This is a genomic window from Pseudomonas sp. KH_046_1 (genome assembly GCF_057839025.1).
Window position 1 is genome coordinate 4,473,833 of record NZ_CM174481.1, and the last position, 46,168, is coordinate 4,520,000.

General features: G+C 60.8%; 36 protein-coding genes, 2 rRNA genes and 1 pseudogene (2 of these 39 cut by a window edge). 17 read left to right on the forward strand and 22 right to left on the reverse strand.

Annotation, left to right across the window (positions count from 1 at the left end):
• Positions 1 to 377, reverse strand: partial view of a thioesterase II family protein gene (locus tag AC3IT9_RS20455; RefSeq protein ID WP_489270885.1) — the 5' portion only. 358 nt of this gene lie to the left of the window's left edge; the window shows 377 of its 735 coding nt (coding positions 1–377); the start codon lies at positions 375 to 377; its stop codon lies off the left edge, out of view.
• Between the two features lie 189 nt (positions 378 to 566).
• Positions 567 to 1,739 (reverse strand): MFS transporter, encoded by a 1,173-nt coding sequence (locus AC3IT9_RS20460; RefSeq protein ID WP_151214926.1) that lies wholly within the window; start codon positions 1,737 to 1,739, stop codon positions 567 to 569.
• Between the two features lie 271 nt (positions 1,740 to 2,010).
• Between AC3IT9_RS20460 and AC3IT9_RS20465 the strand changes: the two genes are divergently transcribed.
• The gene (locus tag AC3IT9_RS20465) at positions 2,011 to 3,834 is read left to right on the forward strand and encodes a glycoside hydrolase family 15 protein (protein WP_489270886.1); all 1,824 of its coding nucleotides are present in this window, start codon (positions 2,011 to 2,013) and stop codon (positions 3,832 to 3,834) included.
• A gap of 39 nt (positions 3,835 to 3,873) precedes the next feature.
• Here AC3IT9_RS20465 and AC3IT9_RS20470 read toward each other — a convergent pair whose 3' ends face one another.
• Positions 3,874 to 4,857, reverse strand: coding sequence for a GlxA family transcriptional regulator (locus tag AC3IT9_RS20470; RefSeq protein ID WP_150753216.1), 984 nt, complete (start codon positions 4,855 to 4,857; stop codon positions 3,874 to 3,876).
• Between the two features lie 89 nt (positions 4,858 to 4,946).
• Here AC3IT9_RS20470 and inhA point away from each other — a divergent pair, with 89 nt between their 5' ends.
• Positions 4,947 to 5,633, forward strand: a complete 687-nt coding sequence (gene inhA, locus AC3IT9_RS20475) for an isonitrile hydratase (protein WP_150725713.1) — start codon at positions 4,947 to 4,949, stop codon at positions 5,631 to 5,633.
• A gap of 285 nt (positions 5,634 to 5,918) precedes the next feature.
• Here inhA and AC3IT9_RS20480 read toward each other — a convergent pair whose 3' ends face one another.
• On the reverse strand, positions 5,919 to 6,407 hold the full coding sequence (locus tag AC3IT9_RS20480) for an SRPBCC family protein (protein ID WP_150753218.1): 489 nt from the start codon (positions 6,405 to 6,407) through the stop codon (positions 5,919 to 5,921).
• Positions 6,408 to 6,605: 198 nt separating this feature from the next.
• Between AC3IT9_RS20480 and AC3IT9_RS20485 the strand changes: the two genes are divergently transcribed.
• Positions 6,606 to 7,004, forward strand: a complete 399-nt coding sequence (locus AC3IT9_RS20485; protein ID WP_489270888.1) for a GFA family protein — start codon at positions 6,606 to 6,608, stop codon at positions 7,002 to 7,004.
• A gap of 62 nt (positions 7,005 to 7,066) precedes the next feature.
• Entirely contained in the window at positions 7,067 to 7,468 is a 402-nt protein-coding gene (locus AC3IT9_RS20490; RefSeq protein ID WP_150725710.1) for a lysozyme inhibitor LprI family protein, read from the forward strand.
• A gap of 130 nt (positions 7,469 to 7,598) precedes the next feature.
• Here the strand turns inward: AC3IT9_RS20490 and peaD are convergent, their stop codons facing one another.
• From peaD to peaA, 4 genes are all read right to left on the reverse strand, one after another.
• Positions 7,599 to 8,717, reverse strand: coding sequence for a quinohemoprotein amine dehydrogenase subunit beta (gene peaD, locus AC3IT9_RS20495; RefSeq protein WP_489270890.1), 1,119 nt, complete (start codon positions 8,715 to 8,717; stop codon positions 7,599 to 7,601).
• Positions 8,718 to 8,738: 21 nt separating this feature from the next.
• The gene (gene qhpC / locus AC3IT9_RS20500; RefSeq protein WP_008016081.1) at positions 8,739 to 9,062 is read right to left on the reverse strand and encodes a quinohemoprotein amine dehydrogenase subunit gamma; all 324 of its coding nucleotides are present in this window, start codon (positions 9,060 to 9,062) and stop codon (positions 8,739 to 8,741) included.
• 1 nt (position 9,063) lies between these two features.
• Positions 9,064 to 10,494 (reverse strand): quinohemoprotein amine dehydrogenase maturation protein, encoded by a 1,431-nt coding sequence (peaB, locus tag AC3IT9_RS20505; protein WP_008056152.1) that lies wholly within the window; start codon positions 10,492 to 10,494, stop codon positions 9,064 to 9,066.
• A 96-nt stretch (positions 10,495 to 10,590) separates the two neighbouring features.
• Complete coding sequence (gene peaA / locus AC3IT9_RS20510; RefSeq protein ID WP_489270891.1) at positions 10,591 to 12,171, reverse strand: quinohemoprotein amine dehydrogenase subunit alpha; 1,581 nt, start codon at positions 12,169 to 12,171, stop codon at positions 10,591 to 10,593.
• Positions 12,172 to 12,720: 549 nt separating this feature from the next.
• Between peaA and AC3IT9_RS20515 the strand changes: the two genes are divergently transcribed.
• Positions 12,721 to 14,211 (forward strand): aldehyde dehydrogenase family protein, encoded by a 1,491-nt coding sequence (locus tag AC3IT9_RS20515; RefSeq protein ID WP_150759318.1) that lies wholly within the window; start codon positions 12,721 to 12,723, stop codon positions 14,209 to 14,211.
• A 112-nt stretch (positions 14,212 to 14,323) separates the two neighbouring features.
• Here the strand turns inward: AC3IT9_RS20515 and qhpG are convergent, their stop codons facing one another.
• The 6 genes and pseudogenes from qhpG to AC3IT9_RS20545 all read right to left on the reverse strand — a co-directional run.
• A complete protein-coding gene (gene qhpG / locus AC3IT9_RS20520; RefSeq protein ID WP_489270892.1) occupies positions 14,324 to 15,622 on the reverse strand; it encodes a flavin-dependent monooxygenase QhpG in 1,299 nt (432 codons plus the stop codon).
• A complete protein-coding gene (gene qhpE / locus AC3IT9_RS20525) occupies positions 15,619 to 16,296 on the reverse strand; it encodes a subtilisin-like serine protease QhpE (protein WP_353741328.1) in 678 nt (225 codons plus the stop codon). Before qhpE ends, qhpG begins: the two co-directional genes overlap by 4 nt.
• On the reverse strand, positions 16,286 to 18,004 hold the full coding sequence (locus tag AC3IT9_RS20530) for an ABC transporter ATP-binding protein (RefSeq protein ID WP_423504936.1): 1,719 nt from the start codon (positions 18,002 to 18,004) through the stop codon (positions 16,286 to 16,288). Before AC3IT9_RS20530 ends, qhpE begins: the two co-directional genes overlap by 11 nt.
• On the reverse strand, positions 18,004 to 19,908 hold the full coding sequence (locus AC3IT9_RS20535) for a sigma-54-dependent Fis family transcriptional regulator (protein ID WP_489270893.1): 1,905 nt from the start codon (positions 19,906 to 19,908) through the stop codon (positions 18,004 to 18,006). Before AC3IT9_RS20535 ends, AC3IT9_RS20530 begins: the two co-directional genes overlap by 1 nt.
• A gap of 250 nt (positions 19,909 to 20,158) precedes the next feature.
• Entirely contained in the window at positions 20,159 to 21,178 is a 1,020-nt protein-coding gene (locus AC3IT9_RS20540; RefSeq protein WP_489270894.1) for a histone deacetylase family protein, read from the reverse strand.
• A 152-nt stretch (positions 21,179 to 21,330) separates the two neighbouring features.
• Positions 21,331 to 21,732, reverse strand: a pseudogene (locus tag AC3IT9_RS20545) (M20/M25/M40 family metallo-hydrolase); the annotation flags it as partial.
• 350 nt (positions 21,733 to 22,082) lie between these two features.
• Here AC3IT9_RS20545 and AC3IT9_RS20550 point away from each other — a divergent pair.
• The 4 genes from AC3IT9_RS20550 (at position 22,083) to AC3IT9_RS20565 (ending at position 26,472) form a co-directional block, all read left to right on the forward strand.
• Complete coding sequence (locus tag AC3IT9_RS20550; RefSeq protein ID WP_489270896.1) at positions 22,083 to 22,934, forward strand: sugar phosphate isomerase/epimerase family protein; 852 nt, start codon at positions 22,083 to 22,085, stop codon at positions 22,932 to 22,934.
• A gap of 14 nt (positions 22,935 to 22,948) precedes the next feature.
• The gene (locus AC3IT9_RS20555; RefSeq protein ID WP_489270897.1) at positions 22,949 to 24,019 is read left to right on the forward strand and encodes an isopenicillin N synthase family dioxygenase; all 1,071 of its coding nucleotides are present in this window, start codon (positions 22,949 to 22,951) and stop codon (positions 24,017 to 24,019) included.
• 46 nt (positions 24,020 to 24,065) lie between these two features.
• Positions 24,066 to 24,860: an ABC transporter substrate-binding protein gene (locus tag AC3IT9_RS20560; RefSeq protein ID WP_150725699.1), complete on the forward strand. Its 795-nt coding sequence runs from the start codon at positions 24,066 to 24,068 to the stop codon at positions 24,858 to 24,860.
• Between the two features lie 64 nt (positions 24,861 to 24,924).
• Entirely contained in the window at positions 24,925 to 26,472 is a 1,548-nt protein-coding gene (locus tag AC3IT9_RS20565) for an amino acid ABC transporter permease/ATP-binding protein (RefSeq protein WP_150725698.1), read from the forward strand.
• A 315-nt stretch (positions 26,473 to 26,787) separates the two neighbouring features.
• Here AC3IT9_RS20565 and AC3IT9_RS20570 read toward each other — a convergent pair whose 3' ends face one another.
• From AC3IT9_RS20570 to AC3IT9_RS20590, 5 genes are read right to left on the reverse strand one after another with little or no spacing between them, the layout of a single operon-like run.
• Positions 26,788 to 27,621 (reverse strand): class I SAM-dependent methyltransferase, encoded by an 834-nt coding sequence (locus tag AC3IT9_RS20570; RefSeq protein WP_489270898.1) that lies wholly within the window; start codon positions 27,619 to 27,621, stop codon positions 26,788 to 26,790.
• Positions 27,615 to 28,772 (reverse strand): acyltransferase family protein, encoded by a 1,158-nt coding sequence (locus AC3IT9_RS20575; RefSeq protein ID WP_489270899.1) that lies wholly within the window; start codon positions 28,770 to 28,772, stop codon positions 27,615 to 27,617. The genes AC3IT9_RS20570 and AC3IT9_RS20575 overlap by 7 nt, the downstream gene beginning before the upstream one ends.
• Positions 28,769 to 29,659 (reverse strand): class I SAM-dependent methyltransferase, encoded by an 891-nt coding sequence (locus AC3IT9_RS20580; protein WP_150759311.1) that lies wholly within the window; start codon positions 29,657 to 29,659, stop codon positions 28,769 to 28,771. Before AC3IT9_RS20580 ends, AC3IT9_RS20575 begins: the two co-directional genes overlap by 4 nt.
• Positions 29,656 to 30,951: a glycosyltransferase gene (locus AC3IT9_RS20585; protein ID WP_489270900.1), complete on the reverse strand. Its 1,296-nt coding sequence runs from the start codon at positions 30,949 to 30,951 to the stop codon at positions 29,656 to 29,658. The genes AC3IT9_RS20580 and AC3IT9_RS20585 overlap by 4 nt, the downstream gene beginning before the upstream one ends.
• Entirely contained in the window at positions 30,945 to 32,522 is a 1,578-nt protein-coding gene (locus AC3IT9_RS20590) for a glycosyltransferase (protein ID WP_489270901.1), read from the reverse strand. Before AC3IT9_RS20590 ends, AC3IT9_RS20585 begins: the two co-directional genes overlap by 7 nt.
• Positions 32,523 to 32,946: 424 nt before the next feature.
• Between AC3IT9_RS20590 and AC3IT9_RS20595 the strand changes: the two genes are divergently transcribed.
• Genes AC3IT9_RS20595 through AC3IT9_RS20630 form a run of 8 tightly spaced genes read left to right on the forward strand, consistent with a single transcriptional unit; the run spans position 32,947 to position 41,935 of the window.
• Entirely contained in the window at positions 32,947 to 33,861 is a 915-nt protein-coding gene (locus tag AC3IT9_RS20595) for a GDP-mannose 4,6-dehydratase (RefSeq protein WP_489273533.1), read from the forward strand.
• Positions 33,858 to 34,829 carry a GDP-mannose 4,6-dehydratase gene (gene gmd, locus AC3IT9_RS20600; RefSeq protein ID WP_015094126.1) on the forward strand — a complete coding sequence of 324 codons (972 nt, stop codon included), beginning with the start codon at positions 33,858 to 33,860 and terminating at the stop codon, positions 34,827 to 34,829. The genes AC3IT9_RS20595 and gmd overlap by 4 nt, the downstream gene beginning before the upstream one ends.
• A gap of 3 nt (positions 34,830 to 34,832) precedes the next feature.
• A complete protein-coding gene (locus AC3IT9_RS20605; protein WP_150753234.1) occupies positions 34,833 to 36,275 on the forward strand; it encodes a mannose-1-phosphate guanylyltransferase/mannose-6-phosphate isomerase in 1,443 nt (480 codons plus the stop codon).
• Entirely contained in the window at positions 36,276 to 37,073 is a 798-nt protein-coding gene (locus AC3IT9_RS20610) for an ABC transporter permease (protein ID WP_150725691.1), read from the forward strand. It begins immediately after the preceding gene.
• The gene (locus tag AC3IT9_RS20615; RefSeq protein ID WP_489270902.1) at positions 37,073 to 38,326 is read left to right on the forward strand and encodes an ABC transporter ATP-binding protein; all 1,254 of its coding nucleotides are present in this window, start codon (positions 37,073 to 37,075) and stop codon (positions 38,324 to 38,326) included. The genes AC3IT9_RS20610 and AC3IT9_RS20615 overlap by 1 nt, the downstream gene beginning before the upstream one ends.
• Positions 38,323 to 39,690 carry a glycosyltransferase family 4 protein gene (locus AC3IT9_RS20620; RefSeq protein ID WP_489270903.1) on the forward strand — a complete coding sequence of 456 codons (1,368 nt, stop codon included), beginning with the start codon at positions 38,323 to 38,325 and terminating at the stop codon, positions 39,688 to 39,690. The genes AC3IT9_RS20615 and AC3IT9_RS20620 overlap by 4 nt, the downstream gene beginning before the upstream one ends.
• Positions 39,674 to 40,804 carry a glycosyltransferase family 4 protein gene (locus AC3IT9_RS20625; protein ID WP_489270904.1) on the forward strand — a complete coding sequence of 377 codons (1,131 nt, stop codon included), beginning with the start codon at positions 39,674 to 39,676 and terminating at the stop codon, positions 40,802 to 40,804. The genes AC3IT9_RS20620 and AC3IT9_RS20625 overlap by 17 nt, the downstream gene beginning before the upstream one ends.
• On the forward strand, positions 40,805 to 41,935 hold the full coding sequence (locus tag AC3IT9_RS20630; protein ID WP_150753238.1) for a glycosyltransferase family 4 protein: 1,131 nt from the start codon (positions 40,805 to 40,807) through the stop codon (positions 41,933 to 41,935).
• Positions 41,936 to 42,032: 97 nt separating this feature from the next.
• Here the strand turns inward: AC3IT9_RS20630 and mrdA are convergent, their stop codons facing one another.
• From mrdA to AC3IT9_RS20645, 3 genes are all read right to left on the reverse strand, one after another.
• Entirely contained in the window at positions 42,033 to 43,925 is a 1,893-nt protein-coding gene (gene mrdA, locus AC3IT9_RS20635; RefSeq protein ID WP_489270905.1) for a penicillin-binding protein 2, read from the reverse strand.
• A 203-nt stretch (positions 43,926 to 44,128) separates the two neighbouring features.
• A 5S ribosomal RNA gene (gene rrf, locus AC3IT9_RS20640) occupies positions 44,129 to 44,244 on the reverse strand.
• Between the two features lie 151 nt (positions 44,245 to 44,395).
• Positions 44,396 to 46,168, reverse strand: a 23S ribosomal RNA gene (locus tag AC3IT9_RS20645) (it continues 1,121 nt past the right edge of the window).

Below are 46,168 nucleotides of genomic sequence, written 5' to 3' on the forward strand. Positions count from 1 at the left end.
GCGTCGGTCTTGGGCTGGGCAAAGCCCCGGTCGTAGTCGGCGCGCAGGGTCGGCGCGGCGGTGCCCGAGGCGAACAGCGCTACCGGTTCCGGGCAACCCAGGGAGCGAAATGCGTGGGCCATCTCGCAGGCCAGCAACGCGCCCATGCTATGGCCGAACAGCGCGTACGGCGCCTTCAGCGAGGTTTTTTGTTCCTGGGCCAATTGCAGCGCCAGGCGGCGCATGTCGGTGTGCAAGGGCTCGCCGTACCGCGCGCCGCGCCCCGGCAGTTCCACCGGTTGCAGCGTGAGCCACTGCGGCAGCTTGCGCCGCCAACGGCTATAGACCATGGCACTCGCGCCCGAATAGGGCAGGCACAGCAATGTCAGCGGGGTCACCGGGCTTTCCTCGAGAGTTGTCTGTAAAGAGAACGGATGAGGTGTGCCGGGAATTAGTTATACAGAGATCCCTTGTAGGAGCGAGCCTGCTCGCGATAGCAGTGTGTCAGGCACTGATGATGTCGACTGATAGTCCGCTATCGCGAGCAGGCTCGCTCCTACAGGGGACTATCTCCGAAGGCTTGATCTTCATTTCAGATGGCGATAACTCGGGATCGCGGAGCCGAGCACCACCGCCCCCGCCGCAATCGCCAGCCAGAACCCGCTGCGCGCGCCGAAGGCGTCCACCAGCCAACCGGAGCCCGCGGCGCCGATCGCCACACCGATGCTCAGGCCGGTGACCAGCCAGGTCAGGCCTTCGGTGAGTTTGGCCGGCGGCACGATCCGCTCCACCAGGGCCATGGCGACAATCAGCGTCGGCGCGAAAAACAGGCCGGCGACAAACACCGCCAGGGACAAGCCGAAAATGTTCGTCGCCAGCAGCAACGGCAAGGTGGTCACCGCCGTCGCCACCCCGCCGTACAGGAACAGGCGCGCCAGCGGCACTTTCGAGCGCAGTGCGCCGAACGCCAACCCGGCCAGGCACGAGCCGATGGCGTACACCGACAGCACGATGCTTGCCGCCGCCGGTTGGCCCTGATGTTGCGCGAAGGCGACGCTGACCACGTCCACCACGCCGACGATGGTGCCCATGGCCACCATCAACAGCATCAGCAACTGAATGTCGCGGGAACGGATGATCGAGCCCTGGTGATGGGCTTCATGGGGATGCACCGGCGGTTCCGTGCTGCGCTGCAACACGAACGCGGTGACGCCGATGGCCAGCGCCAGCAAGGCCGCCAACGGCCCGGCCTCGGGGAATGCCACCACGCACAACCCCACCGACAGTGGCGGCCCGACGATGAAGCAGACTTCGTCCAGCACCGACTCCAGGGCGTAGGCGGTCTGCAACTCGGGACGGCCGCGATACACCTCGGTCCAGCGTGCCCGCACCATCGCCGACATGCTCGGCATGCAACCGGCCAGCGCGGCGAAGACAAACAGCGTCCAGTTGGGTGCCTGCAACCGCGTGCAAAGCAACAGCAGCAACAGTGCCCCACCGCCGAGCAGTGCCGATACCGGCAGAATCCGCCCCTGGCCATATCGATCCACCAGCCGCGAAACCTGCGGCGCACAAAAGGCCGTCGCCAGGGCGAACGTCGCCGCCACCGCGCCGGCCATTGCGTAGCCACCCTGCAACTGCGAAAGCATGGTGATCAGGCCGATGCCGGTCATGGAAATCGGCATGCGCGCGATCATCCCGGCCAGCACGAAGGCGCCGCTGCCGGGGGCTTTGAATAGTTCGCGGTAGGGGTTGGCCATGGGACGGGTCTCATCAGGGGACTGCACGTTGCCATAACGGCTGATTGTGGGGGAAGCGTGGAATTGTTGGCTGTATGTGAAGGCCCCTTCGCGAGCAGGCTCGCTCCTACAGTTGATTTGTGTACGCCGTCCAATGTGGGAGCGGCGGTGCGGCGATCCGACTTGCCCGCGAAGGGGACAGCAAAACCACCACAACCACCCCGCCAAATGAACTCTCGGCCACCCAAACCAGTCAGCTATTTAGGCCCCAGGTTCCCGGAGTTTCGCGACAATGGTTGATCCCCCCGAACGCCAACGCCCCATCGACGCCCACGGCATCATCGGCGACATGCGCAGCGCGGCGCTGGTCAACGACAAGGGCAGCGTGGATTTTTTCTGCTGGCCGGAGTTCTACAGTCCGTCGATCTTCTGCTCGCTGTTGGACACCCCCGAGGCGGGGATTTTCCAGTTGTCACCGGACTTGCCCGACGCCCGCCGCGAACAAATCTACCTGCCCGACACCAATGTACTGCTGACCCGCTGGCTCAGTGATCGCGCCGTGGTCGAAGTCACCGACCTGCTGCCCGTCGGCGACACCGAGGATGACCTGCCGCTGCTGATGCGACGGATCCGTGTGGTCAGCGGCCGCGCCACCTTCCACATGCGCTGCGCCGTGCGCCATGACTACGCCCGCGCCCACACTCGCGCACGCCAGAACAAACAGGACGTGATGTTTGAGGCTGTCGGCCAACCGACTCTGCGGCTCTCTTCGGATCAGGCATTGCGCATCGACGCGAATGTGGCGGTCGCCGAGTTCACCCTCGAACAGGACCAGACCGGTCAGTTCCTGCTCGGCGCCCTCGACGATCCGCGCTTCAAGGAAGGCGCGGCGCAATTGTGCCTGGAGCGCACCCTGAAGTTCTGGCGCGACTGGATCGGCCAGTCCAACTACCGCGGCCGCTGGCGCGAAATGGTCAACCGCTCAGCCCTGGCGATGAAGCTGCTGACCTCGCGCAAACACGGCGCCATTCTCGCCGCCGCCACCTTCGGCCTGCCGGAAAGCCCGGGTGGCGCACGCAACTGGGACTATCGCTTCACCTGGATCCGCGACGCCTCGTTCACCGTCTATGCGTTCATGCGCCTGGGCTTCGTCGAAGAGGCAAACGCCTACATGCGCTGGTTGCGCGGGCGGGTCAGCGACTGCCGGGGCAAGCCGATGAAACTCAATATCCTGTATGCCATCGACGGTCGCCAGGAGTTGCCGGAGAGAGAGCTGACACACCTGTCCGGTCATGGTGGCGCACAACCGGTGCGCATCGGCAATCAGGCTTACGAACAGGTCCAACTCGATATCTTTGGCGAGCTGATGGACGCGATTTACCTGGTCAACAAATACGGCGAAGCCATCTCCCATGAAGGCTGGAAACACACGGTGGAGGTGATCGATCAGGTTTGCGAAACCTGGGAGCAAAAGGATGTCGGGATCTGGGAGATGCGCGGCGCGCAATACCATTTCCTGCATTCACGGCTGATGTGCTGGGTCGCCCTGGACCGCGCCATCCGCCTCGCTTCAAAACGCTCGCTGCCGGCACCCTTCGCGCGCTGGGACCAGACCCGCCAGGCGATCTACGCCGACATCTGGGAGAACTTCTGGTGCGAGGAACGCGGACATTTCGTCCAGCACATCGGCGGCACCGGCCTGGACGGTTCGATGCTGCTGATGCCACTGGTGCGTTTCGTCAGCGCCCGCGACCCGCGCTGGCTGGCGACCCTGCAAGCCATCGAAAAGAGCCTGGTGCGCGACGGCATGATCTACCGCTACCGCAACGATGACAGCCAGATCGACGGCCTGCCCGGCAGCGAAGGCGCCTTCGCCGCCTGCTCGTTCTGGTACGTCGAATGCCTGGCCCGCGCCGGCCAGCTCGACAAGGCCCACCTGGAGTTCGAACAACTGCTCAGGTACGCCAACCCGCTGGGGTTGTATGCCGAAGAGTTCGACAGCCATGGGCGGCACATGGGCAACACGCCGCAGGCGCTGACGCATCTGGCGTTGATCAGTGCGGCGTGCTTTCTGGATCGGAGGTTGAGTGGGGAGAAGGTTATTTGGCAGCCGTGAATACAGGTAAACAATATTCGAACTCAGGCAGAAGGTGGCTCAAGACACCACTGGATCTGCGCCAGCACTGACCGAAAACCGCTCCCGATAAGCCTGTGGCGTCACGCCCATGGCCCGCAGGAAGCTGCGGCGCAGGGTTTCTTCGCTGCCGAAGCCGCATTGCACCGCCACCCGTTTGATCGGCACGCCGGTATCGCTGAGCAAACGCCGCGCGGTTTCGACGCGGATCAGTTCGATGGCCCGGGCCGGGGTCTGGCCGGTGTCGGCGCGGTAGTGGCGCACGAAGCTGCGTTCGCTCATGCCGGCCTGCAAGGCCAGGGTCGGGATGCCCAGGTCGTGGGTCAGGTTTTCGCTGATCCAGGCGTGAAGTTCGTCGAAACGGTTGCCTTCCTGTTGCAGGGACAGGGTCACGCTGAATTGCGACTGACCACCCGGACGCTTGAGAAACACCACCAGTTGCCGGGCGACTTCGAGGGCCATGGTGCGCCCCAGATCTTGTTCGACCATGGCCAGCGCCAGGTCGATGCCGGCGGTCACCCCGGCCGAGGTCCAGACCGGGCCGTCGTTGATGAAGATCGGGTTGGGCTCCACGTGCAGTTTCGGATGCTGCTGCGCCAGTTGCTCGCAACGGGTCCAGTGAGTGACCACGCGCCGGCCATCGAGCCAGCCGCTGGCCGCCAGCAAGAACGCACCTGTGCACACCGAGGAAACCCGCCGGCAACCACGGGCATGTTCGCGCACCCAGGCCACCAACGGCGCATCTTCAGCCGCTGCGTAAACACCCCAGCCACCGGCGATGATCAGGGTATCGGTGCCCTCCTCCGGTAACGGTTCGGCCAACAGCGCCAAGCCCGCCGACGACATCACCGCCCCGCCGCCGCTGGCAATCACCGTCGGCGCATAGGGTGGCGGCAGGCCTTGCTGGCGGGCTATGTCGTTGGCCGAAGCGAATACCTGCAACGGCCCGGTGACGTCGAGCAATTGCACGTTGGCGAAAGCGAGCACATGGATGGTTTTCGACATTTGGCGTAATTCGTGGGGATATTGGCGTATGCGCCAAAGCCTACGAGGCTAAAGTCAAACCGTCCACCCACTTCACGAGAAAGAACACCATGACGTTGCAGATCGGTTTTTTGTTGTTTCCACAGGTCCAGCAACTGGACCTGACCGGCCCTTACGACGTACTGGCCTCGCTGCCGGATGTGAAAGTGCATCTGATCTGGAAAGACCTGATGCCGGTCACCGCCAGCACCGGCCTGCTGTTGAAACCCACCACCACCTTCGACGATTGCCCGGCACTGGATGTGATCTGTGTGCCCGGTGGCAGTGGCGTCGGCCCCTTGATGGAAGATGACCAGACCCTGGACTTTCTCAAGGCCCAGGCCGCCAACGCCCGCTACATCACTTCGGTGTGCACCGGCTCGCTGGTGCTGGGCGCGGCGGGATTGCTCAAGGGCAAACGCGCCACCACTCACTGGGCGTATCACGAATTGCTCAAGCCGCTGGGTGCAATCGCGGTGCAAGGCCGGGTGGTTCGTGATGGCAATCTGCTGACCGGTGGCGGCATCACCGCCGGTATCGACTTCGCCCTGACCCTGGCCGCCGAACTGTTCGACCAGGCCACCGCCGAGCTGGTGCAGCTGCAACTGGAATACGCCCCGGCCCCGCCGTTTAGCGCGGGCAGCCCCGAGACGGCCCCGGCCAGTGTGCTGGAGGAGGCTCGCCAGCGGGCTGCCGGCTCGTTGAAGCTGCGGGCGCAGATCACCGAGCGCGCGGCGGCAAAACTCGACCGACAGTGAAGAAATGGCGGCGGGAACCCGTTTCTTGCCGCCACGACGTTTCTTGCGCCCACAAAAAAACCCGCCGAAGCGGGTTTTTCCAAGACCATGACGACTCCTTGTCGTAGCGTTCCTTGCAGATGGTCGATCATCCATGATCCTGAGCACATCCTGTGCTTCAGTGGGTGAGGCGAGAATACGCATCGGATCCAATTTGTAACAGGCGACATTGCTACCATCGCGTGTAAGACATTCGCTATAAGCCGCCTTCCGAAACCCTTGAACGCCTCAGGTTTCGAGCCGACTTCAGCCACTCTGTTGCTCGTGGGACTTGGCATTGTCGATCAAAAACTGCTCGATATTGTTCATTTGCTCCTCCCAACCACGACTGTCCATGCGGAAAGCCCTTTCGCGACGGGCCTGGGGAATGTGATCGAAACCGGACTCGGAGACCTTGAGCAACGTGCCGTTGTCCATGTCTTCGAGCTCGAATTTCACCAGTGTGGTGGGCTCCTGGGAGTAATCGACTTCCGGTCTCACGGCATAAGGGTGCCAGCGAAACGAAAACAGCCGTTCTGGCTCGACTCGCTCCACCAGTACATTCCAGCGCAAATGCTCATAACCGGGGTAGGTAACCTGCCCCTGGGTCCACTCGCCGGCCACAAAACGCTTGCCTTCCAGTGCCACGCCAAACCATTGTCCGAACATTTCGGCATTGGCCAGCACACGCCAGACCTGTGAACGCTTGGCCTTGAGCAGGATTTTCCTTTCGATGCGATCAGATGCTGGGTTCATAAGTCACCTCCTGTACTTGAACAGTAGGTCAGTAAGACCACAAGACCAACTTTAAAGTTGTACCAATCGGGATGAGCAATCAACCATACCTGAGATATTCGGTCGCTTTTGCGTGGATAAGTTCTGGAGCTACCGCAAAATCAGAAGGTCGAAACTGCTAACGTTCGGCCTCGAAACAGCATCGAAAAGGATAGCGACATGGAAAACCTGCGCGGCAGTTGCCTGTGCAAGGCCATCGAATACGTACTCGACAGCCTCGACATGCCCATCAGCCACTGCCATTGCCAAACCTGCCGCAAGGCACACGCAGCGGCTTTTGCATCGACCGCCGGGGTCATGCGCGAGCACTTTCGCTGGACCAAAGGCCAGGATCGCCTGAGCTGCCATGAATCGTCGCCGGGCAAGTTTCGGTACTTCTGTTCGGCCTGCGGTTCACACCTGATGGCCGAACGGCCGGCCCAGCCCCACGTGATCGTTCGGGTGGCGACACTGGATACCGATCCGCGGATGACGCCCCAGGCGCATATCTGGACGGCCCATGACGTGCCATGGCTGGAATACGATTCGGTGGACAAACACGCGCAATGGCAGGCCTAGCGGGATGAATACCCCTCGGCGCTACACTGCATCTCTCATTCGGTCACAACGAGCACTCCAGCATGAACCCACGCTTACTCTTGGCGCTGACGCCCCTGTTGTTCACCTCCATGGCGTTCGCCGTGGACTGCGACAACGCCAGCGACCAGGCGACGATTAACCAGTGCGCGGCGCAGCAGCATGCGGCCGCCGACAAGGAATTGAATGCGCTGTACCAGCAGATCACTTCGCGACTCAAGAGCAACCCGGACAGCAAGAAGCAGTTGGTGGGTGCGCAGCGGGCGTGGGTGGCGTTTCGTGATGCCGAGTGCAAGTTCTCGGCGTCCGGGGTGGAAGGCGGGAGTGTGTATCCGCTGATCTACAGCAACTGCACCACGGAGCTGACCAAGGCACGGGTTCAGACTTTCAAGCAGTACTTGAAGTGTCCGGAGGGGGATTTGAGTTGTCCGGTGCCGGGGGTTTGATTTTGTGCTGTTTTTGCGGTGTTTTTGAGGGCCCCATCGCGAGCAGGCTCGCTCCCACATTGGATTTGTGGTGTTCACAAAACCTGTGGGAGCGAGCCTGCTCGCGATAGCGTCAGGTCAGGCGCCGCAATTACCGGACAAAAATCTGCGCCGTGGTAATCGCCATGTCCCCGCCCGGCAGCTTGATGCTGCCCGTCTGCTTCAGGCTGTCGGCATCAAAGATCGCCACGTCGTTGAAGGTCCCTGCCAGGTAGATCTTGCTGCCGTCCTTGTTGAAGGAAATGCAGTAGTAGGAATGATCGAGCGTGGCGGACTGGAGCATTTTCTTCTGCTTGATGTCGTACTTGGCCAGGCGATTGAGCACGCCAAACATCAGGTTCGGGTCCTTGGGCGAGCGCATGCCGCTGAAGTAGATTTCGGTCAAGGGCCCGAAGTCGGTGGTTTCGGTCTTGCCGGTCTTCAGGTCGACACTGAACAGGCCGTACAGGTATTCGGCGGTGGCCGGGTCCTGTTTCTTGTCCTTGAATTTCGCCGCGGTGTACAGCAGCGAGAAGTCATGCCGGTAAGTCTGCTGGTTCCACACGTAGAGCACGTCCGGCGCGCTGTAGTTCGGGCGTTTCCAGTGACGGCTGGGGATCAGCACGTCGAACTTGCCGGTTTGCACATTGACCTTGTAGACGTCCGCCCCGGCCACGTACAGCGTGCCGTCGTCACCGCTCTGCATGATGGTCAGCTGGCGCGGCGCCGGGAAACTGCGCAGCGGCTTGGCATCCATCCCGGCGTCGGTGGCGTACACATCGAGTCGAGGCTGCTGCACTTCGTAGCGATCGTTCATCATCAGCGTCGGGTTGGCGACGGTGTACAGTTCCTTGCCGTCGTGGCTGACCGTGAAGGCGAACATCGACTTGGCCTTCTCACCCGGCTTCTGGGTGATGCTGGCGTGGAACACCTGCTTGCAGTTGTCCAGTTCGACACCATAGACATCCGCATAGTGATTGTTCAGCACGTAGGCGGTCTTGCGGTCCGGCGACAGCTGCACGGTGCCGGGGCCGAAGGCGTCGGGCATCTTGCAGGTCTTGAACAGGGTGTCGGTGGTCAGGTCGATCACGTGCAGGTTGTTCGGGTAATTGGTGGTCACCATGTATTCGTGACCGACTTGCAGCGCGGTGTTTTCATCGGCCAGAACACTGACAGAACAGCTGCTCAGGACGGCGAACGCGGCCAGGCCGCAGGCTTTGATGTTACGCATGCTGGAATCCTTCTTCTGTGATCACTTGTCTTTGGGGAAGACAGTGCCGAGGTTGCGCCAGTTGTCGTTGGACGCCTGGGCATCCTTGTTCCAGTCCGGGTAAGTGCTCATCATGTCGGGCACCTGGGCCGGCCACCAGCAGGGGTCGGAGCAACCGTAGAGGTCGGCCTCCATCGGCTGGCACAGCGACGACACACCGCCAAACGCATCGATTTCCCAGCCCGGGTCGGTGGTCGAGGCACAGCCCGCCACAGAGCTCATGGCCACCACTTCTTCAATGCGGTTTTCATCCGCGGCCTGATCGAGCTTCAACGCTTTGTTATTGATTGCCTTGAGATGTTTCATATCAGTGAGCCTTGCGCGGAGTGATGTAACTGCTGATGAACGCAGGGTTATTGGCCATGATCCGGGTGTAGACCTCGATGCCGAAGTCGACCCAGTCACGCATCAGTTCGCAGTAGTGATAGGTCGGGTGGGTCGGGTCGCCGTAGCGGGCGTAGCTCTCGTGGTAGCAGCCGCCGGAACACAGGTTGCGGATCTGGCAGTCCTCGCAGCCGGTGTTGGTGCGGTCCAGGCGCTGGGACAGGAAGTCGTTCAACTCCACCTGTTTCACACCGCTGTGGACGTTGCCGAAGGTCGGCAGGCTCGAACCGGTAAAGCGGTGGCACAGGTTCAGCTCGCCCTTGTGATCCACCGCCAGCATCTTCAGGCCCGCGCCGCATGGCAGGGCTTTCTTGTGGCCTTCGTGGATGTCGGTGATGAGTTGGTGCAGGTTGGAGAAACCGATGTTGCGGTGCTCCAGCGCTGCTTCCAGATAGCGACGACCAAGGGCCTTCATGTTGGCGAACACCTGCACCAGTTCATCGCTGGTGAGGTTGAAGCTGCTGATGTCGCCGGAGGTCACCGGGGCAAAGCCGACTTCGGCAAAACCCAGTTCGTTGAACAGGTGATCCCAGATGGTTTCGACGTCGGTCACGCCGGTGGTCAGGGTCACCCGGGCGCCGACCGGACGGCTGTTGTAGCGCGACAGCAGCATCTCGGCCTTGCGCCGCACCACGTCGTAGGTGCCCTGCCCGCCCACGGTGATGCGGTTGCGGTCGTGCACGGTCTTCGGCCCGTCGATGCTGACCGACAAACCAAAGCGGTGGGCGTTGAGGTAGTCCACGGTTTCTTCGGTGAGCAACGTGGCGTTGGTGGTCATGACGAACTCGACGAACTTGCCCGCCTCGCGAAAACGCTTTTCACAATAGTCGACCATGTACTCGATCAGCTTGCGGTTGCTCAGCGGTTCGCCGCCGAAGAACACCACGGTGAAACGCTCTTCGTCCGGGGATTCGCGCAGCAGCATTTCCACCGAGGCGATCGCCGTTTCGACGTCCATCTTCTTGCCCGCCGACGGCTTGTCGAGGTCTTCCTTGTAGCAATACGTGCAGCTCAGGTTGCAGCCGGTGTTGACGTTGAGCACCACGGTATTGATTGCCGTGCGCTCGACGCGCTTGGTGGCGATGTCCGGGGTCAGCGGCGAACCGTCGCTGACCAGTTCCAGGGCCATCAGCTCGCGCAGGGTCTCGGTGATTTCTTCGCCGTTGAAACGCGCGGCCAGGCGCTGGATCAAGTCGTCCGAGGAGCAGCCGGGGCCGCGCAAGGTATCGATGATGGTGCCCGTCAGTTCATCGCTGGCGAACAGCGAACTGCTGGGGATGTGAAACAGCATGCGGTCGGCATCGACCTGCACTTCGTGCAGGTTGCGTTCGACCAGATTCAAGATAGCGCCCATTGCCAACCTCCTGTGCAGGCCCCGCTTGGCGGGGCTTGCGGTCATTCCGAAAAGTGTCTGTAGCCTTGAAGCTGTGTTAAGCCAAGGACAGCCAACTCATGGAATGGGTGGATTGTTCCAGCGTTGCACGGTGACGATCATGTGGCCTTCGCCGGTCAGGGATTTCCCTGCGTCGTCGACGGCGGCGATCACCTTGAGGTTGCCGGCATTGTTGGTGGACATCTTGCGTGCCGGGTTCGGCCCGGCATCGCCCGGGGTGAACACGCCGGTGTCGGCCTGCATGGTGCCGGCGAACTTGACGTCTTCGTCTTCCTTGGCACGGTCGTCGAAGGCCTCGACCTTCCACTGCGCCGGGAACACGCCGATGCGATACGGCTTGCCGTCAGCACCCTTGCCCCAGGCTTCCGCGTCGAAACGGCCTTGGACTTTCGGCGTCGAACCACCGCCCTCGCCGATCCGCGACACCGAGAATTCCGGCACAACCTTGACCGAGGCGATCTTGCTGTACACCGAAAGGCTCGGACCCTTCAACGTACCGACGCTGACCGCGCGCACGCCGGGTTGGGCATTGGCCGCCGCCTTGAGCTTGACCTTGATCCGCTCGGGACTCTGCTCGACCACTTCAACCACTTCCACGCCCTTGCCGAAGTCCGGTTTACCGCTCAGGCCGCTGCCGATCAGGGTCACTTCGGTTTCGCTGCCGGCCTTCAGATAACCCGGCTGCACCGCCAGCAAACGGTTCGAACCCTGTTTGGCGGCGACGAAGTCCAGGCCGCGCTCGTCATGCTCGGCCTCGAACATCCGGCCCTGCATCGCATTGCCCTGGGCGGCGAACACCTGGCGCATGGTCACGCCATCGATGGTCACGTTGCCGCGCCATTCGTAGCCGGTGTAAAGAATCGCACTGCCGTCGCCATTGAACGGGGTGCCGTCGGCGTATTGGCCTTTGACGCTGACCTTGAAGGTATCGCTGCCATCGGCACTCACGGTCATGACACCGGCCAGCTCACCCTTGCCCGGCAAGTGGCCGCTGAAGCTCCAGTCGCCCACCAGGGCTTCGGCTTTCGGCGCCGCGCTCTGCCATTTTTTCCAGGCCGGGTTGTCCAGCGGATAGCGCTTGGCCAACAGCGGCACCATCTCTTTGCGGGCCATATCGAACCAGTCGCGGTCCCGGGACAGCGCCTGGTACTCCAGGGACGGCCACTGACCGAGGTGGAAGTTCACCAGGCGTTCCCACTCCTGGGCCGGACGCCGTTGCAGGGCAACCCGCGCACCGGAGTGGCAGCGGCCGCACATCTGACTTGTCTGGTCGTCGAACTGTTCGACGGTATTGAGCCGCCGCTCCAGCGCATAGCGCACGCCATCGGTTTCGCTCGGCGCCAGGCCCTGGGTGTCGGCCAGGTACTTGACCAGCGTGCGACGGTCGTCATCGCTGATCTGCAAACCGTGCATGGTCTGCATGCGGGCGATGCTCATCAACCAGCCTTCCGGCGTTTTGCGCTGGTGGCTGATACGGCTCAGGCCGTTATCGGCTTCGGGGGTGTGACAGCCCTGACAGGTTTCCTTGAGGATGGTCTGGGCGTCGCGGGCTGCCAGGCTATGAGGCGAATGCAGCGCTACACAAGCGGCTACGGCCAGCAGGCTGGCGCTCATGCCTGATCGGAGTTTTCTCTTCATCAACGTCGAACCTCGCACGGTGCGTTCTTATTGTTGTGGCTTATCGTTTTTATGGTTTCTGCCGTCGGCGGCGGACCGCTGACGGAGGCAAGAGAAACGTCTGCGATGAGCAATACACGGAGCGTGCCAGCTTGTTAAAATCTTTTTAAATCAATAACTTGCTGGAAACTTCAGGGGTTTTGGCAGTACAGCCATCGCGGGAACACGTTTTATTTCGCGACAACAGTTTCACTCTGAGACGAGCATAGGTGAGCCACGTCGATGGGCGATGACCAATGATCGTTTTGCTTTCTGTAGGAGCTGGCTTGCCAGCGATGGACTCTCAGGCAACGCGCTCCCTCTGTAAGAACGCGTTATCGTTAACGACCATCGCTGGCAAGCCAGCTCCTACAGGGCGCGACGAGTGTGTCAGCGGCGTCTCAGTTTGCGACAATCCTGCGCTCGTTCATGAGTTCATTTGGCCGCCGAAACCTGCTAACACGGCGCTTTGGGCAAACTGGCACAACCGTTGCGAATGACCTCGCCACACGAACAAGACGAGGTTTCATCATGTCGCTCCCAAACCTGCTTCCCGCCACTTCGGCATTCATCCAGCGCGCCCCGCGCATGCTCATCGGCGGTGACTGGGTCGAGGCCGCCGACGGCCAGACCATGCCCCTGCACAACCCGGCCACCGGTGAGGTATTGTGCGTGGTGCCACGGGCAACGCCGGAAGATGTCGACCGTGCGGTGCTCGCCGCCCGCCAGGCGTTCGACGATTCCGCCTGGACCCGCACCCGCCCCCGGGAGCGGCAGAACCTGCTGTGGAAACTCGCCGACCTGATGCAGCGCGACGCCGAACTGCTGGCGCAGCTGGAATGTCTGAACAACGGTAAAAGCGCAGTGGTTGCCCAAGTGATGGACGTGCAGCTGGCCATCGATTTCCTGCGCTACATGGCCGGTTGGGCGACCAAGATAGAAGGTTCTACGGTTGACGTGTCGGCGCCGCTGATGCCCAACGATCAATTCCACAGTTTCATCCGCCGCGAAGCCGTGGGCGTGGTCGGTGCCATCGTTGCCTGGAACTTCCCGCTGCTGCTGGCCTGCTGGAAGCTCGGTCCGGCTCTGGCCACCGGCTGCACCGTAGTGCTCAAGCCCGCCGACGAAACCCCGCTGACCGCCCTGAAACTCGCCGAGCTGGTGCTGGAAGCCGGTTATCCCGAGGGCGTGTTCAACGTGGTCACCGGCACCGGCATCACCGCAGGCTCGGCCCTGACCCACAACCCGCTGGTGGACAAGCTGACCTTCACCGGCTCCACCGCCGTGGGCAAGCAGATCGGCAAGATCGCCATGGATTCCATGACCCGGGTCACCCTGGAGCTGGGCGGCAAATCGCCGACCATCGTCATGGCCGACGCCGACCTGAAAACCGCCGCGGCCGGGGCCGCCAGCGCGATTTTCTTCAACCAGGGCCAGGTCTGCTGTGCCGGCTCCAGGCTGTATGTGCAGCGCAAGCACTTCGACAATGTGGTGGCGGACATCAGCGATATCGCCAACGCCATGAAGCTCGGCAACGGCCTGGACCCGAGCGTCGACATGGGGCCATTGATCTCGGCGCGCCAGCAGGAGCGCGTCTACGGCTACATCGAAAAGGGCCGGGAAAGCGGCGCGACCATCGCCTGCGGCGGTGAGCAGTTCGGCCCGGGGTTCTTCGTCAAGCCAACGGTGATTGTCGACGTCGATCAGAAGCACTCACTGGTGCAGGAAGAAATCTTCGGGCCGGTGCTGGTGGCGATTCCGTTCGATGACGAGGCCGATGCTTTGCGCATGGCCAATGACAGTCCGTATGGATTGGGCGCGAGTATCTGGTCCAATGACCTGGCGGCGGTGCACCGGATGATTCCGCGGATCAAGTCAGGCTCGGTGTGGGTCAACTGCCACAGCGCCCTGGACCCGGCGCTGCCGTTCGGCGGCTACAAGATGTCCGGGGTCGGGCGTGAGATGGGGTATGCGGCGATCGAGCATTACACTGAGTTGAAGTCGGTGTTGATCAAGTTGTGATTTTCGGCGCCCTTTAGGCCGCCTTCGCGAGCAAGCCCGCTCCCACAGGGGAACGCATTCCAATGTGGGAGCGGGCTTGCTCGCGAAGGGGCCATCTCAGACAGCTAAAATCTCAAGGTTTGAACCCCTGAGCCAATAACCAACTCCTGACCATCCTTCCCTGCTCCACCGTCAACCCGGCCAACACCTGATCCGCCGGCTCTCCCTGCTTTAACCTCTGCACCAACGCCGCCACCTCAACCCCATGCACATGCCAGATCCCCAACGGCTGATCCGCCGTGATCACCACTTCGGCTTCATCGACCAGCCCATCACGCAACACCGGCGCCCGCTCAACTCTCAGCGCATTGAAATCCGCCTCGGCATGGGCCACCTCGGCATCCGGCCAACTCCGTCGTGCCTGCCAGAACGGCTGATCCAGCCAACGCTGCTCATCGGCATAAAAATCCCGGCCGATCCGCGCAAATCGCAAAAACAACTGCTCCACCCGCTGCTGGTGGAAACGCTGGGCCAGAGCCGCCCGCTCGGGTTTGCACAGCAGCGTGTTGATCACTGCCGGCGCCTGCAACGCCGAAGACAAGGACTGAAAGATCCCGTTGCCCGACAACGGGTCGACCGCCATTGCCGCATCGCCGACCCGAATCCAGTTTTCGCCACACACCTGCGGGCTCAGAATCGCTGTGCTGCTGCGGGCGTGCAGCTTTAGATCCGCTTCCGTTTCGCCAGCAAAAAATGCCGTGGCCAGCTTCGAACCCTGGCGCCGCTGCCTGCAGTATTCGAGCAACATCGCCTTGCCCGGCAATCCGGCGCTGGCCACGTCCACCGTCCATTGCCAGTAACACTGACCGTCGGCGCGCCGCGCCATCCATGCCCAGCCATCCTCGAGGCTTTCCACGGCGCTGGCGGTGCTGCCCGGAGAACCCTGCCAGCGATTGAGCAAGCTGACCGTCTCTGGCCCACGCAAGCCCTTGCCGATAGCGGGGGCCTGACGTCCTCGGGCTTCCACGAGAAATGGCGCGAACAGCGGTTCGCGCCCGTCGATTTCGATTCGATGACCATTGGCCGATGACTGAACCGTGAGCACCCGGCCTTCGATCAGCTCGACCCCCGCCAGGCGCAAATCCTCACGCAGGCCTCGGTCAAACAGCGGACGGTCGAGCAAGTACTCGATGTTCTGCGCATGGTGCTGGCCATTCCAGCTCACCTGGCGTTGAGAAGGCAGCGTCGCCTGCGCCAACGCCTGATGCAGGCCCGCGCCGCGCAAGGCTTCCAGAACGCGCACGGACACGCCTTCAAACGCCGCAAACCGGCGCCATTCGCTGATCAGCGTGACACCATGGCCCAGCCGTCGCAGTCCCAGCGCGACGGCGGCACCGGCCGGTCCGGCGCCAAGAATGACGATCTCGGTCATGGCCCGAAGCGCCGTTCAGGGCCACGGTAACGGGCATGGTCGCGCAACCACTCGATGACTTGCGCATTGCTGGCGTCAGGCTGTTCGGCGAGGAATCCGGCGATGTGCCCGCTCAAGGCGGCACAACCGAGGCTCGCCCCCGATTGCCCCGGGTAGGTGCCATGCACACAGGCGGCGAAATCCGCCTGGGCGCTGTTGAGCCACGACCATTCCTGCTCGGCGCACCGCGCATCGCCGGTCACCCGCAGCACCTGCGGATAGTTCGCCGGAAACACCCCTTCCCCCTGGGCCGGGCTCGACGCACACAGCAGCACGCCCCTCGCCACCGCCGCCGCGCAGGCCGCGCGCAGCAGGCTGCGATCCTGGCGCAGGCCAAGGCTCAAATTGATCAGTCGCACGTCCTGCGTCAGCAGCCAGTCAATCGCCGTGGCGATCTGCAAGGCGCTGGTGACACCCCGCTGGTCGAACACCTGCGCCACGCAAAACAGCGCCGAGGGGGCACGCCGGCCGATCGCCTCGATCACCGCACTGCCATGCCCCAGCGGGTCTTCGCGCAAGTCGCCCTCGGCCAGGCCGTCTTCAAGCAATGAAAAACGCCGACCGGCGATCACTTGCACCCGTTGTGCCGCCGAGTGACCGCTGTCCACTACACCAATGCGCAACTCAGGTTTCATGCAGCACCGTTTTCGAGGTCAGCACGCCGTCGAGCAACTCGAAGCGCAGATCGGCATCGGCCAGGGTTGAGGGGCGATGGCTGATCAGGATGCGCGTACGTCCGGCAAACAAGCGGTCGATAGCGTCGATGACTTCGCGCTCGGTGACTTCATCCACCGCGGACGTGGCTTCATCGAGTACCAGAATCAAAGGGTCCTGCAACAGCGCCCGGGCAATCGCGATGCGTTGCTTCTGCCCGCCGGACAACTGCTGACCGCGCTCGCCCAACGGACTGTCGAGGCCCTCGGGCAAGGACTCGATCAGGCTGTCGAGTTGCGCCAGCCGCGCCACGTCGGCAATCGCTTCGCGGCTGGCGTCCGGCACCGCATAGGCCAGGTTGTCGGCGAGGCTGCCGCGAAACAGCACGATGTCCTGGCTGACGATGGCAATGCGCCGACGCAACTGGAACAGGTCCAGTTCGCGCAGATCGACGTCGCCCAGCAGTACCCGGCCCGATTGCGGATCGTGATGACGTTGCAGCAGGTCGATCAGGGTGGATTTACCTACGCCGGAGCCGCCGCTGAGGGCCACTTTCATACCGTAGGGAATCCGCGCTTCGATGCCGCGCAGGGTCGATTGGCGGCCGGGATGGGCGAAGTGCACGTTGTCGAACCAGAGATCGCCGCCATTGGGCATCGCCCGTGGCGTGACGGGCGTCAGCACGGTCGGTTGTTCGCCGCGCAATTCCATGACCCGGCCGAGGCTGACGGTCATCCGCTGGATCGCGACGTAGAGCCCGAGCAAGCTCTGCACCGGCCCCACGGCCATGCCCAGGTAAGTGGAAAACGCAATCAGCGCGCCGAGTTGCCAGGTGCCCTGCACCACCCAGTAACCGCCGATCAGAAATGCGCAGGCCCGGGACAGCGAGGTCAGGGTACCGGGCACGGCCTGGGTGAAAAATTCGGTGACTTGCAGGCGCAGCAACTGGCTCATGTAGCCCTGCCCCAGCGTCTCGAGGCGCCGTGCTTCGCGCTGTTGCTGGCCGGCGGACTGGATGAATTTCATCACCGGCAGCGTCTCGACCATGAACGACGACATGTCCGCCGAACGCTCGCGCAACTGCCGCACATCGCGCTCGACCTTGCGCCGCATCCAGCGCAGCCAGAGGACATCGAGGGGAATCAGCACCAGGGCCAGCAGCGATAACTTCCAGGACAGGGTCAGCAGCATCGCCACCGCTACCACCAGGCCGATCACGCTGGACACGGCCGAAAACAGCGAGTCCACGGCAAACCGCTGGATTTCCGCGACGTCGCCATCGAGGCGCGACATCAGGTCGCCGATGCGCCGCTGGCCGTAAAAGCCCGGCGACAGGGTTTGCAAATGCCGGTACAGGTCATCGCGCAGGGCAAACAGCATGCGCCCGGACAGTCGCGTGTGCAGGTAGCGGTTGATGCCCGAAAGCGCTGTGCCCAACAAGCCGGCAACGATCATCAGCCCGGCAATCAACACCAGCATCGGGAAGTTGCGCGCCAACAGGCCATCGTCGATCAGCAGTTTGGTCAGCCACGGCTGCACCAGCACCAGCGCCGAGGCGCAGACCGACAGGCCCAACAGCCCGGCAATCGCCAGGCGATGGGGTCGCACGAAGCTGTACAGCCAGCGCAGTGACGCTTGCAGCGCCTCGGGGTTCTGGCTGTCGATCAGCCGAACGATCAAGCGCTGCATCACGAACGCAACTGTTTGAGCTTGCGATACAGCGTCGCGCGGCTGATGCCCAGGGCGTCGGCGGCGGCCGAGACATTGCCTTGGTGCGTGTCCAGGGACTGACGGATCAGCTCCAGTTCGTTTTCCCGGATGCTGCCGGCCTGGGGCCGTTCGCTGGCGGTCAACTCGTCGAGCATGCTGTCGGGCAAGTGGTCGAGGGTCAGCACGTTTTCACCCGGTTCGCGCATGGCCAGCGCGGTGCGCAGGACCATCTCCAGTTGGCGGATGTTGCCCGGCCAGTGATAGCCGCTGAGCAAGCGATCGAGATCGTCGTGCAGGACCACGGCGGGTGCGCCCAGTGTCGTCAGCATGCGACTGACCAGCGCGCCGAAATCCTCGCGTTCGCGCAGGGCCGGGAGCATCACGCTGATGCCGTTGACCCGATAGAACAGGTCCTCGCGAAAGTGTTTTTCTTCCACCAGACGCTTGAGGTCGCGGTGAGTGGCGCAGATCAGCGCGACGTCGATGTCCTGCTCTTCGCCAGCGCCCAGGGGCGCGACCTTGCGATCCTGCAACACCCGCAACAATCGGGCCTGCAAGGCCAATGGCATGTCGCCGATTTCATCGAGGAACAAGGTGCCGCCATGGGCCTGCTGCAAGCGCCCGACCATGCCGCCCCGGCGTGAACCGGTGAACGCGCCTTCGCGGTAGCCGAACAGTTCGGACTCGATCAGGCCTTCGGGAATGGCCGCGCAGTTCACCGCCACGAAGGGTTTTTCGCAGCGCGCTCCGGCCATGTGCAGGGCGCGGGCGATGACCTCTTTACCGGTGCCGGTTTCGCCCAGCAACAGGACTGGCAATTCATTGGCCAGGCCTTGACGGGCCATGCGCAAGGCTCGGGCGTAGCGCGTGTTGCTGCCGGCCAGCGCTTCCAGATCCGGTTGCGCCTTGGCCGGTTTCGCCGCAGTGCGCGGCGGGCTGCTGACGTTGATCGAGCGTTGCGGCGCGCGCAGGGTCTTGTAGAAGAATTCACCCTTGGCGGTTTGCAGGCTGCCGGCCCCACCTTGATGCAGGCGCGCCAACAACTGCAGGCCGTCGACGCCAAGAAACTCTTCGCAGCGCCGACCGACCAGGGCCGAGCGCTCGGCGTGGAGCAACTGGCAGGCCTGGGCGCTGACCGCCAGGATCTGCCCGCCGAGGCTCACGGCCAGCAGGCCTTGCCACGGGGATTCCAGGTATTGCCTGCGGCTGTGGAAGGCCAGGACGATTTCGTCCGGATAACTGGCGTTGAACACCCGGCTTTCGATCTGGCTGACCGCCATGGCCAGCAGCGTAGTGCTGTCGTGTGCGCGGCCGAGGGGGCCTTCGCGGGTCAGGTCGAGGACGCCAAGAATGTCGCCCTGGGGGCAATGGATCGGCACCGAAGTGCAGGAAAAATCACTGAGGCGATCCAGATAATGTTCGCCGCAATCGATCAGGGTCGGCCGGGCTTCCACCAGTGCCGTACCGAGGGCGTTGGTGCCGCGAACGGCTTCGCTCCAGCAGGCGCCGAGGGTGATGTCCTGCAGGCCACTGCCCTTGAGACGGTCGGCGCGGCCTTCGACGGCGAGGATGGTGGCGTCGGAGTTGGCGAGGATGATCAGCCCTTCCTTGCCCTGACGCTCGGCCAGGTAATCGATGGCCGGCAGCGCGGCGTCGATCAGCAAGCGGTTGCTGGCCAGCAGCACGTCGAGGCTGGCACTCGATTCCAGCGCCAGCTCATGCTTGGCATTGAAATGCACGCCATGGCTCAGGCTGCGTCGCCACGAGGCATCGATTTCCGCCCGCAGGACGCCATCCGGCACTTCGCCTTCCAGGTGCAGCTTTTCCCGGGCCAGCCGGGCTTCGCGATGCAGTTTGGGGGAGTTTGTTTTTATTGGCGTCATCAAGCGCTCCGGGTCATCCACCCTGCGCCTTCATACGTCGGCGCCCTGGCGCAATCTTTACGTTAACGTCAGGGCTATGGCAAGTGCCTTACGGCGCTTGTGTTCCGTCAGGTGGACCGGGTTATCGTTCATCGCGGGCAAGCCCGCTCCCACAGTGTCCGAGTAGAACCGCAGATATGTGGACGGCGCGAAACCTGTGGGAGCGGGCTTGCCCGCGAAAGCGATCTTCCAGCCACCCAAGATCTCAGAGCTACCAAACCTCAGGCCCGACAAAAAACGCCCGCGCATTATCCTCCAGACTCTCCAGGTGATACCCGCCCTCCTGCACGATCAGGCACGGCAACCCGAGGCTGCGAATCCGCTCACCAAGCACAGCGAACCCTTCCCGAGTCACCGCCACCTTGCTTTGCGGGTCCAGTTCGAAAATATCGAAGCCCAGGGACAGCACCAATACCTCGGCACCAAACTGCGTCACAGCGTTCAGCGCTACCTCCAGTTGCGCCAGAAAATCCGCCTCGCTGGCGCCGTGGGCCATCGGCAGGTTGAGGTTGAAACCCCCGCCCGCCCCGACACCACGCTCGTCGGCAAAACCTGCGACGCCCGGATAGAAGTTGGTCGGATCGCCATGGACCGAAACGTAGAGCACGTCGTCACGGTCGTAGAAAATTTCCTGAATACCCTGGCCGTGGTGCATGTCGGTATCCAGCACCGCTACCCGCGAAAAACCGGCGCGCAATACCTGGGCCGCCACCGCCGCGTTGTTCACATAACAGAAACCACCCGCCGCTTCGGCCCGGGCGTGATGACCCGGTGGACGGCACAGGGCATAGGCAGCCGGCTCGCCATCGAGCAACGCCCGGGCCCCGGCGATGGCGCTTTGCGCCGACCAGTAGGCCGAACGCCAGGTCTGCCCGCCCACCGGGCAACTGCCATCGGCCAGATAACGCGCCGCTTGCGCGAGAATCCCGCGCAGGGCATTGGGCTCGCGGACGAAGATGTTCGACATCACCTCGTCGCCCCAATCCTCGGGAATCTCTTTCCAGCGCTGATGGGCCTCCTGCAAAAACGTGAGGTACGCCGCGCCGTGCACCGCCAGCAGCGGATCGAGCCCGGCATCGACCGGTTGCTCGACATTGAAACCCAAGGCATGAGACGCCTGCACCAGGCGCTGCGCACGCTCCGGCACTTCCTGCGGCGTACGCATCTGGCCACGGGAGTAGTAACTGCGTGGATGGTGGAGCAATTGTTCGGGGTGGAAAAAACTGCGCATGGATTGAGTACCTGTCAGTTAACGAAAATCTTGAAACCGGCCGCGCCCCACTGTGGGAGCGGGCTTGCTCGCGAATGCGGTGTGTCAATCAACATTGGCGTCGACTGACACTCCCTCTTCGCGAGCAAGCCCGCTCCCACATGGGTCTGCGTTCAGTCGATTTTTTCGGCGCGGGCCAACACCGCGTTGAGCAGCACATCGGTGCCCTGCCGCACATCCTCGGGCAACACATCTTCGGCTTCCTTGTGGCTCAAGCCACCCACGCACGGGATGAACACCATGGCCGTCGGGCAGTACCGCGCCAGGTGGATCGCGTCATGTCCGGCGCCGCTGACCATCGATTGCTGAGCGTAGTCCAGGGCGTCCACGGCCTGTTGCTCCATCGCCTCGATGGTTTCATCACGGTGATGACGCAGGTCGACGGTGAAGTTCACCAACCCCGGAATGGTATTGCGCGACGACTTGTTGATACTCAATTCACCCACCGTGGTCAGGCCTTCGGGGGCGAAGTCCGCCGCCAGGCCTTCGATGGCCTGGATCATCTGCAACACTCCTTCTGCTTACACAGAATTTAGTTGTGCTGCATCGACCGGTTGAATCCACAACCAAAAGCGAACACTCAGCGGCCCGGTGTCGCTTGGGACTCTTCAAAATGATGCCGTAATAATGGCGTCTCTCGCTAATAGCCAATGTAGACACGTTCTCGCCGATAAAACCCCACCTGACCAGCGCTATAAGTAGCTAGCTATTTGTTAATGAAAGCCTGAAGTATTCATTTGAACTTTCAGATTCTTTCAGCGCGCGGCCTGTGCCTAACATCGGCTCCACAGCGAACCAGCCTCTTGGCAGCCTGGCGCCGTCGAAGTGCATTTGCAGTAGGCCTTGGGATTTTTGAGGATCACCGATGAAGCTGGAAATTTTCCGCACGCTGTGGGGCTATACCGCCAGCAAGGCTCAGGCGCTCGAGGAGTTGCTGCAAGCGGGCTTTGATGGCATGGAGGCACGCCTGCCACTGGACACCCGTGAACGGGCCGAGTTTGGCGCTTTTCTGCAGGCCAATCGCCTGGGCTATATCAGCACGGTCTTCACCGCGTACGACGTGCTACCGGACCAGTCGGCGACGCCTGCCGTCCACCTCGATGACCTCGACCGGAAACTCGCCTGGGCCGCTGAACTCGGCCCGCGCTTCGTCAACGTGCTGGCGGGCAATGATCGCTGGTCCTTGCCACAACAAGTGGAGTTTTTCGGCCAGGCGCTGGATCTGGCGCGCAAGCACGGCCAGGTCTGCAGTTTCGAAACCCACCGCTCGCGTTCGCTGTTCAACCCCTGGGTGACCCTGGAGTTGATCCGGCAATTGCCCGATCTGTTGTTCACCAGTGACATCAGCCATTGGGTCGTGACTTGCGAGCGCCTGTTGAATGACCCGGCCGATGACCTGAGCGCTTTCATCGAGCGGGTTCACCATATCCAGGCCCGGGTCGGTTATGACCAGGGACCGCAGGTTCCGCACCCGGCGGCTCCCGAATATGCAAGGGAACTGGCCTTCCACCAGCAGCACTGGGAAAGCATCTGGCGCTCGCAGCAAGCCCGCGGTTACCAGGTCAGCACCCTGACCCCGGAATTCGGCGCCGACGGCTACCTGCATCATTTGCCCTTCACCAATGTCCCGGTCGCCGACCTGTGGTCATTGAATGTGTGGATGGGCCAGACCGAGCGCGAACACTTCGACCGTTTCAGCCACTCAAGCCATCCTTAGGGAGCCGATGCGTCATGCCTGACAACAAAAACAACAGCGCCAGCACTGACACACACAAAGCCAACTTCAATAGCATCCCGGTGGTCAACATCGCCGGTCTGTTCAGTTTTGAACTGGAACACCGTCTGGCCGTGGCCGAACAATTGGGGCGCGCCGCCAGCGAGGTCGGGTTCCTCTATATCACCGATCACGGTATCGACCCGCAACTGATCGCCAACCTGCGCCAGGCGGCCAAGGACTTTTTCGACCAGCCCCTGGACACCAAGATGCGCCACTACATCGGCACCTCGCAAACCCACAAGGGCTTTGTGCCCGAAGGCGAAGAGGTCTATTCCAAGGGCAAGCCGGACCACAAGGAAGCCTTCGACGTCGGCTTCGAAGTCCCGGCCGATGACCCGTTGGTGCTGGCCAACACCCCGTTGCTGGGGCCCAACGACTGGCCGCAGCTGCAAGGTTTCAAGGCGTCGGTGCAGGCCTACTATGAAGCCATCTTCGCCTTGGGCCGGCGCTTGTTCGGTGGCTTCGCCCTGACCCTGGGCCTGGAAGAGAACTATTTCGACAGCCTGGTCACCCGTCCGCCGTCCAAGCTGCGCCTGATCCACTACCCCTTCGACGGCGCCGCCCATGACGCACCGGGTCTTGGCGCCCATACTGATTACGAGTGCTTCACCATCCTTCTGGCCGACAAACCGGGTCTTGAGGTGATGAACAATCTTGGCCAATGGATCGATGCACCACCGATTGCCGATGCCTTTGTGGTCAACATCGGCGACATGCTGGAAGTGATGACGGCAGGCGCTTTCGTTGCCACCGCGCACCGGGTGCGCAGCGTGAAGGAGGAGCGTTATTCCTTTCCGCTGTTTTACGCCTGCGACTATCACACCCAGATCAGACCGCTGCCCGGGTTCACCCAGGCAGGCAACGACTACGAAGAAATCACGATCGGCGAACACATGTATGGCCAGGCGCTGCAGACCTATCAGTATCTGCGCCAGAGGGTGACCAACGGGGACGTTCAACTGCCAGGCAAGGCACGCAAGCCCGCCAGTTTCGGACATTTGAAAAATCAGGCTCAACCGTCCTGATTGAAGTTTTCAGCTAAACCCCTACCTACGCCGGAGTCAGCACATCATGAAAAACAACAAGAAAAACCTTTTGAGCCTGGCTGTATTGGCAGCCGGCATGTTCGGTGCCTCGGTGAGCATGGCCGCGGCAGATACGTTCAAGGTCGGCATGGAGATCACCTACCCGCCCTTCGAGTCCTATGACAAGGACAAAAACGTAGTGGGTTCGGACCCCGAGCTGGCAACGTCACTGGCCAAACACATGAACGCCAAGGTGGAGTTCGTCGACACCAAGTTCCCGAGCCTGATCCTCGGCTTGAACTCCGGCAAGTACGACGCGGTCATTTCCGGCATGTACATCACGCCGGAGCGCCAGACCCAGGCCCAGACCATCGCCTATGCCAACACCGGTGCCGCGGTCATGGTGCCCAAGGGCAGCGAGATCAACGCGAAAAAGCCTGAAGACCTGTGCGGCCTGAAACTGGGCCTGGAACAGGGCACTACCTGGGTCAAGGAATTCCGCAAGCTGTCCGATGAATACTGTGTGCCGAACAACAAAGGCGCGATCACCGTCAGCGAATACCCCTCGGCACCCGAAGTGACCCAGGCCCTGTTGTCCAAGAACATTCAGGCCCAGGTTGAAATCGCTGGCGCGGCAAAAATGATCGCGGAAAAGACCAATGGCCGGGTAGTGATCACCACCGAGCATCCGATTTATCAACAAACCCTGGGCATCTTCGTCAAGAAGGGTAACGACGAAACCTACCAGGCCGTGCAAAAGGCCTTCGAGGAGAGCAAAAAGAGCGGTGAATACGCCGCAATTCTCCAGAAATATGGCCTGGAAGAACCGACTGCCAACTAAGAACCTGTCCTTGTAGTCTGGTCATCTGCCTCCCCTGCACCGGGGCGGCAGATCGAGGTGCCCCATGCAATTCGATTGGTCGTATTTCCTATCCCTGTTCTCCCTCCCGGACTTCTGGAAGGCCTGCGTCACGGTAGTCCAGCTCAGTGCCCTGGCCTGGTTCATCGGCATGCTGCTGGGTTTTGTCCTGGCCACGGCCAAGTTGTCCCAGACGCCCTTGTTGCGCATTCCCGCAGCGGTCTACATCTGGTTCTTCCGCAGCATCCCGTTGCTGGTGCTGGTGGTCTTCGTCTACAACCTGCCGCAATTGTTTCCCGGCAGCGGACCGATTCTGTCCAACCCCTTCTACGCAGGGTTGCTGGCCCTGGTGGTCACGGAAGCTGCGTACATGGCGGAAATCCATCGTGGCGGCCTGATCTCCGTAGCCAAGGGCCAGAAGGAAGCCGGGCGCGCGCTGGGTGTCGGCCTGTTCGGCATGCAACGCCTGATCGTGATCCCCCAGGCTTTCCGTATTTCGCTGCCCACGCTGATCAATGAATACATCACGGTGGTCAAGCTGACCTCGCTGGTCTCGGTCATCTCCCTGACCGAAATCCTCACGGTCGGCCAACGCCTCTATGCCACCAACTTCCTGGTCATGGAAACCCTGGCGGCCGTAGGCGTCTATTACGTGTTGATCGTCACCGTGTTCGGTTATTTCCTGCAGCGCCTGGAGCGCTACCTGGACCTGAACTTCCGCAAGCCGCACACACTCGACGCGGCCACCATCGCCAGGTTCAAGGCCAGCGCCGAAGCGTTGCCCGACACTGCGCGCAAAGCCGCCGGCAACAACGCGACGCCGATCCTGCAACTGAAGAACATCCAGAAAAGCTATGGCACCCACCAGGTGCTGATGGGCATCGACCTGAATGTCGAATACGGCCAGGTGGTCTCGATCATCGGGCCATCCGGCTCCGGCAAGACGTCGCTGATTCGCACGGTCAACGGCCTGGAAACCATCGATACCGGCGACATTCTGTTGTTCGGCGAAAAATTCATCGAGGCTTCGGACAAACCCAACAGCTCCCGCCTGCGCAAAGGCGTGCGGCACATCGGCATGGTGTTCCAGAACTTCAACCTGTTCCCGCACCGCACCATTCTCGACAACGTCACGCTGGCACCGCGTTACCACGGCCAGCCGGGCGAGCTGAGTGAACATCGTGCGTATGCGCTACTGGACAAGGTCGGCCTGCTGGCCCATGCCCACAAGTACCCGCACCAGCTCTCCGGCGGGCAGCAACAGCGCGTGGCGATCGCTCGAGCCCTGGCGATGGAGCCGCAGATCATGCTGTTCGACGAGCCGACCTCGGCCCTCGACCCGGAACTGGTCAACGACGTGTTGAACGTGATCCGCGACCTGGCGAAGGAAGGCATGACCATGCTGATCGTGACCCACGAAATGGACTTTGCCATGTCGATATCCGACCGGGTCGTATTCATGGAGAACGGTAATATCCAACTGGATGCCGCACCGCAAACCATACGATGCGATGCCGAAGGAGAACGCGTGCGGCGCTTCATGGGCATCAGTACTCGATCGCCGAACCTGTCTGCAACGCTGGATCATGCATGAGCATGGGTACAGCCACCCTGCGGGGTGCTTTTTTTGTGCCAGCGATTTATGCCCCCCCACCAATCCCCTGTGGGAGCGAGCTTGCTCGCGATGACGGTGTCACATTCAGTATATGAGCTGACTGATGCACCGCGATCGCGAGCAAGCTCGCTCCCACAGGGGGGTGGTGTTTTGAAGGGCGAATTCCAGGCATAAAAAAAGCACCCCGCAGGGTTAATGCCGATCAGTTAAGCCGAGACATTGAACCCGTGGCGAGGGAGCTTGCCGATCCCTTGACTGATTGGCATTAGGTCTCGCCCGGGCGAGCTTTGCTGATCAGGGCTTACGCGCAATGATCACCTGACTTTTCGCCACCACCGCATCCAGCGCCTGCTTGATCTGTGCACCCCGTGGCGAAGCCAGGATCGCCTGCCAGGTATCCGCCCAATGGTTGAGCAACGGATGGTCCGGGTTGCTGAAGTCGACCTTGGCTTCCCAGAACAACAGCATCCACATCGACCAGTAGAATCCGTACTGGCTGTGGCTGATCACTTCCAGGCCGGCATCGCTGACCATGGCCTTGAACTGCTCCTCGCTGATGATGCGGATGTGGTTGGGCTTTTGGAAATACTCGGCCGCCGCGATATCTTTCTGCAGGTCTTCGGAGCTGGGATGCGGGACGCTCAGCAGATACAACGCGCCCGGTTTGCCGACGCGCACCAGTTCAGCGAGGAACTGGGCCGGATCGTCCACGTGTTCGATGACCTCGGTAGACACCACCCGCGTGACGGTCGCATCGGCTATCGGCAGCGGGTTGCAGTCGGTGACATGGCATTCGACATCGCGGGCCGGTGTATCGCCCAGGCGCTGGCGGGTCGCTTCGACCTTGGCCGCGTCGATATCGGCGATGATGATCTTCGCCCCGCGCATCCCGCAGAAATGCACGTTGCCGCCATCACCACAGCCGACATCCAGCAGTGTGTCCTCGGGGGTTACCGGGAAGCCAGTGAACAGTTCGCCGGTCTGCTGATTGAACCAGCCGCTGAGCATCGCGTCGTGCAGGCCGAGCATGTAGGGGTCGACTTTCTCCGCCACTGGCGCCGCGGGCGGTATCTCTGGCTGCACAGGCGCGGGCGTGCCCGCCGTGAGTTTCTTCAAAAGGCTCAGCATGAGGTGGCTCCAGAGGATGGGACGGCTGTTCGGGAGGTGCCCAAGCGTTTGACCAGCGAGGCGCCGCGGTTGCGCATGGGCATTTCAATGAAGCGATAATTGAGTTCGCTCAGCAGCACGATCAGGCCGCCAGCCATCAGCAACATCAGAATCGGATGGCCAGCCGGACTGGGCAGCCCGGCAGCCTGTAAACGGAAAATGAACTCACGAACCAGCAAGTAGGCCGGGATATGGATCAAGTAAATCCCGTAGGAACGGCTGCCGACCCACGTCATCAGATTTTTGAACACGCCGCGCGGCAACAGGTAATCGCGGTTGTAAGACGCGATCCAGACCAGCAGTGCGCACAGCACCGCAATCACGCCGATCCGGTAAGAAGTGAAGGTGAAACGATCCGTCGCCATGAAACTGAGCAGCAGCGACACCGCGATCAGTGCGGCAACACCCGCCCATGGACGACGCAAGAATTTTGGCTCCCAGCGCAGGTACGACGGTTGCGTACTCCACATCGCCAACAGCACGCCAAGGGCCAGTGCGTCGGTGCGCACCACCATCAGGATCGGCGTGCGCAAGGTCAACAACTGCACCGCCACCAGCGCCAGCAACGCCCACACCAGGTGTTTGCGAAACAGCACGATCATCAGCGGAAACAGCAGGTAGAACTGCTCTTCCAGCGACAGACTCCAGTACACGAAACTGGTGCCGTACTCGTAGCGATAAAAACTGTCGGCAAAGCGGAAGTTGGCGTATTGGGCGACGCCGGCCAGGGTCGCCTGAAGGTTCGCGTGCAGGGTGCCGAACGCTCCGGAGCGGTTGAGAAAAAGGCATGCCAGCAGCATCAGCGCCAGCCATAACCAGGCCGACGGCAGCAATCGAAAGGCCCGTCGCAACCAGAAATTGCGCGTCTGTTGCCAATACTCCTGACGCGTGGTGCAGCGGCGCAGGGCCGGGATCAGGCTGCGGGCAATGACGAAACCCGAGATCGCGAAAAACAGATCCACGCCCCACCACGGCTGGCTGTACAGCGTGATGCTCTGCAGTAATGGAACAGCCGCCGCGAACAGGCTGTCCTGCAGGTGATGAAACAGCACGCCAAGCACCGCAATGCCGCGCAGCAACTCGATGTCCATGATCCGTTTTTCGTTGCTCATGCGCCCTCCTGGACATGAGGTTTGCGGGCAATGATCACCTGGCTCTTGGGCATGAACCGGTCCAGCATCTGCTTGATCGCCAACCCGTCGGGCTGGGCCAGCAAGTCCTGCCAGGTTTTCGCCCAGCTCTCCATCAGCGGCGGATACGGCGCCTGAATCCGGTCGCGAACCGCGCCACCCAGATCGCGCCCGGCGGCACGTTCACTGGCCCAGAAAAAAATCATGCCCATGACCCAGAAAAACCCGGTGGCCTGGCGATGCTCGATGACCAGGCCCGCGTCTTCCACCAGCGCGGCGAATCGCTCGGGGCTGAAAATCTGCACGTGATTGGGCGATTGAAAATAGCTGGCCGGGGCGATGCCTTTCTGCAAATGCTCGCCCACCGGGGACGGCACGCTCAGCAGGTACAGCGCGCCGGGACGGCCCATGCGCACCAGTTCGGCCATGAAGGGTTCTGGCTGATCGATGTGTTCCAACACCTCCATGCACACGACTTTGCTCGCGCAACCATCGGCCAGAGGCAGCGGCAGGCTGTTGCTGACCAGACCGAGATTCGCTTTATCCGACTGCGCGTCCACTTGCCGCGCCAGGTCGCGGACCTTGTCGTGTTCACTGTCGGTGAAGATCACCGACGCGCCTTGACGCACCGCAAACAAGGTCGCGACCCCTTCGCCGCAGCCGACATCCAGCAAGGTGTCGTCGGCGGTAATGGCAAACCCTTTGAGCAATTCGCCGCTGTCGCCCGAAAACCAGCCGTCATGCATTGCATCGTGCAAGCCCACGTCTCTTGGCGACACACGGGATTGCTCGACCGGCGACGGCGACGGCGCGGGCCGGGGCTCGGGTTTCGTCTCTGCAAAGAAACGTCTGACCAATGCGCGAATCATGCCTCTGGGGTTTCCACGACACGGTTTTCGAACAGGCGCTCAAAAAATACGCCAAGCCGCTGCCCGGCAGTGGCCTGGCTGCAGAATTTCTTGAGGCTGGCCACTGCGTGCACGGACATCTGTGCATAACGCCCTGGATCACCCTTGGCCATGTCATAGCTTGATTGGTAAGCCCTGCACAACGACGCCCAATTGGTGACGTAGCGCAAGGTACGAAACGCCCTGCGCGGGTCATGTGGCCAGGCCGTCAGCTCATCGGTGGAGTCAATCAGGAATGCATTATCGGCATCCAGATAATCGATCATCGCCGTGGTCCGTGGCGCCACCGCCGGTTTGCCACAGGACATGAACTCCATCAGCGGCAGACATTGGCCTTCGCCATAGGACGTGTTGACCACGTAACTCGTGGCTTGCACCAGCTGCTCATAGTCCGCGTCAGCCAGATAGCCGTAAATCAGCACGACCCGGCAGCGGTAAGACTGGTTTTTGTACAAGTGGTGAAGGATATCGGTCAGCGCTTCTTCGGCATCGTGGTGTGTCAATTTGAGCACCAGCGTTGCGTCCTCCACCTCGCGAAACGTCACGCAAAAGGCACTGAGCATGTCTTCCCAGTTCTTGCGCCCATCACCGGGGTTGAACACCGAGGTGTAAATCACGCCGTCGAGGACCAACTCGTGTTCACTCGGCGGGGCCTCGAAATCAATACCCACACCTTCGCGAGTGGCCACGGGGCCAAAGGCTCGCAAGTCGAGTTCGCGGCTGTCTGCCAGCAACCCCTTGAGCGTCAATCGCACCTGACTGGCCAAGGGCTGACGTTGCAAGTGGGCGCCGCGCTCGGAAAACCGGTCCCATACCGGGGCCGGTACCGCGATGACAGGATAGTCGGCGCCCATCGCCTCACGCACCGCATTCACGGTGTAGCTGGAATGGGTAATCGCCGCCCCCGCTGCCCGCAACACCGTGCGCCAGTCATTGAGCGGGTCACCGGCAAAGGGTTCGTTGGGGATGGTGCTGAATTCCCACGCGAACACCGGCAGCGTCGGGCAGGTGAAATTGACCGGCGTGCGGTGAGGCGGTGAGAACGACAGGAACACGCACACTTCACCACGGGACAAACAGTCCATGTACAAGGCATCGACTTCGGTCTGCGGGTCGCTGACTTCTACCACTCGCCCCAACCGCTCCAGCACGGGTCGGTACTCCTTGAGCACGAAGTAATAGCTGTACTCCGAGCGGCCAAGGTTCTGGGCAATGGTGTGCTGGTTGGTTTCCGAATGAATGATGATCAGCATGAGGCGGTATCCGTCACGGTTGCTGTCGGCAAAGCCTGTGGTGCCAGCCCGAAAAAATCCGCCATGCGTTTCTGTACCGGGGCGAAAGCGCAGTAATCGTGCATGCGCTCGACGGCGGCGAGGGACATGCGCTGATACTCCAGCGGTTGTTCCTTGGCCAGGCGGTAGCTGTTTTCGTAAGCGGTTTTCAGCGAACCCCAATCCGGCCGGTAACGCAGGGTGCGGTAGATGATGCGAGTGTCCTGCGGCCAGATGGTCAGCTCTTCGCTGGACTTGACCACAAACGCCACACGCTCATCGATGTAGTCCTCCATGGCCGTGTGATCCGGGGCAATTACCGGTTTACCGCTGGCCATGAACTCCATCAGCGGCAGGCACAGCCCTTCGCAGCGCGAGGCATTGACGTAGTAACTGGCGGCTTCGTACAGCCTGGCGTATTGCGGGTCGTCCAGGTAGCCGTGCATGACTACCACCCGACAGGCGAACGGCGAAAGCTGCGCGAGCAACGTCATCAGCTCGTCGTGGTAGGACGACAGATCGCTTTGGGTAATCTTCAGCACCAGCGTTGCGTCAGACGTTTCGCGGAACGCCCAGCAAAATGCGGTGATCAATTGATGCCAGTTCTTGCGACCGTCACGCGGGTTGAACACAGTGACGTACACCACACCGTCAACCTGTGTTTCGACCTGGGCGGTGGTGTCCGGCCACTGTCGCGGTTCTGGCTCGGGTACTGCAATCGTCTGCGGGCCGGCGATGGCCGGCAACCAGTCAGCGAGACGTTCGTGGGCGGCTTGCGACAACAAGTCGCGAATCCCTTCCCAGTACCACTGGCTTAGAAAATGCGTGCGATGCACCGGGATCGGCAGCGATTTACCTTTGTCCAGGCGCCACATATGCAGGTAATGGCGGGCAATCACAAAGCGGCGCTTGAGCGTCAGCGGCGGTGGCTTCAATGCCTCCAGTTCAGCCTCGAGCGCCGCCAGTTCCTCGGCGGTCGGCACGACGGGAATCAGTGCATCGGCGTTCAGCCCGAGTGTGCGCGTATCGAAGATGCAACCCTTGATGTCCAGGGTCGAGCCGGTGCTGATCGGGACGCTGGTGTGGCGACTACGAATGTCGGCGAAGTTTTCCCACAACGGCGTCGGCAACACCAACACCGGAAAGTCTTCGCCCATGGCCCGACGAATCGCCCGGGCGGTATGGCTGGAGAGTGTGATCACCCGGCCCTGCCGCGCCAGCATTTGCGTCCAGTCCTGGCGCGGGTCGTTATCCCATTGTTCATCGGGAATCGAATCAAACTCCCAGGCCACCACGCAGATCGTCGGGCACTCAAGGTCGTTCGGGGTTTTCTGCGGCGGCGTAAACGACAGGAACAGACTGTCTTCGCCGGCGGCCAATAATTGTTTGTAGAGCGGATCGACCTCGGCGGTGGAGGACACCACATGCACTCGCCCAAGGCTTTCGAGTACAGGGCGATACGCCTTGAGCACGAAGTAGTAACTGTACTCGGGACGGCCGAGACTCTGGCTGATGGAGCTGTCGTTGACGTCGGAGTAAAGAATGAAATTCATGGCATCCCACGGTGACGCCGCCATCCCGGCAGCCTCACGCTATGACGGGGAGGATACGGTTCGAGTCAGTGTTTACTGGCGCTCGTCCATCGTCTTGCTGCCCGTCTTCGTTCTTGTTTTAGTGGTCAGTTTCTCGCAGTTTCGAAGCGACGCTGCCGAACCCCGGGTAATCGTGACGAGGGGCATTCTAACCACATCCGTTGAGGATTCGTGAACCGCCCGACGAGAATAAATCAGGCTACGCTGACGAGAACTGATCAGTCACGATTGGACCTGTTGAAATTGCTGAGCAAATGGCACAGATTGGCTACCAAACAACTACAACAAAACATTTCACCTGTCTTTGCGAGCGATCCTGTTGATTCGTGAGACCCTTCCATTAAGTCTGTAGGAATGGATGAAATGTATGACCGGGGGGTCGCTGTTGAAAAAACGTCTGTTTGTCACGGGCCTGACTGGATTCGTAGGACAACACATCCAAGCGCGTTTGCAGGCTGATGCCTCGGAATGGGAGCTTCTGCCTGCTCCTGGCCGCTACGATCTCGCCGCGCCGGACAGCCTCGAAGGCTTGTGGCCGGAAATGCCCGATGCGGTGATTCACCTGGCAGGCCAGACTTTCGTCCCGGAGGCCTTTCGTGATCCGGCGCGCACCCTGAACATCAATCTGCTGGGCACCCTGAACCTGCTGCAAGCCCTCAAGGCGCGCGGATTCACCGGCACGTTTCTGTACGTCAGCTCCGGTGATGTCTATGGCCAGGTCACTGAAGCCGATTTGCCCATCACTGAATTGCAGCCACCCTGTCCGCGCAACCCATACGCCGTGAGCAAACTGTCGGCCGAGTTCCTGAGCTTGCAATGGGGCCTGAGCGAAGACTGGCCCGTACTGGTCGCCCGCCCGTTCAACCACATCGGAACCGGGCAGAAAGACAGCTTCGTCATCGCCAGCGCCGCCCGTCAGATCTGCCGGATCAAGCAAGGCCTGCAAGGGCCACAGCTGGAGGTCGGGGACATCGACGTCACGCGCGATTTCCTCGATGTCGGGGACGTGGTCTCGGCCTACCTGGCCTTGCTGGAAAAAGGTACGCCGGGGCAGGTCTACAACATTTGCTCGGGGCGCGAGCAGAGCATTCGCAGTTTGATCGAACAGCTGGCAGATCTTGCCCAGGTCGACCTGCAACTGGTCCAGGACCCTGCGCGCCTTCGCCGCGCGGATCAGCGTCGGGTGTGTGGCAGCCCTGTGAGGCTGGCCCAAACCACCGAATGGAAGCCTGAAATCACAACACAACAATCCCTGCGGGCGATCCTGTCCGACTGGGAGAAGCGAGTACGACAAGAATGACTAAAAGTGCATTGATCACAGGTATCACCGGCCAGGATGGCGCTTATCTGGCGAAACTGTTGCTCGACAAGGGCTACAAAGTCCACGGCCTGGTAGCGCGTCGCAGCAGCGACTCGCGCTGGCGCCTGCGCGAGATGGGGGTCGAGGCGGATATCGTCTACCTGGACGGCGATATGGCCGATGCCTGTTCAGTGCAGCGCGCGGTGATCAAGTCGGCGCCGGACGAGGTCTACAACCTTGCCGCGCAAAGCTTTGTCGCGGCCTCCTGGGATCAACCGGTGACCACCGGCATCGTCGACGGTCTGGGTGTTACCCACCTGCTCGAAGCGATCCGTCAGTTCAGCCCGCACACGCGTTTCTACCAAGCCTCCACCAGCGAAATGTTCGGCCTGATCCAGGCCGAGCAGCAGGACGAGAACACGCCGTTCTATCCGCGCAGCCCTTATGGCGTGGCCAAGCTGTACGGCCACTGGATCACCGTGAACTACCGCGAAAGTTTCAACCTGCACGCCAGCAGCGGCATTCTGTTCAACCATGAATCACCGCTGCGCGGCATCGAGTTCGTGACGCGCAAAGTCACCGACGCCGCCGCCCGCATCAAGCAGGGCAAGCAGCAGGAACTGCGCCTGGGCAACATCGACGCCAAGCGCGACTGGGGCTTTGCCGGGGACTACGTCGAAGCCATGTGGCTGATGCTGCAACAGGACAAGCCCGACGATTTCGTGGTGGCCACCGGTGTGACCACCACCGTGCGCGAGATGTGCCGGATCGCCTTCGATCATGTGGGCCTGAACTACCGCGACTACGTGAAGATCGACCCGGCGTTCTTCCGCCCGGCCGAAGTCGAAGTGCTGCTCGGCAACCCCGCCAAGGCCCAGCGTGTGCTGGGCTGGAAACCTAAAACCGATCTGGATGCCTTGATCCGCATGATGATGGATGCGGACATGAAACGCGTCGCCAAGGAGTAGGCCATGCTGATTCCCGTGATTCTTTCCGGCGGTGCCGGGACCAGGTTGTGGCCGGTGTCGCGTGAAGGCCACCCCAAACCGTTCATGGCCTTGCCCGACGGCCAGTCGCTGCTGGGCAAGACCTATCGGCGGGCCGCGGAGCTGCTCGACGGCTGGGGCGATATCGTCACGGTGACCAACCGCGAGTACTACTTCCAGAGCAAGGATCACTTTCGGGACGCGCACCTGGGCCGGCATCGCGGGCATTTCCTGCTGGAGCCGACGGGGCGCAATACGGCGCCGGCCATTGCCGCCGCCGCCCTCTCCCTGCAGGCCCTGCATGGCGACGACGCGATCATGCTGGTCATGCCCGCCGACCACCTGATCGTCAATGTCGACGCGCTGAAGGACGCGGTCGAGCATGCCGTGACATTGGCCAGGCGCGGTCACCTGGTGACCTTCGGGGTCGTGCCGACCGCTCCGGAAACCGGTTTTGGCTACATTGAAGCCGGCACATCGCTGGACGATAAAGGCGCTGCCCGCGTACGGCGCTTCGTCGAAAAACCCGACCTGCAAACCGCGACGCATTACGTGGAAAGCGGCAACTTCCTGTGGAACTCCGGGATGTTCTGCTTCTCGGTCGCCAGCCTGCTGGCCGAACTGCAAACCCATGCTCCCGCCTTGCTGGAGCAGACGCAGACCTGCATGGCCGCCAGCGCTGCGGTGGAAAACGCGGGGAGCCTGCAACAGGAACTGTCGCCGGCCCTGTTTGGCGAAATCATGGACATTTCCATCGACTACGCGTTGATGGAGCGCTCCGACAAGGTGGTCGTCGTGCCGGCCCGTTTCGACTGGAGCGACATCGGCTCCTGGGGTGCGGTGGCTGCGCTGGTACCGGCGGATGCACAAAACAACCGCGCCGTCGGCGAGTCGATTTTCATCGACAGCCACAACAACTTCGTCCAGAGCGATAACCGTCTGGTCGCGACCGTGGGCGTGGATAACCTGATCATCGTCGACACCGCCGACGCGGTGCTGGTGGCCCACGCCGACCGCGCCCAGGATGTGCGCCGGGTGGCCAGGCAACTCAAGGACAAAGAGCACGAAGCCTATCGCCTGCACCGTACGGTCAGCCGGCCATGGGGCACCTACACCGTGCTGGAAGAAGGCCCCCGCTTCAAGATCAAACGCATCGTGGTCAAGCCCGGCGCCAAGTTGTCGCTGCAGATGCACCATCATCGCAATGAACACTGGGTGGTGGTCGAAGGCATGGCCAAGGTCACCAACAATGGCACCGGCACGCACCTGGTGGCCAAGAACGAATCGACCTTCATTGCTGCCGGTCACAAGCATCGCCTGGAGAATCCCGGCGTGATTGACCTGGTGATCATCGAAGTGCAAAGCGGCGAGTACCTGGGAGAGGACGACATCGTCCGCTTCGAAGATCAATACGGCAGGACGGATTGAATGCTGCTTTCCCTTTACCGCACGCTGAGCAGCTATCGAGGGTTCATCCTCGGTAGCGTCCAGCGAGAGTTTCAGGCGCGTTATCGCAATTCGTTATTCGGTGCCCTGTGGACCGTGCTCAATCCGCTGTCGATGATCATTGTCTACACCGTGATTTTTTCCCAGATCATGCGCGCGCGTTTGCCAGGGGTAGATGACGGCATGGCCTACAGCATCTACCTCTGCGCCGGGTTGCTGACCTGGGGCTTGTTCGCGGAAATCACCGTGCGCAGCCAGAACATGTTTCTGGATAACGCCAACCTGCTGAAAAAAATCAGCTTTCCACGGATCTGCCTGCCGGTGATCGTGCTGTTGAATGCCGGTATCAACTTCGCAATCATCATCGGCTTGTTTCTCGGCTTTCTGTTGATCACCGGTCGACTACCGGGCCTGGCGCTGTTGGCGCTCATTCCTCTGCTGGCGCTACAGGTGATGTTCTGTGCCGGGTTGGGGATTATTCTTGGCGTATTGAATGTGTTTTTTCGCGATGTCGGGCAATTTTTCGCCATCTGTCTGCAATTCTGGTTCTGGCTGACGCCAATCGTTTACCCGATGAGCATCCTGCCCGACTGGGTGCAGCGCTTGCTGCAATTCAACCCCCTGACCAACCTGATCACCAGCTACCAGAACATCTTCCTGTACGGCCAATGGCCCGTCTGGAGTTCGCTGCTGCCGATCATGGTCGCCAGCGTATTGCTCTTCGTCATCGGCCTGCGGCTGTTTCGACAGAGGGTCGGTGAAATGGTGGATGAACTCTGATGGGGCACATACGCGTCACCGGCCTGGGCAAGGCCTATAAACAATACCCTACCCGCTGGAGTCGACTGGTTGAATGGCTGGTCCCGTTCTCGCCGATCCGCCATCACCAGCACTGGGTGCTGCAGGACGTGACCTTCCAGATTGCCCCCGGAGAATCGGTGGGTATCGTCGGGGTCAACGGCGCTGGCAAAAGCACCTTGTTGAAGATGATCACCGGCACCACCCAACCCACCTGCGGCACCATTGAGCTCGAAGGCCGCGTCGCCGCCCTGCTGGAATTGGGCATGGGTTTTCATGCGGACTTTACCGGCCGCCAGAATGCGGTCATGGCCGGGCAACTGCTGGGCATGCAGGTCGAAGAAATACAAGCCTTGATGCCGGAAATCGAACGTTTCGCGGAAATAGGCGACGCCATCGACCACCCGGTGCGCACCTATTCCAGCGGTATGCAAATGCGTCTGGCGTTCAGCGTGGCCACCGCGCGGCGCCCGGACATTTTGATCGTCGACGAAGCACTGTCGGTGGGCGACGCCTACTTTCAGCACAAAAGTTTCGACCGCATCCGCAGCTTTCGCAAAGCCGGTACCACGCTGCTGATCGTCTCCCATGACCGAGGGGCGATTCAGTCGATCTGCGACTCGGCGATCCTCCTGGAAAACGGCCACATGGCCATGCACGACACACCCGAAACCGTCATGGATTACTACAACGCCCTGCTCGCCAAGCGTGAAGGACAGACCGTGCGCCAGGAAGCCCTCGCTGGCGGCCAGGTCAGTACCATTTCGGGAACGGGTGAAGCCAGGATCCTGAACGTACGCTTGCTCGACCAACATGAACGCTCCATCGACGCCGCCGAAGTCGGCCAGCCGGTCGTACTGGAGGTGAATGTCGAGGTTCGCCAGGATATCGAACGGCTGGTACTGGGCTTCATGATCAAGGATCGCCTGGGCCAGGCAATGTACGGCATCAACACCCATCGCCAGGATCAGGCGCTGACCGACTTGCAGGCTGGCGAGCGCGTGACCTATCGCTTTGCTTTCGTCATGGGACTGGGCAAGGGTAACTATTCCGTGGCGTTGAGCTTGTCACGCCTGGATTCGCACCTGGACCGCAACTTCGAGTGGCGCGATTACGGGTTGGTGTTCCATGTGATCAACAACCGCCAGGAAGATTTTGTCGGCTGCTCGTGGCTGGCCGCGAAGACCACTGTCACGCGCTCGAGCGCGCCGGTCACCTCGGAGAGCACGCCATGACGCGTCTTTTGGTGGAGTGCACGCACGTATTCCAACACCCCAAGGTCAATTCGGGCATTCAGCGGGTGGTGCGCAACGTCGTCAACCAGCTACCGGAATCGGTCGACGGTGTTGAATGCATCCCGGTTGTGATGCTTAAGGGCAAACTCTACCGAGTGCTGATGCTCGGCGCGCTGAACATCCCGTTTTTCGATGCCTTGATGATCTTTGGTGGACGACTTGGGCGCTTGGCTCACCGCTTCTGGCAACTGCATCAGCGCTTGCACAACCGAAGCAACTCGCGGGTGATCAAGCGTTTGCTGCACGTGGCCTACCGGGTGACAGCGGTCACCTGTTTCAGCCTTCCGCTGCGTGCGATCGAGGGCATCAACCAGTATCAACTGCCCAAACGTTGCACGCCGCTGCAGCACCAACCGGGGGATCAACTGGTGCTGCTGGATTCGTCCTGGCACACCGATTTCTTCCCGTTTGCCGAACAACTCAAACGTGAAGGCGTGGGCATCGTTTCGGTGATTTACGACCTGATTCCCGTGACGCATCCGCAGTTTTACGACACACGGCTGGTGCAGGTTTTCAACGAGTGGTTTGACTGGATCACCAAAACCGCCGATGGCTATGTGGCCATTTCCGCCACGGTGCGCGATCAGGTGCGTGATGAATTGCAGCGCCGCCTGGGTCCTGCCAAGGCCAGTGAATTGTGGTTCGACTATTTTCACCTCGGCTCCGAACTGGACCTGAGCGAAGTCACGGCCGCCGTCGAGCCGCGACTGACGCGCATTTTCAAAACGCCGGAACCGGTGTTTCTGATGGTCAGTACCATCGAGCCGCGCAAGAATCACGACTACCTGCTGGATGCCTTCGAACGGGCCTGGGCGGCGGGCTCCAATGCCCGGCTGTGCATTGCCGGGCGAGTCGGCTGGAAATGCGATGCACTGCTGGCCCGGGTCCGTAATCACCCGCAGTTGAACCAACGACTGTTCATGTTCAACGACCTGAGCGACACCAGCCTCGAACATGCCTACACCCACGCCAGCTCACTGGTGTTTCCATCCTTCGTGGAAGGCTTCGGCCTGCCGCTGGTAGAAGCCATGCAGCGTGGACTGCCGGCCATGGGCAGCGACATTGCGGTCTTTCGCGAAATCGGCGGCGAGTTCATGGCGTACTTCGATCTGGCCGAACCACAAAGCCTGGCTGAGCTGGTCATTCGTTTCGAGAGCAGCGGTCAATTCCCGGCCACGCGCGACGTCGCGGACTGGCGCTGGATCGGCTGGCGTGAAGCCAGTGCGCAATTGGCCGAACGCACCCTGCGCAATCTCTCGGACGTGCCGCTCGTACAAGAGAGGCAACATGCGCATTGCCCTTAACGCCCGCATCCTCCAGGCGCCGCGCACCGGCATTGGCCACTACGTTGCCGAACTGGCGAACGCCCTGGCGGGTGAACCGGATATTGAACTGGCGCTGTTTCATGGCTGGGGCTGGAGTGCTGTGCTGCCTGAAGCGGCCATGCCCGGTTACTCCCGACTGACGCCATTGCTGCGGCAGATTCCGGGGGCCTATCAGGCCCGACGGTGGCTGGAGCAGAAACGCTTCGATCAAGGCCGCGCGCAAGCCATCGACCTCTACCACGAACCGAGTCTGTGGCCGCTGTCGTTCGACGGCCCGACCGTCATCACCTTGCATGACCTGACTCACCTGCACTATCCCGAAACGCAGCCACCGGCGCGCTTGCGAGAAATCGAACGGCGCGTGGCCGACGGCGTGCGACAGGCAAGCCTGATTCTTACCGACTCGCAATACATTGCTGAAGAAGCCCAGGCGCATTTCGGGTTACCAGCCGAGCGATTTGTCGTCGCACCGCTGGGTGTAGCCGCGCGTTTTCACCCGCGGTCCCCCGAGGCTATCGACGCCGTACTCAAGACCCATGGCGTCGAAGCGCGGGAATACTTCCTCTGTGTCGGCACCCTGGAACCGCGCAAGAATCTGTCCCTGGCCCTGCGCGCCCACGCCCGATTGCCGGAATCAGTCCGTCAGCGTTTTCCATTGCTGATCGTCGGCATGGCCGGCTGGCAGCGCGAGCAGTTCAGCGAAGAATTGCACCAGGCCCTGGCCAGCGGTCATGTCTGTTTGCTCGGCTATCTGCCTGACGAGCACGTTGCACAGCTGCTGGCCGGCGCCCGGGCATTGATTTTTCCGTCGCTTTACGAAGGTTTTGGCCTGCCGGTGCTGGAGGCCATGGCCTGTGGCACACCGGTCATTCTGACCAGACGTTCGGCCATGCCCGAAGTGGCAGGCTCTGCGGGTAACTATGTTGAACCGGATGAAACCGACGGCTTGCGCGATGCAATGAGTCGTCTGATCGAGGATCTAGCGCATTGGCAGGCATGCCGAGAGGCCGGATTGCTACAGGCAAGGCTTTTTACCTGGGAACGCTGCGCGCAAGTCACGGCCAGCGCTTACCGCCAGGCAATGGGAGGTTGAATGCGAGTTCTTCATTTTTTCAAGACGTATCTGCCTGACTCGGTCGGCGGGATCGAACAAGTGATTTTCCAGTTGTGCGAAAGCGGTGCCCTGCACGGCGTTGAAGGCAAGGTGCTGACACTCAGTGCCGATCCGACACCGCCGGTGATGCAGATCGCTCAACATGAAGTCCATCGAGCCAGGCTCGACATTCAGTTCGCCTCCACAGGGTTTTCCTGGAGCGTCTTCAAACAGTTTCGCGAGCTGGCAGCCGAGGCCGACGTGGTCAATTACCACTTTCCATGGCCGTTCATGGACCTGGTGCATTTCGCCAACGGCCTGAAAAAACCCAGCGTGGTGACGTACCATTCGGACATTATCCGCCAGAAACAGCTGCTCAAACTTTACCGGCCGCTGATGAATCGCTTTCTGCACAGTGCCGACCGGATCGTCGCTGCATCGCCCAATTACCTGCACACCAGTGACGTGCTGCAACAGTTTCAGGACAAGACCCGAGTGATTCCCTATGGACTGAACAAGGCAGGTTACCCACAGCCTGACAGTGATCGAACGGCCCACTGGCGACAAAAACTCGGCGACAAGTTTTTTCTGTTTGTCGGTGTGATGCGCTACTACAAGGGTTTACACATCCTGCTCGATGCCCTGAAGGACCTGGATTACCCGACGGTGATTGTCGGTGCCGGCCCACTGGAAGTAGAGCTGCATGCCCAGGCGGCTGCCTTGGGTTTACGCAATGTTCACTTCCTCGGGCGTCTGGGGGACGAGGACAAAGTGGCGCTGCTGCAACTGAGCTACGCCATCGTGTTCCCATCGCACCTGCGCTCCGAAGCATTCGGCATTTCGCTGCTTGAAGGCGCGATGTATGGAAAACCGATGATCTCCAGTGAAATTGGCACTGGCACCAGTTACATCAACATCCATAACGAGACTGGGCTGGTGGTGCCGCCGAGCAATCCATCGGCATTTCGTGAGGCGATGCGTACGCTTTGGGAAAACCCGGTGCTGGCGGCGCAAATGGGCGAGAAGGCGCAGGCCCGTTATCAAAATCTGTTTACCGCGGACGAAATGGGCCGCAAATGGGCGGCGTTGTATGAGGAACTGCTGGAAGAAAAAGCCCTCGCCTACGCATGAGGCTTTACAGAAGATGAGCCAAGCCGAAACAGAGTTCCTCGAGAGCTTCCAGCACGTGCTCAACATCCGTGAGCCTGCGCTGTGAAGCCATGGGGGTTCAGGCGTGAGGATCGCCCGGCGCCTTGCTCGGCGCTGCGTACTGCGGCTTGAGGTGGCCGTCCTGATCGAGTAGCCAGGCGTCCATGATCTGCCGCACGACCGGTCCGGCAACGCGTCCACCCGCCTCGCCGTTTTCGATCATCACCGAAATCACGATCTTCGGGTGTTCGGCCGGGGCGAAACCGACGAACAAGGCATTGTCGCGGTTACGCTCGCGGGTTTTCTCCCGGTTGTAACGTTCGCCCTGCCTGATCGCCACCACTTGCGCGGTACCACTCTTGCCAGCGATACGGTACTGCGCGCCCGCCGCTGCGGCCCGGGCAATCCCGCGGGCATCGTGCATCACCATCTGCATGCCGTGGTTGACCTGCTCCCAGTCACGAGGGTCCTTGAGCAGAATGTTCGGCATCGGATGCTCATCCACCGGCGCGACACCGTCCACGGTTTTGGCCAGGTGCGGGCGATTCCACACGCCTTTGTTGGCAATCAGCGCCGTCGCCTGGGCCAACTGCAGTGGTGTGACCTGCATGTAGCCCTGGCCGATACCGAGAATCACCGTCTCGCCCGGAAACCAGGCCTGACGGCGGGTGGTGCGTTTCCAGGCTTGGGATGGCATCAGGCCGGGGGATTCTTCATTCATGTCCAGGGACACTTTCTCACCCAGCCCGAACATCGCCATATAGTCGTGCAGGCGATCGATACCGAGCTTGTGTGCGAGGTCATAGAAGTAGGTGTCGTTGGAACGCATGATCGCCGCATCCATATCCACCCACCCATCGCCACTGTGGTTCCAGTTGCGGTACTTGTGATCGAAATCCGGCAGTTGGTAATAACCGGGGTCGAACACACGGGTCTGTGGCGTAACGATACCGGCATCGAGGCCGGCGATTGCCACTTCCGGCTTGATGGTCGAACCCGGCGCGTAGAGACCGCGCAGTACACGGTTGAACAGCGGGCGGTCGATGGAGTCCCGTAGTGTGGAGTACTCCTTGGAGCTGATACCGGTGACGAACAAATTCGGATCGAAACTCGGGTTGCTGACCATGGCCAACACTTCACCGGTCGACGGATCCAGCGCGACCACCGAACCACGGCGATCACCCAGGGCTTGCTCGGCGGCCTCCTGAAGCTTGACGTCGAGGCTCAGGACAATGTTTTCGCCGGGCACCGGGTCAGTGTGTTTGAGCACTCGCAACACACGGCCCTGGGCATTGGTTTCGACTTCCTCATAACCGACATGGCCGTGCAGCTGCGACTCGTAGAATTTTTCGATCCCGGTCTTGCCGATGGATTGGGTGCCTCGGTACTCGACGGTATCCAGAGCCTTTGATTCTTTCTCGTTGATACGCCCGACGTAACCGACCGAATGAGCGAAGTGCTCGCCCAACGGATAGTGTCGAACGAACTGCGGTTCGACATCGAGGCCCGGCAGGCGGAACTCGTTGACGGCGAGTACGGCAATCTGTTCTTCGCTCAGCTCATAGAACAGCGTCACGGGTACGAACGGATGACGTGCCTGCTTCATTGCCTTGTCGAACAGCGAACGGCCTTCAGCGGGCAAGTGCAGGAGATTGACTACCTCGTCCAGCTCTTCGTTTACATCGGTAGCACGTTCGCGGGTGATGGTCAGGTTGTAGCTGGGACGGTTGTCAGCGAGGAGTATGCCGTTGCGGTCATAGATCAACCCGCGGGTCGGTGTAATCGGCAGGACATGTACGCGATTGTTTTCGGAGATGGTCGAGTGATAGTCGAACTCGACTACCTGCAGGAAATACATGCGCACCAACAGCGCACAGGTGACAGCGGCAACGAACAAGCCGCAAGCCATCAGCCTTTTATTGACCAGGCGTGTCTCTTTCTCGTGGTCCTTGATGGGTATCGGCTCAGGCACTTGTGCAGCAACTCTTTGAAAAGAATGCCGATCCGTGGGCGCAAACTCAGTCCATTAAAAATGAGCTGCACCTTAGCAAAAGCGCGGAGTCAGGTTTATGTGATTTTTTTTACAATTGACCATGTAGGAGCGAGCTCGCTCCTACATGGCGGACAAAAACAAAACCCCTACCTGCATACGCAGATAGGGGTTTCGGAATTTAATCTTGACGATGACCTACTCTCACATGGGGAAACCCCACACTACCATCGGCGATGCATCGTTTCACTGCTGAGTTCGGGATGGGATCAGGTGGTTCCAACGCTCTATGGTCGTCAAGAAATTCGGGTACTGAGTCGTGACCGGCTGGTCGCGCTTCAGCAAATTGGGTATGTGACAGCTTTCGGTGTTTTGTGAGCTTCGAACTTTCGGTTCGTTTCGTCTTCACACACCGCAATCTGGCCTTTCGACGCAAATTGCTTGGGTGTTATATGGTCAAGCCTCACGGGCAATTAGTATTGGTTAGCTCAACGCCTCACAGCGCTTACACACCCAACCTATCAACGTCGTAGTCTTCGACGGCCCTTCAGGGGACTCAAGGTCCCAGTGAGATCTCATCTTGAGGCAAGTTTCCCGCTTAGATGCTTTCAGCGGTTATCTTTTCCGAACATAGCTACCCGGCAATGCCACTGGCGTGACAACCGGAACACCAGAGGTTCGTCCACTCCGGTCCTCTCGTACTAGGAGCAGCCCCTCTCAAATCTCAAACGTCCACGGCAGATAGGGACCGAACTGTCTCACGACGTTCTAAACCCAGCTCGCGTACCACTTTAAATGGCGAACAGCCATACCCTTGGGACCGGCTTCAGCCCCAGGATGTGATGAGCCGACATCGAGGTGCCAAACACCGCCGTCGATATGAACTCTTGGGCGGTATCAGCCTGTTATCCCCGGAGTACCTTTTATCCGTTGAGCGATGGCCCTTCCATACAGAACCACCGGATCACTAAGACCTACTTTCGTACCTGCTCGACGTGTCTGTCTCGCAGTCAAGCGCGCTTTTGCCTTTATACTCTACGACCGATTTCCGACCGGTCTGAGCGCACCTTCGTACTCCTCCGTTACTCTTTAGGAGGAGACCGCCCCAGTCAAACTACCCACCATACACTGTCCTCGATCCGGATAACGGACCTGAGTTAGAACCTCAAAGTTGCCAGGGTGGTATTTCAAGGTTGGCTCCACGCGAACTGGCGTCCACGCTTCAAAGCCTCCCACCTATCCTACACAAGCAAATTCAAAGTCCAGTGCAAAGCTATAGTAAAGGTTCACGGGGTCTTTCCGTCTAGCCGCGGATACACTGCATCTTCACAGCGATTTCAATTTCACTGAGTCTCGGGTGGAGACAGCGCCGCCATCGTTACGCCATTCGTGCAGGTCGGAACTTACCCGACAAGGAATTTCGCTACCTTAGGACCGTTATAGTTACGGCCGCCGTTTACCGGGGCTTCGATCAAGAGCTTCGCGTTAGCTAACCCCATCAATTAACCTTCCGGCACCGGGCAGGCGTCACACCCTATACGTCCACTTTCGTGTTTGCAGAGTGCTGTGTTTTTAATAAACAGTCGCAGCGGCCTGGTATCTTCGACCGGCGTGGGCTTACGGAGCAAGTCCTTCACCCTCACCGGCGCACCTTCTCCCGAAGTTACGGTGCCATTTTGCCTAGTTCCTTCACCCGAGTTCTCTCAAGCGCCTTGGTATTCTCTACCCAACCACCTGTGTCGGTTTGGGGTACGGTTCCTGGTTACCTGAAGCTTAGAAGCTTTTCTTGGAAGCATGGCATCAACCACTTCGTGTTCCAAAGGAACACTCGTCATCAGCTCTCGGCCTTGGAATCCCGGATTTACCTAAGATTCCAGCCTACCACCTTAAACTTGGACAACCAACGCCAAGCTGGCCTAGCCTTCTCCGTCCCTCCATCGCAATAACCAGAAGTACAGGAATATTAACCTGTTTTCCATCGACTACGCTTTTCAGCCTCGCCTTAGGGACCGACTAACCCTGCGTCGATTAACGTTGCGCAGGAAACCTTGGTCTTTCGGCGTGGGTGTTTTTCACACCCATTGTCGTTACTCATGTCAGCATTCGCACTTCTGATACCTCCAGCAAGCTTCTCAACTCACCTTCACAGGCTTACAGAACGCTCCTCTACCGCATCACCCGAAGGTGATACCCGTAGCTTCGGTGTATGGTTTGAGCCCCGTTAC

Bases quoted from the DNA above. Each gene is read 5' to 3' on its own strand.
- AC3IT9_RS20610 (WP_150725691.1), top strand. From the start codon at position 36,276: ATGCTGCTTTCCCTTTACCGCACGCTGAGCAGCTATCGAGGGTTCATC.
- AC3IT9_RS20480 (WP_150753218.1), bottom strand. From the start codon at position 6,407: ATGAACCCAGCATCTGATCGCATCGAAAGGAAAATCCTGCTCAAGGCC.
- AC3IT9_RS20590 (WP_489270901.1), bottom strand. From the start codon at position 32,522: ATGAATTTCATTCTTTACTCCGACGTCAACGACAGCTCCATCAGCCAG.
- AC3IT9_RS20550 (WP_489270896.1), top strand. From the start codon at position 22,083: ATGAAGCTGGAAATTTTCCGCACGCTGTGGGGCTATACCGCCAGCAAG.
- AC3IT9_RS20580 (WP_150759311.1), bottom strand. From the start codon at position 29,659: ATGATTCGCGCATTGGTCAGACGTTTCTTTGCAGAGACGAAACCCGAG.
- AC3IT9_RS20555 (WP_489270897.1), top strand. From the start codon at position 22,949: ATGCCTGACAACAAAAACAACAGCGCCAGCACTGACACACACAAAGCC.
- AC3IT9_RS20565 (WP_150725698.1), top strand. From the start codon at position 24,925: ATGCAATTCGATTGGTCGTATTTCCTATCCCTGTTCTCCCTCCCGGAC.
- peaD (WP_489270890.1), bottom strand. From the start codon at position 8,717: ATGCGTAACATCAAAGCCTGCGGCCTGGCCGCGTTCGCCGTCCTGAGC.
- AC3IT9_RS20560 (WP_150725699.1), top strand. From the start codon at position 24,066: ATGAAAAACAACAAGAAAAACCTTTTGAGCCTGGCTGTATTGGCAGCC.
- inhA (WP_150725713.1), top strand. From the start codon at position 4,947: ATGACGTTGCAGATCGGTTTTTTGTTGTTTCCACAGGTCCAGCAACTG.
- AC3IT9_RS20515 (WP_150759318.1), top strand. From the start codon at position 12,721: ATGTCGCTCCCAAACCTGCTTCCCGCCACTTCGGCATTCATCCAGCGC.
- qhpG (WP_489270892.1), bottom strand. From the start codon at position 15,622: ATGACCGAGATCGTCATTCTTGGCGCCGGACCGGCCGGTGCCGCCGTC.
- AC3IT9_RS20615 (WP_489270902.1), top strand. From the start codon at position 37,073: ATGGGGCACATACGCGTCACCGGCCTGGGCAAGGCCTATAAACAATAC.
- AC3IT9_RS20460 (WP_151214926.1), bottom strand. From the start codon at position 1,739: ATGGCCAACCCCTACCGCGAACTATTCAAAGCCCCCGGCAGCGGCGCC.
- AC3IT9_RS20620 (WP_489270903.1), top strand. From the start codon at position 38,323: ATGACGCGTCTTTTGGTGGAGTGCACGCACGTATTCCAACACCCCAAG.
- AC3IT9_RS20470 (WP_150753216.1), bottom strand. From the start codon at position 4,857: ATGTCGAAAACCATCCATGTGCTCGCTTTCGCCAACGTGCAATTGCTC.
- AC3IT9_RS20490 (WP_150725710.1), top strand. From the start codon at position 7,067: ATGAACCCACGCTTACTCTTGGCGCTGACGCCCCTGTTGTTCACCTCC.
- AC3IT9_RS20625 (WP_489270904.1), top strand. From the start codon at position 39,674: ATGCGCATTGCCCTTAACGCCCGCATCCTCCAGGCGCCGCGCACCGGC.
- AC3IT9_RS20535 (WP_489270893.1), bottom strand. From the start codon at position 19,908: ATGACGCCAATAAAAACAAACTCCCCCAAACTGCATCGCGAAGCCCGG.
- AC3IT9_RS20540 (WP_489270894.1), bottom strand. From the start codon at position 21,178: ATGCGCAGTTTTTTCCACCCCGAACAATTGCTCCACCATCCACGCAGT.
- qhpE (WP_353741328.1), bottom strand. From the start codon at position 16,296: ATGAAACCTGAGTTGCGCATTGGTGTAGTGGACAGCGGTCACTCGGCG.
- AC3IT9_RS20465 (WP_489270886.1), top strand. From the start codon at position 2,011: ATGGTTGATCCCCCCGAACGCCAACGCCCCATCGACGCCCACGGCATC.
- AC3IT9_RS20570 (WP_489270898.1), bottom strand. From the start codon at position 27,621: ATGCTGAGCCTTTTGAAGAAACTCACGGCGGGCACGCCCGCGCCTGTG.
- peaA (WP_489270891.1), bottom strand. From the start codon at position 12,171: ATGAAGAGAAAACTCCGATCAGGCATGAGCGCCAGCCTGCTGGCCGTA.
- AC3IT9_RS20585 (WP_489270900.1), bottom strand. From the start codon at position 30,951: ATGCTGATCATCATTCATTCGGAAACCAACCAGCACACCATTGCCCAG.
- peaB (WP_008056152.1), bottom strand. From the start codon at position 10,494: ATGGGCGCTATCTTGAATCTGGTCGAACGCAACCTGCACGAAGTGCAG.
- AC3IT9_RS20605 (WP_150753234.1), top strand. From the start codon at position 34,833: ATGCTGATTCCCGTGATTCTTTCCGGCGGTGCCGGGACCAGGTTGTGG.
- AC3IT9_RS20630 (WP_150753238.1), top strand. From the start codon at position 40,805: ATGCGAGTTCTTCATTTTTTCAAGACGTATCTGCCTGACTCGGTCGGC.
- AC3IT9_RS20485 (WP_489270888.1), top strand. From the start codon at position 6,606: ATGGAAAACCTGCGCGGCAGTTGCCTGTGCAAGGCCATCGAATACGTA.
- qhpC (WP_008016081.1), bottom strand. From the start codon at position 9,062: ATGAAACATCTCAAGGCAATCAATAACAAAGCGTTGAAGCTCGATCAG.
- AC3IT9_RS20530 (WP_423504936.1), bottom strand. From the start codon at position 18,004: ATGCAGCGCTTGATCGTTCGGCTGATCGACAGCCAGAACCCCGAGGCG.
- gmd (WP_015094126.1), top strand. From the start codon at position 33,858: ATGACTAAAAGTGCATTGATCACAGGTATCACCGGCCAGGATGGCGCT.
- AC3IT9_RS20575 (WP_489270899.1), bottom strand. From the start codon at position 28,772: ATGAGCAACGAAAAACGGATCATGGACATCGAGTTGCTGCGCGGCATT.